The organism is Lysinibacillus sp. NPDC059133 (assembly GCF_042755925.1).
GTDB lineage: Bacteria > Bacillota > Bacilli > Bacillales_A > Planococcaceae > Lysinibacillus.
Map to the genome: position 1 here is coordinate 1 of NZ_JBHZDH010000011.1, position 57,671 is coordinate 57,671.

Annotated in this window: 54 protein-coding genes, 1 pseudogene and 1 other annotated feature (1 of these 56 running past the window's edge); of the genes and pseudogenes, 14 read left to right on the forward strand and 41 right to left on the reverse strand. The window is 36.6% G+C overall.

What is annotated here, in order from left to right; translation table 11 throughout:
- The 14 genes from ACFXN8_RS08175 to ACFXN8_RS08240 form a co-directional block, all read right to left on the reverse strand.
- On the reverse strand, nt 1-345 hold a 345-nt coding region (locus ACFXN8_RS08175; protein WP_386844218.1), incomplete at its 3' end, for an NAD-dependent epimerase/dehydratase family protein.
- 147 nt (nt 346-492) lie between these two features.
- A complete protein-coding gene (locus ACFXN8_RS08180) occupies nt 493-1,020 on the reverse strand; it encodes a YceI family protein (protein ID WP_386844220.1) in 528 nt (175 codons plus the stop codon).
- Nucleotides 1,021-1,463: 443 nt separating this feature from the next.
- On the reverse strand, nt 1,464-2,222 hold the full coding sequence (srtB, locus tag ACFXN8_RS08185; protein ID WP_386844222.1) for a class B sortase: 759 nt from the start codon (nt 2,220-2,222) through the stop codon (nt 1,464-1,466).
- A gap of 11 nt (nt 2,223-2,233) precedes the next feature.
- Nucleotides 2,234-3,004, reverse strand: a complete 771-nt coding sequence (locus tag ACFXN8_RS08190; protein ID WP_386844224.1) for an ABC transporter ATP-binding protein — start codon at nt 3,002-3,004, stop codon at nt 2,234-2,236.
- A 6-nt stretch (nt 3,005-3,010) separates the two neighbouring features.
- The gene (locus ACFXN8_RS08195) at nt 3,011-3,976 is read right to left on the reverse strand and encodes a FecCD family ABC transporter permease (RefSeq protein ID WP_386844226.1); all 966 of its coding nucleotides are present in this window, start codon (nt 3,974-3,976) and stop codon (nt 3,011-3,013) included.
- Nucleotides 3,977-4,134: 158 nt separating this feature from the next.
- On the reverse strand, nt 4,135-5,058 hold the full coding sequence (gene isdE, locus ACFXN8_RS08200; protein WP_386844228.1) for a heme ABC transporter substrate-binding protein IsdE: 924 nt from the start codon (nt 5,056-5,058) through the stop codon (nt 4,135-4,137).
- A 15-nt stretch (nt 5,059-5,073) separates the two neighbouring features.
- Nucleotides 5,074-6,387: an NEAT domain-containing protein gene (locus ACFXN8_RS08205; RefSeq protein WP_386844230.1), complete on the reverse strand. Its 1,314-nt coding sequence runs from the start codon at nt 6,385-6,387 to the stop codon at nt 5,074-5,076.
- A gap of 81 nt (nt 6,388-6,468) precedes the next feature.
- A complete protein-coding gene (locus ACFXN8_RS08210; protein ID WP_386844232.1) occupies nt 6,469-7,914 on the reverse strand; it encodes an NEAT domain-containing protein in 1,446 nt (481 codons plus the stop codon).
- Complete coding sequence (isdC, locus tag ACFXN8_RS08215; RefSeq protein ID WP_386844234.1) at nt 7,914-8,591, reverse strand: heme uptake protein IsdC; 678 nt, start codon at nt 8,589-8,591, stop codon at nt 7,914-7,916. Before isdC ends, ACFXN8_RS08210 begins: the two co-directional genes overlap by 1 nt.
- A 277-nt stretch (nt 8,592-8,868) precedes the next feature.
- Complete coding sequence (locus ACFXN8_RS08220; RefSeq protein ID WP_376071490.1) at nt 8,869-9,438, reverse strand: manganese efflux pump; 570 nt, start codon at nt 9,436-9,438, stop codon at nt 8,869-8,871.
- Between the two features lie 192 nt (nt 9,439-9,630).
- Nucleotides 9,631-11,349: a methyl-accepting chemotaxis protein gene (locus ACFXN8_RS08225; RefSeq protein WP_376071487.1), complete on the reverse strand. Its 1,719-nt coding sequence runs from the start codon at nt 11,347-11,349 to the stop codon at nt 9,631-9,633.
- Between the two features lie 461 nt (nt 11,350-11,810).
- The gene (locus tag ACFXN8_RS08230; RefSeq protein WP_386844237.1) at nt 11,811-12,809 is read right to left on the reverse strand and encodes an HD domain-containing phosphohydrolase; all 999 of its coding nucleotides are present in this window, start codon (nt 12,807-12,809) and stop codon (nt 11,811-11,813) included.
- Between the two features lie 12 nt (nt 12,810-12,821).
- Entirely contained in the window at nt 12,822-14,123 is a 1,302-nt protein-coding gene (locus ACFXN8_RS08235) for a protoglobin domain-containing protein (RefSeq protein WP_386844239.1), read from the reverse strand.
- 23 nt (nt 14,124-14,146) lie between these two features.
- A complete protein-coding gene (locus ACFXN8_RS08240; protein WP_386844241.1) occupies nt 14,147-15,640 on the reverse strand; it encodes a helix-turn-helix domain-containing protein in 1,494 nt (497 codons plus the stop codon).
- 1,097 nt (nt 15,641-16,737) lie between these two features.
- On the opposite strand from ACFXN8_RS08240, the gene ACFXN8_RS08245 reads away from it, so the two are divergent.
- Nucleotides 16,738-17,610, forward strand: coding sequence for a glycine betaine ABC transporter substrate-binding protein (locus ACFXN8_RS08245; protein ID WP_376071476.1), 873 nt, complete (start codon nt 16,738-16,740; stop codon nt 17,608-17,610).
- Nucleotides 17,611-17,682: 72 nt separating this feature from the next.
- Here ACFXN8_RS08245 and ACFXN8_RS08250 read toward each other — a convergent pair whose 3' ends face one another.
- The 3 genes from ACFXN8_RS08250 to ACFXN8_RS08260 form a co-directional block, all read right to left on the reverse strand.
- The gene (locus tag ACFXN8_RS08250) at nt 17,683-18,939 is read right to left on the reverse strand and encodes an MFS transporter (protein ID WP_386844243.1); all 1,257 of its coding nucleotides are present in this window, start codon (nt 18,937-18,939) and stop codon (nt 17,683-17,685) included.
- Between the two features lie 14 nt (nt 18,940-18,953).
- Nucleotides 18,954-19,934, reverse strand: a complete 981-nt coding sequence (locus ACFXN8_RS08255; RefSeq protein ID WP_386844246.1) for an aldo/keto reductase — start codon at nt 19,932-19,934, stop codon at nt 18,954-18,956.
- 168 nt (nt 19,935-20,102) lie between these two features.
- Nucleotides 20,103-20,477, reverse strand: a complete 375-nt coding sequence (locus tag ACFXN8_RS08260; protein ID WP_370076790.1) for a MerR family transcriptional regulator — start codon at nt 20,475-20,477, stop codon at nt 20,103-20,105.
- A gap of 93 nt (nt 20,478-20,570) precedes the next feature.
- Between ACFXN8_RS08260 and ACFXN8_RS08265 the strand changes: the two genes are divergently transcribed.
- Nucleotides 20,571-21,737, forward strand: coding sequence for an MFS transporter (locus ACFXN8_RS08265; protein ID WP_386844249.1), 1,167 nt, complete (start codon nt 20,571-20,573; stop codon nt 21,735-21,737).
- Nucleotides 21,738-22,043: 306 nt separating this feature from the next.
- Here ACFXN8_RS08265 and ACFXN8_RS08270 read toward each other — a convergent pair whose 3' ends face one another.
- From ACFXN8_RS08270 to ACFXN8_RS08290, 5 genes and pseudogenes are all read right to left on the reverse strand, one after another.
- A complete protein-coding gene (locus tag ACFXN8_RS08270; RefSeq protein WP_376071465.1) occupies nt 22,044-22,808 on the reverse strand; it encodes an SDR family oxidoreductase in 765 nt (254 codons plus the stop codon).
- 88 nt (nt 22,809-22,896) lie between these two features.
- The gene (locus ACFXN8_RS08275) at nt 22,897-23,085 is read right to left on the reverse strand and encodes a hypothetical protein (protein ID WP_376071462.1); all 189 of its coding nucleotides are present in this window, start codon (nt 23,083-23,085) and stop codon (nt 22,897-22,899) included.
- Nucleotides 23,082-23,486 (reverse strand): annotated as a pseudogene (locus ACFXN8_RS08280) (EamA family transporter); the annotation flags it as partial. The gene ACFXN8_RS08275 and the pseudogene ACFXN8_RS08280, both read right to left, overlap by 4 nt.
- 295 nt (nt 23,487-23,781) lie before the next feature.
- Nucleotides 23,782-24,399 (reverse strand): thermonuclease family protein, encoded by a 618-nt coding sequence (locus ACFXN8_RS08285; RefSeq protein ID WP_376071460.1) that lies wholly within the window; start codon nt 24,397-24,399, stop codon nt 23,782-23,784.
- Between the two features lie 112 nt (nt 24,400-24,511).
- Nucleotides 24,512-26,251: an ABC transporter ATP-binding protein gene (locus ACFXN8_RS08290; protein ID WP_386844252.1), complete on the reverse strand. Its 1,740-nt coding sequence runs from the start codon at nt 26,249-26,251 to the stop codon at nt 24,512-24,514.
- A gap of 217 nt (nt 26,252-26,468) precedes the next feature.
- On the opposite strand from ACFXN8_RS08290, the gene ACFXN8_RS08295 reads away from it, so the two are divergent.
- From ACFXN8_RS08295 to ACFXN8_RS08305, 3 genes are read left to right on the forward strand one after another with little or no spacing between them, the layout of a single operon-like run.
- On the forward strand, nt 26,469-27,899 hold the full coding sequence (locus tag ACFXN8_RS08295) for an ABC transporter permease (protein ID WP_376071454.1): 1,431 nt from the start codon (nt 26,469-26,471) through the stop codon (nt 27,897-27,899).
- 14 nt (nt 27,900-27,913) lie between these two features.
- Complete coding sequence (locus ACFXN8_RS08300) at nt 27,914-29,410, forward strand: ABC transporter permease (protein ID WP_386844254.1); 1,497 nt, start codon at nt 27,914-27,916, stop codon at nt 29,408-29,410.
- A gap of 17 nt (nt 29,411-29,427) precedes the next feature.
- Nucleotides 29,428-31,221, forward strand: coding sequence for an ABC transporter substrate-binding protein (locus ACFXN8_RS08305; protein ID WP_386844256.1), 1,794 nt, complete (start codon nt 29,428-29,430; stop codon nt 31,219-31,221).
- Nucleotides 31,222-31,833: 612 nt separating this feature from the next.
- On the opposite strand, the gene ACFXN8_RS08310 is transcribed toward ACFXN8_RS08305, so the two are convergent.
- Nucleotides 31,834-32,415 carry a phosphatidylglycerophosphatase A family protein gene (locus tag ACFXN8_RS08310; RefSeq protein ID WP_386844258.1) on the reverse strand — a complete coding sequence of 194 codons (582 nt, stop codon included), beginning with the start codon at nt 32,413-32,415 and terminating at the stop codon, nt 31,834-31,836.
- 112 nt (nt 32,416-32,527) lie between these two features.
- Here ACFXN8_RS08310 and ACFXN8_RS08315 point away from each other — a divergent pair, with 112 nt between their 5' ends.
- The 3 genes from ACFXN8_RS08315 to ACFXN8_RS08325 all read left to right on the forward strand — a co-directional run bounded on the left by ACFXN8_RS08315 (nt 32,528) and on the right by ACFXN8_RS08325 (nt 34,276).
- Nucleotides 32,528-33,247: an alpha/beta hydrolase gene (locus ACFXN8_RS08315; protein WP_386844260.1), complete on the forward strand. Its 720-nt coding sequence runs from the start codon at nt 32,528-32,530 to the stop codon at nt 33,245-33,247.
- Nucleotides 33,248-33,328: 81 nt separating this feature from the next.
- The gene (locus ACFXN8_RS08320) at nt 33,329-33,844 is read left to right on the forward strand and encodes a YjcG family protein (RefSeq protein ID WP_386844262.1); all 516 of its coding nucleotides are present in this window, start codon (nt 33,329-33,331) and stop codon (nt 33,842-33,844) included.
- Between the two features lie 3 nt (nt 33,845-33,847).
- Nucleotides 33,848-34,276: a GNAT family N-acetyltransferase gene (locus ACFXN8_RS08325; RefSeq protein WP_376071436.1), complete on the forward strand. Its 429-nt coding sequence runs from the start codon at nt 33,848-33,850 to the stop codon at nt 34,274-34,276.
- 138 nt (nt 34,277-34,414) lie between these two features.
- Here ACFXN8_RS08325 and ACFXN8_RS08330 read toward each other — a convergent pair whose 3' ends face one another.
- The 6 genes from ACFXN8_RS08330 to ACFXN8_RS08355 form a co-directional block, all read right to left on the reverse strand.
- Nucleotides 34,415-34,663: a stage VI sporulation protein F gene (locus ACFXN8_RS08330; RefSeq protein WP_376071433.1), complete on the reverse strand. Its 249-nt coding sequence runs from the start codon at nt 34,661-34,663 to the stop codon at nt 34,415-34,417.
- A gap of 267 nt (nt 34,664-34,930) precedes the next feature.
- Complete coding sequence (locus ACFXN8_RS08335; protein ID WP_376071673.1) at nt 34,931-35,107, reverse strand: YjcZ family sporulation protein; 177 nt, start codon at nt 35,105-35,107, stop codon at nt 34,931-34,933.
- A 59-nt stretch (nt 35,108-35,166) separates the two neighbouring features.
- The gene (gene spoVAE, locus ACFXN8_RS08340) at nt 35,167-35,526 is read right to left on the reverse strand and encodes a stage V sporulation protein AE (RefSeq protein WP_376071430.1); all 360 of its coding nucleotides are present in this window, start codon (nt 35,524-35,526) and stop codon (nt 35,167-35,169) included.
- 16 nt (nt 35,527-35,542) lie between these two features.
- Nucleotides 35,543-36,538 carry a stage V sporulation protein AD gene (locus tag ACFXN8_RS08345; RefSeq protein ID WP_386844265.1) on the reverse strand — a complete coding sequence of 332 codons (996 nt, stop codon included), beginning with the start codon at nt 36,536-36,538 and terminating at the stop codon, nt 35,543-35,545.
- Nucleotides 36,532-36,987 carry a stage V sporulation protein AC gene (gene spoVAC / locus ACFXN8_RS08350; RefSeq protein ID WP_376071425.1) on the reverse strand — a complete coding sequence of 152 codons (456 nt, stop codon included), beginning with the start codon at nt 36,985-36,987 and terminating at the stop codon, nt 36,532-36,534. The genes ACFXN8_RS08345 and spoVAC overlap by 7 nt, the downstream gene beginning before the upstream one ends.
- Nucleotides 36,987-37,391, reverse strand: coding sequence for a hypothetical protein (locus ACFXN8_RS08355; protein WP_376071423.1), 405 nt, complete (start codon nt 37,389-37,391; stop codon nt 36,987-36,989). The genes spoVAC and ACFXN8_RS08355 overlap by 1 nt, the downstream gene beginning before the upstream one ends.
- Nucleotides 37,392-37,524: 133 nt before the next feature.
- Here ACFXN8_RS08355 and ACFXN8_RS08360 point away from each other — a divergent pair, with 133 nt between their 5' ends.
- On the forward strand, nt 37,525-38,049 hold the full coding sequence (locus ACFXN8_RS08360; RefSeq protein ID WP_079559573.1) for a CotY/CotZ family spore coat protein: 525 nt from the start codon (nt 37,525-37,527) through the stop codon (nt 38,047-38,049).
- A gap of 64 nt (nt 38,050-38,113) precedes the next feature.
- Here the strand turns inward: ACFXN8_RS08360 and ACFXN8_RS08365 are convergent, their stop codons facing one another.
- The 6 genes from ACFXN8_RS08365 to ACFXN8_RS08390 all read right to left on the reverse strand — a co-directional run bounded on the left by ACFXN8_RS08365 (nt 38,114) and on the right by ACFXN8_RS08390 (nt 43,702).
- Nucleotides 38,114-38,521, reverse strand: coding sequence for a hypothetical protein (locus ACFXN8_RS08365; RefSeq protein WP_386844268.1), 408 nt, complete (start codon nt 38,519-38,521; stop codon nt 38,114-38,116).
- Between the two features lie 43 nt (nt 38,522-38,564).
- The gene (gene mgtE / locus ACFXN8_RS08370) at nt 38,565-39,941 is read right to left on the reverse strand and encodes a magnesium transporter (RefSeq protein ID WP_386844270.1); all 1,377 of its coding nucleotides are present in this window, start codon (nt 39,939-39,941) and stop codon (nt 38,565-38,567) included.
- Nucleotides 39,942-40,883: 942 nt separating this feature from the next.
- A complete protein-coding gene (locus ACFXN8_RS08375; protein WP_386844356.1) occupies nt 40,884-41,792 on the reverse strand; it encodes an RluA family pseudouridine synthase in 909 nt (302 codons plus the stop codon).
- Between the two features lies 1 nt (nt 41,793).
- A complete protein-coding gene (locus ACFXN8_RS08380) occupies nt 41,794-42,588 on the reverse strand; it encodes an NAD kinase (RefSeq protein WP_376071412.1) in 795 nt (264 codons plus the stop codon).
- Nucleotides 42,585-43,256, reverse strand: a complete 672-nt coding sequence (yjbM, locus tag ACFXN8_RS08385) for a GTP diphosphokinase (RefSeq protein WP_376071409.1) — start codon at nt 43,254-43,256, stop codon at nt 42,585-42,587. Before yjbM ends, ACFXN8_RS08380 begins: the two co-directional genes overlap by 4 nt.
- Nucleotides 43,257-43,318: 62 nt before the next feature.
- Nucleotides 43,319-43,702, reverse strand: a complete 384-nt coding sequence (locus tag ACFXN8_RS08390) for a UPF0738 family protein (RefSeq protein ID WP_386844273.1) — start codon at nt 43,700-43,702, stop codon at nt 43,319-43,321.
- 931 nt (nt 43,703-44,633) lie between these two features.
- Here ACFXN8_RS08390 and ACFXN8_RS08395 point away from each other — a divergent pair.
- From ACFXN8_RS08395 to ACFXN8_RS08410, 4 genes are all read left to right on the forward strand, one after another.
- Nucleotides 44,634-45,218 (forward strand): CYTH domain-containing protein, encoded by a 585-nt coding sequence (locus tag ACFXN8_RS08395; protein WP_376071405.1) that lies wholly within the window; start codon nt 44,634-44,636, stop codon nt 45,216-45,218.
- A 34-nt stretch (nt 45,219-45,252) separates the two neighbouring features.
- Nucleotides 45,253-46,041 (forward strand): lytic transglycosylase domain-containing protein, encoded by a 789-nt coding sequence (locus tag ACFXN8_RS08400; protein ID WP_376071402.1) that lies wholly within the window; start codon nt 45,253-45,255, stop codon nt 46,039-46,041.
- A 195-nt stretch (nt 46,042-46,236) separates the two neighbouring features.
- Nucleotides 46,237-46,644 (forward strand): globin domain-containing protein, encoded by a 408-nt coding sequence (locus ACFXN8_RS08405; RefSeq protein WP_376071399.1) that lies wholly within the window; start codon nt 46,237-46,239, stop codon nt 46,642-46,644.
- A complete protein-coding gene (locus ACFXN8_RS08410; protein WP_386844276.1) occupies nt 46,637-47,446 on the forward strand; it encodes a DsbA family protein in 810 nt (269 codons plus the stop codon). The genes ACFXN8_RS08405 and ACFXN8_RS08410 overlap by 8 nt, the downstream gene beginning before the upstream one ends.
- Before the next feature lie 553 nt (nt 47,447-47,999).
- Here the strand turns inward: ACFXN8_RS08410 and pepF are convergent.
- From pepF to spxA, 4 genes are all read right to left on the reverse strand, one after another.
- The gene (gene pepF / locus ACFXN8_RS08415; RefSeq protein WP_386844278.1) at nt 48,000-49,811 is read right to left on the reverse strand and encodes an oligoendopeptidase F; all 1,812 of its coding nucleotides are present in this window, start codon (nt 49,809-49,811) and stop codon (nt 48,000-48,002) included.
- A 48-nt stretch (nt 49,812-49,859) separates the two neighbouring features.
- On the reverse strand, nt 49,860-50,981 hold the full coding sequence (locus tag ACFXN8_RS08420; protein WP_386844280.1) for a competence protein CoiA: 1,122 nt from the start codon (nt 50,979-50,981) through the stop codon (nt 49,860-49,862).
- A gap of 165 nt (nt 50,982-51,146) precedes the next feature.
- Entirely contained in the window at nt 51,147-51,815 is a 669-nt protein-coding gene (gene mecA, locus ACFXN8_RS08425; protein WP_376071391.1) for an adaptor protein MecA, read from the reverse strand.
- A 436-nt stretch (nt 51,816-52,251) separates the two neighbouring features.
- Nucleotides 52,252-52,647 (reverse strand): transcriptional regulator SpxA, encoded by a 396-nt coding sequence (gene spxA, locus ACFXN8_RS08430; protein ID WP_024362527.1) that lies wholly within the window; start codon nt 52,645-52,647, stop codon nt 52,252-52,254.
- Nucleotides 52,648-53,413: 766 nt separating this feature from the next.
- Nucleotides 53,414-53,645, forward strand: a binding site (T-box leader).
- A gap of 66 nt (nt 53,646-53,711) precedes the next feature.
- On the opposite strand from spxA, the gene trpS reads away from it, so the two are divergent.
- Complete coding sequence (gene trpS, locus ACFXN8_RS08435) at nt 53,712-54,701, forward strand: tryptophan--tRNA ligase (RefSeq protein ID WP_386844282.1); 990 nt, start codon at nt 53,712-53,714, stop codon at nt 54,699-54,701.
- A 923-nt stretch (nt 54,702-55,624) separates the two neighbouring features.
- Here trpS and fabF read toward each other — a convergent pair.
- Complete coding sequence (fabF, locus tag ACFXN8_RS08440; protein ID WP_386844284.1) at nt 55,625-56,866, reverse strand: beta-ketoacyl-ACP synthase II; 1,242 nt, start codon at nt 56,864-56,866, stop codon at nt 55,625-55,627.
- Nucleotides 56,867-56,896: 30 nt separating this feature from the next.
- Nucleotides 56,897-57,671 carry the 3' portion of a beta-ketoacyl-ACP synthase III gene (locus ACFXN8_RS08445; RefSeq protein WP_376071378.1) on the reverse strand. The gene runs 164 nt beyond the window's last position, so 775 of the gene's 939 nt are visible here — the last part of the coding sequence; the start codon falls outside the window, past its right edge; the stop codon is at nt 56,897-56,899.

Below are 57,671 nucleotides of genomic sequence, written 5' to 3' on the forward strand. Positions count from 1 at the left end.
CGAGGCAAAAACGTAATGCTTTACCTTAAATTTTGACGATAAGAATAGCATCTGACTAAGCCCTACAATATTCGATAAAACATCCTTCACTGGTTCTTGTATCGATTTTTGGACACTCGTTTGCGCTGCACAATGGATAACCACATCAAATGCTGTTTCTTTAAAGAGATGCTCACAAACTTCATCTTCCACATTCAAAAGATAAGACTTATGCTCAAAGTCGACATTACGTAAATGGCCTGTACTTAAATTATCAATGATATAAACATTTGCACCTTCTTTAAAAAAACGCCTTGCCACTGCACTACCGATAAAACCATAACCACCTGTCACTAATACATTCATCCCATCGCCCCCAAAAACAATATGATGTTTTATATGCAGCAATTACTAAAATTATGCAAGCAACATATTTATTGTGTTATTTTTTGGAAACATTTCTCGTGTAAATATAAAAAAATGTGCCCGATATATCGAGCACATTTTACAAAATTAAGCTGGGTTTACTTCCAGTTCAACTGTAATTTTGATGTCTTTACCAACTAAAACACCGCCAGTTTCTAATGCCGCATTCCAAGTTAAGCCAAATTCTTCACGATTGATTGTTGTTGCAGATTCAAAGCCATAAACTTCTTGGCCCCATGGATTTGTACCTTTCCCATTAAATTCAGTAGCAAATGTTACTGCTTTCGTTACGTCTTTAATTGTTAAATCACCTGTAATCGCATATTCATCATCTGATTTTTTTGTAATGTTTGTTGATTTGAATGTGATTGTTGGATATTTTTCAGCATCGAAGAAATCTGCTGCTTTTAAGTGATTATCACGATCTTCACTACGTGTGTTAATGCTAGCTGCATCAATTGTAAAGCTAATGTCTGCTGTTGTTAAATCTGCAAGATCTGCTGCTTCAATATTTGCTGAATAAGTATCGAATACACCTTTTACTTTTGATACCATCATGTGCTTTACTTGAAAGTTAATTGCTGAGTGTCCTAAATCAATATTCCATTTCGCCATTTTAAATTCCTCCAATGAAATTGTTTTTATCTCGATTTCGAGATATATGTTAAAATATGAAGCAACTACATTAATTATGTTCCCTAAAATATAAGAGATAAACATTTGTAGTTACTTCTTTCGTACATATCAGTTACGAAAAGTAATCAATTACTTTATGTAACCTACTATATATTAATAATTTACTTACGTCAAGTTATTATTTAAAATTTTTTCAAACTCAAGGTATCAAGTTTTTTCTTCGAGATGTGTGTGTTAAGTGATTTGCTTTTTAAGATTTATTTCTACCTTAGCGGTTCTTGGGGTGACCCAAGCATTTCAGACTCTCAGCCTGATCTGTTCTCTCAACAACATGATCGATTTCTCCAGCACAGAAATTTTACTCCGACTACTTTCTTCAAATAAAAAAGAAGCTTCCCAATGAAATCGGAAAACTTCTTATCTCAGCGTTTCACTAATTTACCTTGGACGACAAAACGATGGTCGTCACTCATGACAGAATCCTTACAAGTGGATAGTGTAAGAATTTTGTCTTCTGGTCCAATCTCTACATTCATTTCGATGGTAGAGCGTGTTTGAATTTCGCCCATAAATTTTAGGAAAGCATCATTGCTCGTAAATTTTGTTTCAATGTAATAAAAATCAATTGTAGTTTCATAAGCAGCAAACACTTCGACATCATAACCTTCATACAGAGTGTCTAAATAAATGATAGGATGTTCGTTTGCATATTGCTGATTTAAGTAATTTTTAAGACTCCCAAACATCGTATTATTCTTCATGGCATGGCCGTACAAAATAGTATTTTGGTTTATATCCTGCACATTATTACGATAGTCCATAAATACACTGCCTGCACGACTTTCTCGATCTTTAAAGTTATGATTTAAATAAAAATCATTATTTTCAGCTTGTAGAATTGGATTATTGAGCTTTGTCCCGTCTGCAGAAATCCAACCAACAATGTTTTTATTTACCGTTAGTAAATCATTGAACTGTGGACGGATTGTAAATGGCGTTGATGAGATTTCCTCCGCTTCATCTTTTAGAGAAGCCAATGTTGATTGATAAATTGTTTGTGCTTCTTCCAGTGATTTTGAAGTCTCATAGTACGTGTATAAGTATTTGGCTAATGCAAAGCCTGAGTATAAGAATATAGATAAATATATAAATGTTAAAAACTTAGATGTCCATTTTTTCATCGTATCACCAGTTATATCCCAAGGGGTACCATGTAAAATCCATGCTGCTCATCCTCATTGAAAATGGCTTCAACACCATAGACTTCTTTAATAACTTTCCTTGTAATGACGTTACGTGGTGCTCCCTCAGCTATTATTTGTCCAGCTTTCATCAGAATGATTTGATCGCTATAGCGAATCGCCTGATTTATATCGTGAAGCACCATAACGATTGTTAAGCCATGTTCCTCATTTAACGCCTTTACAAGCTCCAATAACTCAATTTGATAATAAATATCCAAATATGTTGTCGGCTCATCCAAACATAAAATTTCAGATTGCTGTGCTAAAGCCATAGCAATCCACACTCGCTGACGTTCCCCACCTGATAAAGCCTCTAAATCGGTATCTCTTTTTTCTAGTAAGTTCGTGCAAGCAAGTGCCCATTCAATAGCTTTGCTATCTTCCTTTTCATTTCTTTTTAACATTGTATGATGTGGTAAACGTCCAAAACTCACTAATTTTTCTATTGTTAAATCCTTTGGTACATCATTTTGTTGATAAACAATTGCTAGTTTCTTTGCAAATTCTTTTGGCTTGTAGTACACCAAATCCTTGCTTTCTAACGATACATTCCCCGATATCGGTATATTGTTGCGGGACATAACACTTAATAATGTTGATTTTCCACAGCCATTTGGACCGATAATCGTTGTGATTTTGCCCTTTTGAATTATCGTCGATACACCATCTAAATGATTTCGAGTATTATCATGCGATACGATAATATCTTTTATTTCCATGTCTCCTCACTCTTTTCGTAATAGGAATATTAAGAATGGTCCACCGATAATCGCCATAATGGTCGAAGCTGGTATTTCAAGCGGTGCAACCATTGTGCGACCAATCGTATCTGCCACTAATATTAATAAAGCTCCAGCTAATGCTGTAAAAGGTATAAGCACCTTATGATCGTGTCCAACTAATCGACGAGAGATATGTGGCACTAACAGACCGACGAACGAGATAACTCCCGCTACGACAACAGAAACAGCTGATAATAGTACCGCAACAGCAGCTATAAATAGACGAGCACGAGCTACATGAAAGCCTAGACTTTTTGCTGTTTTGTCTTGTAATACTAGGAGGTTACACCAACTATATAACGCAAAGGCAGCTATTAATCCGATAGTACCATAAGTAACAATTGTTGATACGTCCTTCCACGTACGCATCGTTAAGTTTGAACCTACAACGCTGGAAGCTGAAGTATTCAATGAGCCACCTAAACTAATGAAAGTCTCTGTTAACCCCGTGAACATTGCATTAATAGCAATCCCGACTAAAATAAGTTTCAACGGACTTAAGCCTGACTTCCATGACAACGCAAAAACGAGTGCGCAGGCAAATGCCCCACCCATAAATGCTAATACTGGTGTCATAAAAAATAATGCTGGAAAGAAGGAAATAATAAAGAGCTGGACAAATGCCGCTCCTGAAGATATACCAATAACCCCAGCATCCGCTAACGGGTTACGCATCACTGATTGTAATAGTACCCCTGAAACGGAAAGTGCTGCACCAGCAAACAATGCAACAATGATTCGTGGAAATCGCAAATCCCGGATAGCCTCCATTTGACTATTTCCTTCATCAAATAATGCACCTATAAATTCAAAAAAGCCCATTTTAATGCTACCTGTTGTTGCTGCATAAACTGCTGAGACAAGTAATAATACAATTACAATTGAAAAGCTTACAATTTTTTTTGTCATACCGGACTTCCTTTTTCTTTTCAAATTCCATCATGTTTTATGTACATCTACAAAACTTTGCTTAAGGAACTGAAACATAGTTTTCTACTAAATAGGAAATATAAGAAAAGCGCCCTATAACAAGGCTATGCTTGCGATACGAGCGACATTTCTAGTTTCTATTTACGATAGAAGATTTCCATTAGCTGTCCTAAAGCCTGTGGTACTTGTAATGAAGCTGTAGTACCGAACAATTCTTCCTCTAAATCATAGACTTTACCGTTTTTTACTGCGTCAAAATGCTTCCATATATCATTCGTTCTAAATTCTTCATCAAACATTTTTACTACTTCATCTGGCATACCGTGCGATAGACGTAAAATAATATCGGGGTTACTGTTATGCAGGTACTCAGTATTCGAAGACAAGTATTCAGCGTCCTGCCCCTCCATCACATTCATACCACCTGCACGTTTCACAAGGTCTCCTGCATAGGAGTTTTCAGTCGCAACTAAATAACTACCTGGAATGCCAAGTAAAATTAATACACGAGGCCCCTCTTTGTTCTCAGTAATTGTTTGTACAGCATCAATATTTTTTTGTAATCCACTCACTAACTTCTCGGCTTGTTCTACGCGATTATAGCGTTCGCCAAGTGTTTTAATCTCGGAAAGCATGGCATCAACACTTTGAAAGTTTAAAAAATGTACTGGAATTTTTAACTGCTTGAATTTATCTTGTAAATCATACTCTAACGTTGAAACTGATAACACATCTGTTGGATTTAATGATTTAACAATCTCCATATCTGGCTCCATTGCGTTACCGATAGTAGGCAGTCCATCGAAGCGTTTTGCTAATGTTTTTTCTGTTTCAGGCACTGCTATAGCGTCCAACTCTAGCTTATCTAGAATATCTGCAATAACAACCGTTCCTGCAATAATACGATGTTCATTCTTATCAGTTGCTTCAGCTGATGGTTGTGCTTTTTCCGTAGATGTCTCTGTCTTTTTTTGCTTATCTCCATCACTACAGCCAACAACTACCAACAGTAATGACATAAGCGCCATCATGAGCAACCAACATTTCCAATTCTTTCGCATAAAGTCATCTCCTACTTATTTCTGTTCAGTCACATCTTTTCTTGAATTTTTAAAACGGCGAACGAGCAACCAGCCCGATAAAATACAAATTACTACTAGCAATACTATCTTTACAATATTCAGCTGAGCAAGCTGCTGTTCAATCTTAGAATCCTTCGCTACTTTTTCTGTAGTTTCTTCTTTAACGTCAGCATTCTCGGCGTCATTTTCATCCTCAATAGGTGCGTCAAGCGTACGATCAAATGCTAACCGCTCTTCCTTTGGCACAGTTGATGTAGGCTGAAATGATGGCAGTGTCCGTGACAACTGAGTCGGTTTTGCCACAGTCTCATGTTGTGTTATCGCTGGTACCTTTCTCATTTCCTCTTTAACAATAACAGGTGCCTTTTTCACTTCCTCTTTAACAATAACAGGTGGCTTTTCACTCGCTACTTGCTTAGATGGTGTATTTGTAGAAGGCTTATTTAAAAACTTTGCTACTTGCTGTTGATCGAATTTTAGATTTACGAAATATTGATGGTAATAAGAAATCTCAGGTATTTCAACTTTAACCCACATTCGTATTGGCTTTTCAAAATCACTAATTTCAAATTCGACTATTCTGGCATTGTCTACGAGTGAAATAAGCTTTGGTTCCACTTGGTTTCCTCGTTGATCTACAGTTAAGCCTGTTATCCAATTAGATTTTAAAATAGTCATGTGGGCATAATATTTGCCGTTTTTTTCTTTTATTTTTGCAACAGGGTTTACATATGTATTCATAATGGATTGTTCGTTTTTTCCATCTACTAATACTACGTAATTCATTGACCATTCCTTATCATAGATTTCTTCCAAAGGAGATTCTTTCATTTCGTTTTCCGGAATAACTTCCTCATCCTTTGGCACAATTGTTGAAAGGGTTGTTAACTGTAATTTAAGCTCTTGGGAAAAAGAGAAATATTCCTCTGAGGATGAAAATGCCATCTCGCCTTTAATGATAATAGGCTGATGTAAATCCTTGACATCAAATTGAACTAAATTTTCAGTCTGAACGTTTGACGAAAGCTCATTTTCCAGCTGTTCGATATGTATATCCCTTATACTCAATGGCTTATTTATAGTTAAATTCAAGCTATATTGACCGTTCTTTACATCAATTGTCGCCAATTCACTAAAAATATTGTCTTTCCCTCCATCTAGAGATGAAAAACTTAGTTCAACTTGATAGCTCCCATTTTTTAATACAGATTCTTCAGCTTTTGCCTGAAGCCATACAAATGGAGGGAGAAACATTAGTAAAATAGCACTCAAAACGAATACTCGAAATATTTTTCTATTGTTAATCACTGTGTAAATTCCTCCAAATTATTTAAGAACACAGTAACTTCCTTCCTCGGATAAGTGAGAAAGGAAGTTGCTGTAACCATACTATTTATTCATGTATTGTAATGAGCCATTTAAAATTTTTGCCATATGTGCGCGTTTTAATGGACTGCTTGCATTAATAACAGTTTTACCTTTAGCATCGACAGATCCAGTCATGATTTTACCTGCATATAGAAACGCAAAGGCTTTTCTCGCTTCTTCACTTGTAACAGTTGCACCATCAGCATAATAAGACAAACTTGGATCACCATAGTTCATTTCTTTTCCTGCAACATGCGCTACTGTTCGGTAAATCATCACTGCAGCTTGTTGACGAGTAAGTGTTCCATTCGGATTAAAGTTCTCAGCTTTCATGACAATTCCAGCTTCAGTTAAAGCATTAATTGCTTGTACACGTTCTGTATCAAGTTTCGCTGTATCTTTAAATCCAGCATCTTTTGTAGAAGATACATTTAACGAACGAGCAATCATTAACGCAAATTGAGAGCGTGTAATATTGTCATTTGGTTTAAAGTAATCTTGACCCTTAACAATTCCCTTGCTATATAATGCTAGGATTGCATCTTTATTAGCATCATTACTAATATCCTTAAATGGATTCACCACTGGTTTCACTGCGCCTTCCACAGCAAAACTAAATTGAACTTGGTGGTTCGAGTCATAGTTCACGCCTTTGTCTGGCTCATTTACAACAATATGCAGCTGTGCATTCACAAGTTTCTTTAAGTCTGCCACTTCAAATGAGTACTTACTTGTATTTGTTGCATCATCTTTACTTACTAAAGTTGCTTCTTTCCCCTCCACTTTGAATCCTTTAACATATTGACCTTGAGGGAACGTCATAGTAACTATGTTTTTACCATCTACTACTGATACGTCTACTTTTGATTGAATATATTGCTTCATAATAGATTCTTCAGAAGTACCGTTTTTGTAAACAGTGACAGCCACTTCATTTACTTTAACTTCTTCTTTAACCTCTTCAGATTTACCATTTTCTACTGCTTTCAAATCAAAATCATACCACTTGTCCATATTAGCTGAAGCTACAACAACGTGGATTTTCGCTGATAATACTTCTCCAGCTACAACTGGGAAACTATATGTAATTGTTCCATCTGCATTTTTCACTTCAGTAGCATCTACAAACTTATCACCTTGCTTTGTTTGTAAACCTGCGATCATTGGGGCAGATTTTGCTGCTACAGTTAATTTCGCCTCAAATTTACCATCCTTTTCAACGATTATACCTTGTGTTACAAGATGAGAGCTAATTGCAGGTTGTGGTTCTGTTGTTCCAGGCTTAAAGGTTTGGAAATTTACAATTGTACCAGCATTTTCTGATTTAATGGCCTCCACTTTTGCTTCAGTATTTGTAGTCGTTACTTCAGCTACCTTTGCAGATGCAAATGATGGTACTGAAAGTGATGCTGCTAGCAATGAAGCTAGTACTATTTTCGTTGCGCGTGATTGTCGTTTTTTAGCCATTATTGACCCTCCGTTTTTGTTTGTAGTTTTTTTCTATAAAGTAAAAATGCTGATCCAACTAATGCAACGATCAATAAATATGGTGTTACATCGCTTGTTTGTGGATTCGGCACATGACTTTCAGTAGAATTTGTTGGAGCATTAGTAGTTTTCGTATCAAATGCTTGCGTTGGAGCATCGATAGTTTTCGTATCAAATGCTTGCGTTGGAGCATCGATAGTTTTCGTATCAGATGCATTTGCTACTGTTGCGCTTCCTGCAGATGCCGCATCAAATACTAGTGAGACGCTGTATTCGTGGTGATAATTAATGTCGTCAATATCAATTTTCATAGCAGTTACAACTGGTTTCGTTAAATCTTTAACTGTAAATTGTACAGTACGAGTATCAGCTGCTTTATCTTCACTTACTACAGTTGCTCCACCTGGTGGTTGGAACTTTGTAATCCATGCACTATTTTTTAATGTAATTTGTACAGTAGCCGTCCCATTTTTCATTGTGACCTTTGCTGGTTTTAAAAAATAATCATTTGCAATGGATACAGAGTTGCTTTCAGGTTTATTGACCTGATATTTTATCGAATGTGTACCGTCAGCTAGTTGGGCAGATGCTTGTGGTAATGCCATATTAAATACGCACAAAGTTACAAGCATGACGAACATTATTAATTTCTTCATGTGTTACACGCCTCCTCTAAAATAATGGAAAAATTCAATTCCATAAAAACTTGATTGAAAGCTCTTCATGAAATGAAAATCATTCTCAATTGCACTTCCATTACCAAGAATACGTGTTAATGCCAGTGAATGTCAACCATTAAACCAAATTCGTCCTCAATATGTCAAAATTACCTTAAAAAAAAGAAAATATCACATAAAAAAAATGTGATATTTCCTATTTTTAATAGAAAGGCACTCTTTCTATTCATTAATCTCAACGAGAAATCTAGTGTATTCAAGAAATTATTTCAATGATCCCAATAAGTATAAGTAGCCACCCTGAAATAGCAGTTGAGTATCTTCCAATAAAAGTCTTTGTCAGCAAACCGCCAAAATGAACACCAGCGCCTACTGTTATGAACGAAAAGACACCGATAGAAATAACTGTCCATATTGCAGAAATACCATTAGCTCCAAGTGCTATTCCTCCGGCTAAGCAGTTGGCTGATAAGACAAAGCCGAGCGTCATTGCTTCGCGAAATGAAATGATATAATTTTTATCCTCATCAAATACTTCAGGGTTTTCTAATATTCCTTGTTTAGAAAAGCGACTAGATAATAAAGTCCATATCCCAATAACACAAAGCAAAAGACTTCCTATTAAATTTGCGAAATCTGGAGAGACAAAATTAATAACTACGCTCCCAGCTGTAACTGCAGCGTATGTGACGATCATTGAAATAAGGGCTATAACCGCATTGGATAATATGGGTATTTTTACTCGCTTAATACCATAAGCGAGACCAATTCCTAAATTATCTAAGTTGGCAGCTATCCCAATAAGAATGATGGCTATCCAATGCATTCCTTTCCTCCTCAATAACATAAAATCCACTCTCACATATGATATGAAGGGAAAAAATTTTTGTTCATCCATACTTTGAATGGAATTGCTTACGGAGGGAATGGGATTATCCGCGTTTCCTCAGCTATTACCCGCAGGATACTTAAGATTAACCGTTTTCAACGTCTTTTCCAGCGGGTAATATTTCCTATTCTATAGCTTGAAATTATTTAATTGTTGAGAAATCTCTTCGGCGATACTTGCAGTTTGAACAGATGACTCTGCTACATGCTGTATGGCGTGTAATGTTTCTGAAATACTATTTGCTATCCCATTTGAATGATCAGACGACTCTATAGCGACAGTAGATACATTTTCAATCGCTTTTTGTATTTCTAGCATAGAATACTTCATCGTTCCAACAAATGTTGTTACTTCAGTTATTAATGTATTAAAGTACATAGCATCTTCTTCATATTGAATTCCACTGTTTTGGAAAAGCTCATAATCAGGTGTTACTTTATCGTCTATAAAGTGTAACAGCTCTTGAGCATTAGTAGACACATTCTTAAATGCTTTTTCTACGTCACTTGTAACAATTTGTATTCTTTGAACGGTTTCAGATGATTGTTCGGCTAATTTTCGGACTTCGTCAGCAACAACAGCAAAACCTTTACCCTGTTCTCCTGCTCTGGCAGCCTCGATAGCTGCATTTAATGCTAACAAATTCGTTTGATCTGCAATATCTGCTATTGTGTCAGACATTACTTTTACTTCAGATACGATTTGTCCGGCTTGAATCGCTTCTAAAACTAGCTTTTGTTTGTCATCATATAGAGTACGAGCTGTACTAAATGCTTGAATAGCTGTTTCTTTAATATCAATTGCTCTCTCTTTTACTTTTTGTGAGAAATTAAGACTATATTCGGTTTTCTCATTTAATTTTTCCGTGCTATCAAGTACTTCAATTGCAGTCGCGTTTAATTGCTCAGTTGTTGCACTTAGTGTAGTACTTCCCATAGCGACTTCCTTTGAGGTTGTATCAATTTCATTCATTGAAGCAGTAATTTCCTCAATAGTTGCACTTAAATTTTCACTTAAACTTCCCATTTGTGTTGAAGTACTATTCACATTAGAAACAAGTTCCTGAATATGCGTAACAGAATTGTTCAACCCTTCAGTAATTTTTCCAAGGTCATCAGGGTATATCACCTGGGCATGTTTAGTTAAATCACCATTTTCAACTCCAGATACAACATCTTTAATATTGGAGATCGCCTTTTTAACATATCTGCTTAAATAAATTAAAACACCTACGCTAAATATTAGAGCAATAACCATAATAATGATGTTTTGACTCAATGTTCTCTTATATGTTGCATTATTTTTTTCGTTGCTCATTTCAGCACTTTGGATATTTGTTGTTTCTAATTGCTCCATCAGATCATCTCTTTGCTTTTCTTTTTCAAATAGAGGTTCTAGTAATACATTAACATCCACTATATCTGCATCAGAGGTAACTTGTTGAAAATTGGATTCTAATATATCTTCATAACTTTGATTTACCTGTTCCAAATCCTTAAGTAATTTTCTTTCTTCGCTATCCATTTTTACTTTCGTTAAATCTGTAAAAGCAAGGCTAATTTCTTCTTCAATAGCTGCTATTTCTTCATAATATTGAATTTTCTCATTCATATCTTGCGAATGAAAGAAAATTTTGAACTTTAAATTAGTTATTTTTTGCTGATTAGTTGAAATGTTACTTAATAAATAGACAGAAGTTAAATTTTCATGGTATAAAGACGTCGCATTATCATTCGTTTTTTTAACACCCATTATCCCAGTAAGCCCTATAATGACAAGTACAATCAGCATAACAGTATTAAATATCCCGAATTTTCCGACCAAAGATGCGTTTTTATAAAAATTCATTTATCTCTCCACCTTAAATACATTTAATTTATTGATAATAAAATTAGTTCATCGCCATAATCTAGGGTTGATTTCCGTTCCGACTGGGTGCTTTCCTGAGGGCGTCGGGCCAACACAAATGTTTTTTGCGCGAAAGCGTAGTGCAACTTAGCGAGAGTACCAACAACAACACGAGGGCTTTATCACAGGACGTGATGCTTTTAGCCTTCCCCCGCCCGCTTTGCTTCAGGGTCTCGGGCCAACAGATGTTTTTTGCGCGAAAGCGAAGCGGCAGCAAAAGGTTTTCATCTGTGACGCTAATCCCCAAGGAGTCGCCCAGTCGTAACGAAGATCAGCTTTTACATAGTAGACGTTTTAACAAAAGTCATCCACAACTTTTGGTGATGAATATTATTTTTAACATAATTGAATAATTATGGAAATCAGACGTTGTATTTCCCCTATAACTCAGCGTGTTGAACTTAAAGAAAAATACTATCTTTCTGAATAACTTTCTCGATAAACACTTCAACTAAATGAGGGTCAAACTTTATAGCCTTCTGTTCTTTTAAATAAGAAAGAGCTTCTTCCTTTGTCCAAGCTTTTTTATAAGCTCTATTACTAACTAAAGCGTCGTAAACATCTACTATAGATATTACTCTCGCTTCAAAAGGAATTTCTTCTCCTTTTAACCCCATTGGATATCCTGTTCCATCCCAGTTCTCATGATGATATTTAATAATATTTTCTGCTATTTTTTTGTCATCAAAAATTTTATTATTCATTTCATTAGATAGCTTGTTCAATACATCTATCCCCATAAGAGGATGCATCTTTATAATTTTTTTTTCATAGACTGTTAGCGGCCCAGTTTTATACAGGATTGATTCTGGTATTCCCGATTTTCCAATGTCATGTAAAACACTGTATTCTATAATTTTACTAACATACTCTAACGATAAATTATAAGTTCTATCTTCAAAGAGGCTTAGCAACAATTCCTCCACTAAATTTTGCACATTCAAAAGATGTTCTGCTATATTTGCATCACGCATTTCACTTGATAGCGCTAACAACTGAAATAGCTCCTTGTGCTCTATTTTCTTCTGATTCACTTCATCTATCAATAGTTGTTCTGCTAAGCGCATGACTCCTACATAATAAATAATTCCTTTTATTTCAATTGGCGTAATCGTTATAAATGAGTATCTTAGCTCTAATGATTTGTTGACATGAACCATTGTCCCAGACCATGGCTGTCCTTTTTTTAATGTACTTTTTAATGATTTGTACATAACAAATGGCGTTACACTCGATTTTAAACTCTCTACTGGTATTCCAATAAGAAATTCTCTTTTATAGCCGGTGATCGCTTCGTATTGTTGATTAACATCGATTATTAATTGATTTTCATCAACAATGACAACAGCATCACCTAATTTTAAATAGTATGTTAATTCTTTCGGTATTTTTTTATACATATAGAAGACCCCTTATCCATTGTTTAATTCATTAGCAAAACTAGCAAGTCGGTCAGCCGAGAATGCAACTTCTTCAAATGCTTTACCTAATTCATTGACAACGTTAGCAAAAACATTAATCTCTTCTTGTGAATGTTCGTTATTTTCTTGTGTTTCTTTCATAGATTGTAAAATTTGCTCAAAACATATGTCTGTTTGTTTCATAATTTGTTCCCCGTCTTGAACAGATTGATTAATTAAGTCAAGTGAAGCTGATAATTTTTCTACCCTAGTTACAGTAGATAAAATTAAATGAGCTACATTTGAGACTGATTTTTTCGTTACTTCTGATAATTTTTTAACTTCGTCTGCTACAACTGCAAATCCTTTCCCATGCTCGCCGGCCCTTGCTGCTTCAATTGCTGCGTTTAAAGATAATAAATTAGTTTGATCTGCTATTTTAGTTACAATATCAATAATGCCTTGAACTTCCTTCGTTATCTTTAACAATTCTTCTATATCATTGGAAATTATTTGAACAGCCTCATGAACATTCTTCATATTACTATCCTGTCTACTTATTTGAAATTTCCCATTTTCAGCTCTCTCCTCTGCTAGAGCAGATAACTTCCTTCCATCATTCGCAATTTCCACCATTTCTGTGCAATGAATATGTAATTCATGAAATGCTGCGTTAGTTTGCTCCGAAATCGATGCTAAATTTTCAGTTGAATTCACAACTTGAATTTTAGTCTGTTCCGCCTGTTCGTCTAACTTTGTTTTAATTCTACTGATCTCTTTATCGTATTCTTCAAGAACGACTTGTTGCTCTAAATTAAATAGTTTTGAAAGTGCTTTTACACTAGAATAATAAAGTTCTTTTTCAGAAATATTCTTTTCGATTATCTCGATAATCGCTATAAACAAATTTTGAAAAGCACATAAATACCATTTTGTCTGTAGACCAATTTTCACATGTATTTGTGCTATTCTGGCCCTTTTCAAAAAATATTTATCATCAATTATTCCTGAAAACATTTCTAAAATATGCGATTTTAAAGTCTTCTTCAAAGCATCTACCGAACTATTATTATTAATAAGTGTTAGTAGAGATTCTTCCAAACTGAGATTCTTGTAAAAAAGATCCACAATATCATCGATTTTTTCTTCTACAAATGGCTGTAAGTTTTTAATTATTTGTAGCTCTTCTATTGAAAAATGAAGCATTGTTATTTGTTTCTCTATTTCACTGCCATTTTGAATATCCATTTTTATAGTACGATCCAGTAATATAATGCTGTTTTCTATCTCTTTCTCTTTACTTTTCCAAAACATGAATCAACCTCCATTAATCTTCTTTACACTTCACTTAGTAAAGTTTTCAATAATAACTTATTTTGCTGTTGATACTTAGCAAAATAGATTTCCTGTAGTCTTTTTGATAACCTATCATAATCGCTTTTTGAAGGAACTGAATTCCATACAAATATATCTTCTATGTCTTTTTTAATATTTAAATATAAGCGATCCGTTATAATTAACTCCGCCTCTTCATCTTTAGAACACAACTCAACATGGATAAAAAGACGTTTTATTTGGCTGAATAGATAAGGAACATCATTTATCATTGAAAATATTTTTATTTTAATAGTATCTCTATTGGCAAAATCAATTGTTTGTTTTAGTAATTTATGATATCGGCCAATTAATATTTCTCTGCGTTCAAATACGATGGCGAAGGCCTGATTTTCCATTAGACGATCATAAAACTGATTCATGATTTCTATTTGAGCCGTTTCATGCATTTCTAATCTCTTTTGATAAAGATCTTCTTTAAATAAAGCAGCTGGACCAGAAAAAGTTAACATAAAATAATGAAGATGCAGTAAATTTATAAAGAGTGCTCCATATTCTTCTACATCTAAAGTAATTGAAAAATGCTCGATGAACATTTCTATCCAATATAGAGTTGCTTGTACAAATAATTCCTGATTATGATGCTGTGCAAAGTTCATTAATAAACTAACCGTATTATCTGTTTTATGATAACGACGCATACAACTAATGATAGAAAATAAAAACATAGTTTCTAATTCAATTTCTTCATCTGATAAATCAGTAAATCGTCTAAATATATGCTTTATTTTTTTCGATAATTGCTCATAGTTATGATGATGTTTCGTAAAGCTTGCATACATTGGATGATATTCGATTAGGCAACCTATTTTTGCGCGTGATAAGCAAACGGCTAGCCAATATGAAACTTGTTCGGAATAGGCTATGTCTACTTCCTTCATTATTTCTAGTATTTCTTCTCTTGAAACTAGAGTAAATGGCCACTCTTCTCCCCAACACGAATTCCAGTAGAACAAGAAGTAAAAATAACGAAATTGCTTTTCTGTCCCTTCAAGACTGACTTTTTCATAAGATGTATACTTCAATTGAAACTGATCTAACAAAGGCTTAACTTTTTTTATTCTTCGATACATGGATGCGACGCTTGTGAAATTTTCCAAAATAAACATATTAACATCATAAAATTCATTGTAAAAAATCTCATTAAAAGCTTTATAGGTTAATGAGTTTCGTAAATAATATCTTTCAACAGTCTTCATAGAAAAATTATCTTTATAATTTAATTGAAAATACTTATGCTCTTCTTTTTGGATAACAGCAGATTCAGTAATAAACTCTAAATCAATTGCTATCTCATTTATTATTTTCAAGATTGTTCTTTCAGACAGATCCATCATTTGGGATAACTCTAAACTTGAAAATAGCCTCTGTTCATTGTAAATATGATGTAAAATATTCACCTTTTGCAAAGGTAATCGATCCAAAAAATTATACATAAAAACACCTCAATGTCTTCCACCAGTAAACCCTAGCTGTGTCATATAAATTAACCATATATTTGAAAATAGATAAGCTTATTTAATTCTTATCAATACATTCTATTCCCGTTTTTTACGACACTAAACATGAGAAAGCATTATTTTAATACTTTATAACTACTCTAGATACTTAAAGCTGCCAATAAAACAGATGTTACTGATTATTTCACTTCCATTAAATACTCTTTTAAACAACAAATGTTGTTTATTTTCGTCAAATTCACTCATTTTAGACAATCGTGAAAAAAGCCTCTTGTTTTCAAGGTTAGTTACACTATATCAGGCATTTTCAAACAAACAAAATCACTTTTTGTTCGTTTTTGAACATATTTTGATAATTCTAAAATTCATTATTTTTAGGGGTTAAATTCTATTTTTGCATCTTCATACAAGCTCATCTACCGGATTCCATCATAAGAGGGTGTTTCTCAACACTTTTCCCTGAAATTTTACTAGCGAAAACTCCTCAAGCTTTTACAACCTAAGTGTAGACTAGAACGTCCTAGGCACTTTCGAAGTGAGCTAAACAAATAGCTCTTGAATAGGCAAAAGGCTTTCATCCGTTCGTATTAAAATAGAAAAAGAGATGTATCAAATTACGATACATCCCCCTTCCTGGTAAGACTTATAAAGCAAGCGCTCTATACATGAACGCCGTAAATTGTGCGCGTGTTAAATTTTCATTTACTACAAAGATCTTCTTAAACATATACCTATATTTTAAACTCGGCATCGAAACTATAGCATTATCGATAAAATTGTTAAAATCAATATTTGTTAGTTTTCGAACATATTTTGATAATCTTTTTTGTTGCAAATTTATATTCATTCAAAATTACCCAAGTCCTGTGGCATTACCGAACTGGCCGACATCGTGTTGGCCCTCATGCGCCTAAGCACAAAGCCCATTCCGGACGCAATTATGCCTAGGCACAATTGACATAATCACCCTATTTAAGTCGATTTGACAAAAGTAACAACCTTTTGATAACTTTAAGTTGTTACTTGTTAATTTTTAGATACATATCATTCTATAATAAAGAAAGGGAGATCTTATGAGATTCAGTAAATTAATGAAGATAGGATTGGCTTTAGCAGTCATGTTAGTATTAACTGCTTGTGGCTCAGATGGTGAAGACACGAAAAATGAAGACAAAAATGAAGTGAACTTAGCCTATGTTGAGTGGGATACTGAAATTGCTTCTACAAACGTAGTAGGACAAGTGCTAAAAGATTTAGGATATAATGTAACACTAACACCACTAGATAACGGAATTATGTGGGAGGCTCTTGCCAAAGGAGAGGTCGATGGCATGGTGTCAGCTTGGCTACCACAAACACATGCCCCACAAGTTACGAAGTACAAGGATAAAATAGACGATTTAGGTGAGAACCTAGCAGGCGCAAAAATCGGCTTAGTTGTCCCTAGTTATATGGATGTAAATTCTATCGAAGATTTAACGGATGAAGCTGGTAAAACGATCACTGGCATTGATCCAGGAGCAAATATGACAGCAACTACGGAAAATGCTTATAAAGAATATAAAAACCTAGAAGGCTGGAATGTAGTTACCTCATCTGCAGGCGCAATGACAGCAGCCCTTACTCAAGCCATTGCGAAAAATGAAGAAATCATCGTGACAGGTTGGTCTCCACACTGGAAATTCACCGCTTTTGATTTAAAATATTTAGACGATCCTAAAGGTATATACGGAGCCGAAGAATATATTGGTACATTTGCACGTAAAGGATTGAAAGAAGATAATCCGGGAGCGTATAGTGTTCTTAAAAACTTCCACTGGACGCCAGAAGATATTGAAAGTGTTATGTTTGATATTATGAAAGGCGCTGATCCTAAAGAGGCAGCAAAAACATGGATCAAAGACAACGAGGATAAAGTTACAGAGTGGACTAAAGATGTAAAATAATGCACGCTACACGTAACTAAGGAAAAAGATCCATTCACTGAGCAATCAGTAAATGGATCTTTTTCTGTTATGTTAATATCTCCGGATGGAAATGACCCTCTTAAGTAAAGATACATAGGATTCTTGTCTAAACAAATGAAATTTTAAAATTAAACTATTTACTAAAAAGAGAAGACCAGCCAAAAAAATAACCCCTTTTATGTGAATTATTCCACTTAAATATCCACCAAGTAAAGGACCAATCAGATTTCCTAAAAATAGAGCACTATGATAATAACCGAATGTTAAACTTTCCATTTTTTCAGGTGCATTTTTTCGTATTAAACTTATTACCGATGGGAGAAGACCACCTATAAATATCCCCATTAAGAACCTAGCGAGCAGCAATAGCCATATAGAAGAAACCAATGCTTGGGAAACATAACAAATAAAATTCCCTAACAAAGAAATTAACAAAATAATTTCAGGACCCACTTGATCTGCTTTCCTTCCTAAAATGGGAGAAAAGATTGTAATAGAGAAACCCGAGATTGAAACCGCTAAACCTACCATCGTTGTTAAAAAGACATCATTATTCCACATACTTTCTACATATGTGGCCAAAAATGGTGAAGTACTCATCGTTGAAAACTGAATAAGAAATCCAACCATAAACAAAATTCCAATTAGAGGTTCTTTCATAATTTCCCGCAGTTCAGAGAAGAAATGCATACGTCTTCTCTTAGGCGTCGGAACTTTCAATGTACTTGGTTCAGGCTTATTAACTTCTGTTAAAAAGAATACAATAAGTGCCCCTGATATCAGTAACATAGCACTAGATACATAAAGGATTTTATAAAATCCTATCCACTGTCCCAAAACTCCACCTATTAATGGTCCGAAAATATTCCCGGTGTAAGCACCTGATTGGGCTATACCGAGTGCATAACCTATTTTTTCTTTAGGAGTATTCATTGTGATGAATGGAGAAGATGCAGGGATAAAACCACCAAAAATCCCTAAGATAAAACGTAGAATTAATAAGTGCCAAGCTGTTGTGCTATAGGTCATTAAAAATGTGGCAAATGCCATTCCAATTGCTGAACGGACTAGAATAGTTTTCCTACTCGTTTGATCTGCAATCTTTCCCCAAATCGGCTGAAAAAGAAAAGCCGATAAAAAAGTAGCGCCAAAAATCATCCCTGTCCAAAGCTGAATATCAGTTTGAGAGTGAACACCTAAATCACTTTTGAGATAAACTGGAATAAAAGGTATTATTAAGCTAAATGCAGACATGACTAAAAATTGTGCAATGCTCAAAATATACGTATTCTTTTTCCAAACTTCCAATTATATACCTTCTCTCACTGATTTAATAGTTTCATAGAATGTACAGGATATCTATCACCAGCTGCTGAACCTACAGGTATAGCTTTATCTATGAAATCCTTTATATCATTTGGCAATTCAAAGTCTATTGCAGCAATATTTTCTTGTAAGTAGGATCTCCTTTTTGTCCCTGGTATAGGGATGATATCTAATCCATTAGACATTAACCATGCTAATGCTAGTTGTGCAGGACTAATATTCAGTTGGTTTGCTATCTCTTCTAGCTGTCGAATCAAAGCAAGGTTTTGATTGAAGTTGCCTCCCTGAAATCGAGGTGCGTTCCTTCTAAAATCGTTGTCTACAAATTTATCGACCGCCTTAATTTTTCCAGATAAAAACCCTCGTCCCAGAGGACTATATGGTACAACAGCGATATTTAGTTTACGGCAAAGGGGCAATATTTCCTCTTCAATATCTCTAGTCCATATTGAATACTCTGTTTGTATTGCAGCTATAGGATGTACTTTTTGTGCTCGTTTTATCGTTTGAGAAGATACTTCCGAAAGCCCAATATGTCGTACTTTACCTTCTTCTACTAATTCTTTCATAGCACCAACTGTCTCTTCTATGGGAACGCTGGGATCTACACGGTGTAGATAATATAGATCGATGTAGTCAGTATTTAACCGTCTTAAACTTGCTTCACAGGCCTTTTTTACATATTCCGGTCTGCCGTTAACTTTAATTACCTTCCCACTCTCATCTCTTACAAAAGCAAATTTGGTAGCTATATTTATCTGTTGTCTGACATTTTTTAATGCTTGACCGACTAATTCTTCGTTTTTCCCCACTCCATATTGATCAGCTGTATCAAAAAAGTTAACACCGAGTTCTAAGGCGTAATGCAATGTAGCAATCGATTCCTCATCATTTTGAGTTCCATAGTATTCTGACATGCCCATGCATCCTAATCCTAAGGATGAAACACTTAAATCTCCAATAGATCGATATTTCATTTTTTTCTCCTCCAATCTTTCTTCAGCATGAAATTATATCGATTAGAGTGCACTCTAAGGCAAATGTATTTTTTTCCATTTCTCATAAAAAAAAGACCTTTTAGAAAGGTCTCTATCAATTATGCCTCAGCATAATTGCGTCCGTAGGCTTTAACTTATTTAATTGGATTACTTAACTTTTTCCTCCAAATTTTTATAGTAGTCAATTTTTTCATTAACCTTAATTAAACTATTTTCTAATTGCTTAATTTGGTTAAGAACGTTCTCTTGATGAGCTTCTAATAGTTCTCGTCTTTCAGTAACGGTAGAATCACCTTGACGTCTTAGGTCTGCAAATTTTTTCATATCTCTTACAGGCATTTCTGTGTTACGTAACATAATGAGAAAGTCTATACATAAAATATCGCTCTTTGAGTATTTACGATATCCATTTTCATCTCTTTCAATCTCACATAAAAGACCAATATTTTCATAGTAGCGTAGAGTGTAAGAACTAAGACCAGTGATTGAGGATATATCCTGAATAGTTAATAATTTTTCCATATTTTTATTATAACACACTTGCTTTATAGTGCACTCTAAGGAGTATCTTTGATTCTAGATTCATTTTTTAATAGTTTTTAGGAGGAATTTTTAATGAATATAGGGATTTTTGTTTTAGCACTTGCCACATTTGTTGCTGGTACAGTGGAGTTGGTGATCGCTGGGATAATCAACATGATTGCAGAAGATTTACATGTTTCTGTAGGAGCAGTCGGTCAGTTAGTTTCAGTTTTTTCATTGGTTTTTGCCTTTGGGGCTCCAGTACTTATTGCTTTAACTTCTAAAGTAGAAAAACGTAAATTACTGCTTATAGCAATGTTAACTTTTCTAGGAGGTAATATTTTATCTATAGTTAGTCCGAATTTCACAACCTTATTAATAGCCAGAATTATTCTTGCAGCTAGCTGCTCTATCGTAGTTGTCACTTCCGTAACAATGGCTGCCAAAACTGTTGCAACGGAATTAAGAGGAAGAGCTATTGGATTAATTTTCATGGGTTTAAGCGCATCATTAGTGTTAGGTGTACCACTAGGAACTATTATCGGTGAAAATTTTGGTTGGAGGATGACATTTGTATTAGTTTCAGTCTTAAGTATTGTTTCTATGGTAGGAATCATTAAGTTTTTACCTAAGGTTCCACCACAACCAGCCGTTCCTTTACTTAAGCAAATAGCCACATTAAAAAGTAAAAAAATCGCATCAATCCAGCTCATATCAGTTTTGGAGCTAACTGGTCATTTCATAGTTTATACTTATTTCACGCTTTTTCTTAAAACAACAATGGACTTATCAACAAATATGATTAGTATGGTCTTACTTGTTTTTGGTATAGCTGGAATAACAGGCGGTTGGATTGGTGGCTGGGCATCCGATAAATTTGGCGGAGCAAAAACTATACTCACATTTCTTATACTTTTTGCAGTTTCCTTGTTCCTATTACCTTATTCTACAGGATCAATGATCAGTTTATTGATCGTTGTCGTACTATACGGTGTGATGGTTTGGGCTCTTAGTCCAGCTGTACAAAATTATCTAGCTGAGTCTGCTCCCGATTCCTCAGATATCCAATTAGGTTTAAATACTTCATTTTTACATCTTGGAGTAGCTTTAGGTTCTGGTTTGGGTGGTTTACTTGTAGACTACTATTCTGTAACTATCAACACGTGGGTAGCTGGTATTATGGTAGTTTTAGCCTTAATCTCTGCTATTTATTCGCTAACGATAAACCGTAGAGAAAATACTTCAATTCAAGGGCTATAACTAAAAGGATAGGAGGACGCCCACATGCCCATCAAGCTAAGATTATAAAGTACCCCCTAAATGGAAATTTTGTGTTTTTATAGTACCGAAGTTTATTTTTATCGTTTTGGGGAACAACAGATTTTTTAACTTGCTAGCAATGCGGCAGGACCCCTATTTACAATAACAAACGAATTAAAGGAAAATAAAAAGGAATGAACCCTGTCCAATACAGTGTTCATTCCTCAGTAACTGCTTAAAATATGTGTCTAACTTTTTGGGGTCACTTCATTTGAAGATCCTTATAAATTCGTTATCTTACAGGTTCTATAGATGAGATCCGCCACTTGCATCGAGCAATTGACCAGTTACCCAACGACTGTCTGAGGAAGCGAGAAAGGCGGCAATATCTGCCACATCCTCGGGTTCTCCCCATCTGTTGAAGATTGAAAGACCAGCCGCATATTTTTGTCCATCAAGGTTTTCCAAAGTCTCAGCATTCATCTCTGTATTAATAATTCCAGGCTGGATGGCGTTTACCGTAATATTACGGCTCCCTAGTTGTTTGGCTAGAAGACGCGTAAATGTGTCGATAGCACCTTTGGACATACTGTACGTGAAGACACTTGGAGAAGCTGTACGTGTCACAAAAGATGAAATATTAATAATGCGTCCTCCATCTTTTAAACGTGGCAAAGCTTGTTGAGTAACAAAAAGTGGTGCTTTGACATTAATCTTCATTACCTCGTCAAATGATTCTTCCGTCGTCTCTTCTAAACTGATAATTTGACCAATTCCAGCATTGTTGACAAGAATATCGAATCCGTCACCGCCCATATATTCCCGAATAGTATCATCCAAAGTAGTAAATAAATCTTGAATGCCATCTAGAGTACTAAGGTCAGCACCAATCGCGCAAGCATTTCCTCCGCTTTGCTCGATCTGGTGAACAACTGCTTCTGCCTCATTACGTCTTTTCCCGTAATGAACTACGACAAAGGCTCCCTCTTGTGCCAGACGCAATGCAATACTGCGGCCAATTCCTCGACTTGATCCTGTAACTAAAGCTATTTTGCCTGCTAACTTACTCATGCTTCCATCTCCTTGTTCAAACATAGTTATATTACATAGATAGTTATATCATGGAACATTATTTGAAATGTTGCTCTCCTATTCGGTTTCAAGGGGGCGATTGCTTCAGATAACTTAGTTCATCTCTTGGTTGCCAGCATTGCTTATATAAATCTTGAATACGTTTTTGACGATGTGCATCATATTGTTTAAATGCTTGTTCAACATAGTTATTTCTTTTAATACATTTTGCCAAAATATTTACATCTTTAATTGCTTGGTAAGCGTCTTGCCTCATAGAGGCACGGTTGCTCCTTCTACCCCTATATGCGATGGTCTTCTATTAACAAAAGCAATGCTAATAAATATAAGAAGTAATCCTACTAATAGATTCATAGTGACTTTCTCATGTAAAAACATAATACTCACTATATTTGAAATAACCGGAATCATAAATGTATAAGCTCCTACTTTACTTGCTTCTCCAGAGCCAATCAATATAAAATAAATTAGCCATCCGAAAGCTATAACAAATATTACAATGAATAGTAGATTGCAAATTAATGTGGTATTCCAAATGATATTTGACCAACTTTCCATGATAGAACCTGACCCAATTAAGAATAGCCCACCTATTATAAGTTGAAGTGAAACCGTCCAAAATGAATCTACTACACCACTTGTTTTCTTCATAAACAGGTACAGCGAAAAAGCTTTTTTAACTGTTGCTTTCGAATAAAGTTTAATAATTTATAAAAGGGTTAACTACTCAGCCACCCCATGAAAATACCAGATAGCTAGAGAAATCTACTAAAAAAACGTGTTAATTTTTTCATACTGCTTATAATGTTCTTTGTAGAACTTGCGTGGTAAGTAAATTTTGATGAAGTAAAAGGAATCCATTTATTTACTATTATATATTTTGAATAAAGAAAGGACTGTCTCAAAAAGCATTTTTCATTGCCTTTTGGGACAGTCCCTTGTTTGTTAACCTTTATTTTAATACTTCCGGATGGAAACCATCTTTTTGGAAGTAATTTTGATGTGACCAAATATTTAATTTTTCTTTTTCTGCATCTTGCTGGATTTCTCTAAATTCATCCTCAAACGTATTGTTTGGCTTATGGATAAAGCGCACTGCTGCAAGTCCTTCTTTTAGTAATGATTCCTGTAGCATTACATCATCAATAAAGACATAGGCTAATAAGCGATCGTAGTTATCTGTTTCTGGTCCAACATCGTAAACCGCTTCAACCTTTTTGGCGTGTTCTAACAATTTAATTGTATAGTCCTTTGCCTCTTCAGCATAAGGCTGCGCTTCACCTTTGTTATAATTCATCTCTGGTGTATCTACCATCAATAGGCGAATTTTTTGTTTCTTGCCATTTATTGTCGCCTGAATTGTATCACCATCATATGCTTTAATATACTCTACATCAAAGCGTTTATTTCCTGTTTTTTCTTCAACCTGTTCAATAGAAATAGTACTATCTTGGTTAGTCGATGTTGTATCCTTTTCTTGGGCTGGTGATCTGCCGAAAATCATATACAATGCAACAGCAAGAATGATTGTACCACTCGTAATTAACGTTTTTATATCTTGCATTTTCATGTAGTAGGTCCCTCACAACTTCATCTTTATTACATTTTAAGGAAGCTTCTAAAAGAATCCTTAAAAGTTTCACGATGTTTCTATTGTAGAATATCAGGCTACTACATTCAAGTTATGTAGCTGCAATAGCTACCCAATGGTTTGGAGAAACTTCAACAAGCTGACTATTTTCTATCTCATAGTCTGTTTGTATGTCTTTGTTTTCGGTATCTCTATATTTTTTCTTTTCTATCGTAGGATCTGGAATTGGTATTGCGTGTAATAAAGCTTTTGTATACGGATGCTGTGGATTGGCGTACAGCTCCTCACTTTCTGCAAGCTCTACAATCTGCCCACCATACATGACAGCTACACGATCGCTAATATGCTTAACCATAGACAAATCATGAGCAATAAATAAGTATGTCAATCCAAGGCGCTGCTGTAAATCCTTTAACAAGTCGACAATCTGCTTTTGAATAGAAACATCAAGTGCTGAAAGTGGTTCATCACAAACAATAAAATTCGGCTCCACTGCTAAAGCTCTTGCGATACCAATACGTTGTCGCTGTCCACCTGAAAATTCATGTGGATAACGCATGGCATGTTCTTTGTTTAAGCCTACCAGTTCAAGTAATTCCTCCACACGCTGTTGACGTTCTCCATTCGTTTTAACGAGTTTATGAATATCTAGAGCTTCCCCAATAATATCTACTATTTTTTTCCGAGGATTCAACGAGGAATATGGGTCTTGGAAAATAATTTGCATATGACGACGCATAGCTTTAAGCTGCTTTTTCGTTAGTCTTGTCATTGGTACACCTTGATATAAGACTTCTCCATTCGTAGGCTGATGAAGCTGTAAAATTGTTCGACCTGTCGTAGATTTTCCTGAGCCTGATTCACCTACTAAACCTAACGTTTCTCCTTGGTATATATGGAACGATAAATCATTGACAGCCTTTACCGTTCGACCATGACCTAATGCGAATTCCTTTGAAAGATGTGCCACTTCGATTAATGGTTTATTTTTATCTATTTCAAGCTGTACATTCGTAACTGGCTTAGGCTGCTTTTTCTCATGGAGCTTTGGTAAAGCATTCAATAGTTTTTTAGTATAAGGATGTTGAGCATTTTTAAAAATTTCCTCTGTCGTACCTTGCTCAACGATCTCTCCTTCCTTCATCACAATAATTCGATCGCACATGCCAGCAACGACACCTAAATCATGAGTAATTAATATGATTGAGGTGCCCATCTTTTTTTGCATATCTCGCATTAATTTTAAGATTTGCGCTTGGATGGTTACATCAAGGGCTGTGGTCGGTTCATCCGCAATTAGTAAAGATGGACGACAAGCAAGTGCCATAGCAATCATAACACGTTGGCGCATTCCCCCTGAAAACTCATGCGGATATTGTTTATATCGTTCTTCTGCATTTCGAATACCTACAAGCTTTAATAACTCTATTGTTTGCTTATAAGCCTCAGCTTTAGACATGGACTGATGCTTTATTAAACTTTCAGCCACTTGTTCTCCAATACGAATAGTTGGATTTGTCGATGTCATTGGATCTTGAAAAATCATACTGATATCTTGTCCACGGATTGCCTCCATTTGTTTTTCGCCCAATGAAGTAAGCTCTTGTCCTTTAAACAAAATATTTCCTGACTTTAGATATGAAGGTGGTGATGGCAATAGACGCATAATTGAACGAGCCGTTACACTTTTCCCACTACCTGACTCTCCTACAATTCCGAGTGTTTCACCTTTATTTAGATGAAAATCAACGCCTTTAACGGCTTCAAACTCTGTCTCTCCCGTAATAAAAGATACACGAAGATCGCTTATTTCTAGAAGCTTTTCACTCATTCAATCCATCCTTTTGTAAATTTTGTGATTGACTTAATTACTAGTATAACCCATACTTTACAATACCGATAGGAATTATACAATATAATAATACTGAATCTTTCACCCTGCTATTTGTTCAATAGGACCTTACAAAAAATGAGTCAGCTAAGCGTGTGTTGATGTTGTTTTGTCCACCTTTAAAATCTATTATTTTACTTACGTCTGGAGGAAATGCATGGTTATTTCAAAAGCTCGTTCTACAACTAAGGAACATGTATTCTTTTTTTCAGCTTATCAAAAGCTCATGCACCATAAATCATACAATGCGCTACTCTTTCTTTTCAGTATTTTAGTACACCCATTTACATACTTATTTTATCGGAAAAGAAAATATTCACACCAATACCGCCAAGCTTTTGAGCAACGAAGTCAGTACTACAAAGAAAAGGGTTTGTTCACACAATGGCAAGTTACATTTGCTGAACAAGAATTAGCCAAAGCTAAATTCTTTCAAGAATGTGTGTCAGAAAAACAATTACAGGAAACTGCTTCGAAATTAGCAGAAGCAAAAATTCAGCAGTTAGTAGAGCAAGATTTATTGAAGGATGATTTAGAAGATCCATCCTATTTACAATTTTTTAGTCAACAACTTAAAAATAAAAACTTTGTGGCCCTTACTTTTTTACCGGCTGTTTTATTTTATGTAGCCCTTCTATTGTTTGCGAATCCATTTCTGCGATTTGCCATTGAACGAATACTACAAAGTTTCATTGTTATTGTAGGTGTCGCAACACTAGTGTTTACAATTTTGTATTTGTCACCTTTCGATCCAGCAAGAAACTTACTTGGTGTTACGGCAACGCCTGAGCAAATAACTAACTTTAATCATATTCATGGTTTGGATCAGCCCTATTTATCTCAGTTATGGAATTCATTATCTGGTCTCTTCACATTTGATTTAGGTACTTCTTTTGCAGGGAAAGAAAATATTACAAATAGCATTGTAAACAAATTTCCTGTCACACTTGAAATAGCTATCCTATCACTATTAATGGCTATCGCTATTGCTATTCCAGTCGGCATTATATCCGCTGTTCGTCCAAATTCATATTTGGATTATACATTTATGTTCATCGCCTTGATTGGATTATCCATTCCTAGCTTTTGGCAAGGATTGATATTTATTTTAACGTTTGCCTTAAAGCTACAATGGTTCCCAGCTACATTTAATCCTCAAAACTGGCTATCTTTAATAATGCCTGTCATTGTCTTAGGAACATCCATTACGGCTTCCATTGCCCGTATGACCAGATCCAGTATGCTTGAGGTGATACATGAAGATTACATTATTACAGCTAGAGCTAAAGGCTTGAATGAATTTAAAGTGATTTCAAAGCATGCTATTCGCAATGCCATGATTCCGATTATTACGGTGATTGGACTTCTCTTTGGTGGAATGTTAGGTGGGGCATCTGTTACAGAAAAGGTTTTCAATATTAATGGTATCGGTAGTTATATTGTTGACAAGCAGTTTATTCCGGACATTCCAGCTATCCTTGGTGGGGTCGTCTATATTGCGATCACAATTTCGATTGTTAATTTATTCATCGATATTTTGTATGCCTTTTTCGATCCACGTATTCGCTCGAAAATGAAGAAGTCTTAAAGGGAGGATCACCAATGAAAAACAGCTTACATGTCAAACTACTTTTGAAGATTACACAGGAATATGTCAATTCACATTTTACATTTGTCTTTTCCTTACTGTTTTCTTTATTATTTCTAGCCTATAGCTATAATTTTTCTACTCAAAGTTGGCGACCAATTGTCTTCATTTTTTTCTTAATTTATGCGATTACGACAGCTTATGTCGGTTTCCTAACTTTACGAATTAAACAAGATTTAGCAAGCCATAATGACATACAAAAAAGCACTCGATTACTTGGGTATCCTCTATTATTGACAATCGTCTCTGGCAATGTTTTTTCTACATCTTTTGCTTTTTTGCTTGTATCAAAAAGTAAGACAGCCGAATATACTTTTGCTGCTTATGCATTGATCACTCAGCTTTTTATTATCGGTATTTCAGCACTGAACTTATTTAAACCGTATGTTACAGATACGTTTTTACTAGCAATGGGTCTTTTCTTACTCCTTGCAATCTTTTATATCGTGATGTTAATTCTATGTACTAAATTTGTGACTTCCAAGGCTGCACCGAAATGGATGCTGTTACCTGGCATTTTGCTCCTTTTTGCCTCTTTGACTGGCAATCTATTTGCAACATTGCTAGGGTATAGCCTTATTCAAAAAGCTCGAAAGGCGAATCTATCTACCATTGAAAAATGGCAAAGAATTTGGGAGAAGATTTTACGCAATACGATGTCCGTTTTCGGGTTATTTTTCATCGTATTTATGTTTTCTTTATCCGTGACAAGCTCTTGGACATTTGACTATGACTTCGCTATTGAAAATAACTATGGAGCATTGTTACAAACTCCTACGCTAGAATATCCACTAGGCACCGATAATTACGGGCGTGATTTATTTTCTCGTATTGTTTTCGGTGCACAAATATCGCTTATTGTCGGACTTTTCTCAACCATTATACCTGCATTAATCGGCGGAACACTTGGTGCATTTTCTGGTTATTATGGGAAAGCGACTGACAATATAATCATGCGTAGTCTTGATATTTTATATGCCATTCCTGGAATTTTACTAGCTATTGCCATTATCGCAGCGTTTGGTGCCAATACCATGAATTTAATCATCGCACTAAGTGTTGGCGCAATTCCAACGTATGCTCGTACGATGCGCGCTAATGTCATGCAGCTCTCTAATTTCGAATTCGTGGAATCAGCCAGAGCATTAGGAGCATCTGATGCTGCAATCATTTTTAAGCATATTGTTCCTAACTCGTTAGCACCTATGATTGTCAAAGCAACATTAACCATTGGTGGTGCTGTGATTTCAACAAGTAGTTTAAGTTTTTTAGGGCTCGGCATTGAGCCACACATTCCTGAATGGGGCAATATTCTAAAAGTTGGTAGTACGTACCTGGAAACACATTCCTATGTCGCTATTTTCCCAGGTCTTTGTATTATGCTTCTCGTTCTTTCCTTTAACTTTTTAGGTGATGGGTTACGAGATGCTTTAGATCCAAAATCAAATTAATAAATGGAGGTTCTTACATGAAAAGATTACTTGTCTTCTTATTCATAGCAGTATTAGCATTAGCAGGCTGTGTACAAACAAAAACTGACGTAGAAGGTAGTAAAGATTCCAAAGGCAAAGGTAAAAAAGTAATTGAAGTTTTAGGCATGGCCGCTTCTGAGGAAGATATGAATATTGTTCGTGATCAACTAGTTAAAAATGGCTTTGATGTTAAATTAAATATTCAACCTGATTATGGTTCATATTCAGCACAAAAAGATGCTGGCAATTATGATTTAGCGCTTTCGAGCTGGACAACAGTAACAGGAAACCCTGATTATGCTGTGCGTGGTTTATTTAAAACGGGCGGAGACTATAGTATTGTATCTGATTCAAAATTAGATGCTCTCATCGAAGAAGCAAGTACATTATCAGGTGATGAAGCCACTGCAAAATATAAAGAATTAGAACAGCTCCTAGTATTCGATCAAGCATATATTGCGCCGTTATATATTTCAAATAAATATCAAGGAATTTACTCTGAATTAGTAAACCCAAAAACTGTACATCTACCAAAATCCCGTGCGCAAGTATGGGAAAGTATAGAATTTAATGATTCATCCAAAAATGCAACTGAACCGTTGATTTTACATCAAACAATAGATTCGTTAACATCTCTTGATCCTATTAAAGGGAATGACGGTTCTATTAATACATTAAATACAAATATGTATGTACGACTTGTAAACTTAACAGATACAGATGAAGTCGTTTCTAATGGTTCATTATCTTATGATCATGCTATTGCTGAAGGTAACCAAGAATATTATTTCATTTTACGTGATGATATTAACTTCGCTGCTGTAAAAGATGGTGCTGCTGTTGATACAGGTGAATTGGTTTCAGCAGAAGACGTTGTATTCTCATTAAATCGTGCAAAAAATCCAAAATCAGTGCCAGATCATCGCACATATAGTCTTCATGAAAATATCGAAACAGTCGAAATCGTTTCGGACTTAGCTGAATTACAAAAGAAAAAAATTGCAGGCTCTGATCAGTCTGTATTAGATGCATTATCTCAAAACCTCCCTGCTTCTGTAACGCAATTAGCAAAAGACAAAGGGACTGTTAATAATGCATCTGGAGCATACCAGGTTGTTAAAATTACAACACCAACACCATTCCCACAAGTATTAAATTATTTAGCACACCAATCTGGTGGTATCGTATCTGAAAAACAAGTAACAAGCATTAACACATATGATGTAGCAAGCTATAATCCAGATAAGGATATCGCCTATGGTGATCAAGCTACAGTAACGGAAGGCACAGCAACATACAACAACCATCTTTATGCAAGTGGCCCTTACATTCTTGTGAAGAAAAATGATTATGAAGCACAATTTGTGAAAAATCCGGCTTACCGTGTAGGTAGTGAATATGAACCGAAGATCGCAAAAATTAATGTTCGTTTTATCGCTGATATCGATAGTGCTTTATCCGCATTACGTAATGGTGAAATCCATGTTCTCCAGACAGTACCAGAAACAAAGCTAGACATTGTAAAATCAGATACTAAACTAACGTTAAACACTGCTGATAGTAATGCAGTATCCTATCTACAAATGAATACATCTGGTCGCGCTGTATCAGATTCAGTAGACCTACGTAAAGCAATTCTTTACTCTATTAATCAAAATGAATTCATTAGCTACTATCAAGGCAATAAAAAACCTGCTGTATCCACTCTTTCACCACTAGTTAATACAGGGTTAAAGCTTGAAGCAGACAGTAAAAAAGTAAAAGAATATTTAAAAGCCTATAACGATTAATTATTAAAATTCAGTGTGTGAGTATACAAAACAATCGGCTAAGCATACTAAAAAGCAGAACCTCCTCATATTATTGAGGAGGTTCTGTTCATAATGTTGAAAAAAAATGGTTATGAATATTTTTGTGAATGTTGTGTTGGAAGTCCCGTTCCATCACTTATCACTAAAATTGAGAGTCGTGTCATAAGGTACATGCTGAGTGAAGTGGTTGATTGGAGTGGAGGCTGGGCGACTCCTCGGGGATCAGCGTCACAGATGAGACCCTGCAGCGAAGCGAAGCGGCTCATCGGACGCCCCCAGGAAAGCGCCCAGCCGGAACGGAAATCAACCCCTCGCATTGCCAAAAAGCCCTATTTTATTTACAACATAAACAGAGCCTCCTCAAATTATTGAAGAAGCTCTGCTCTGTTATCTATAGTAATACTCTGATCAATTATGCCTCGGCATAATTGCGTCTGGAATCGGCTTTGTGCTTAGGCCTGCTGGATGCAGGTCAGTTAGCCGTTATCGTATGGATGCGATGATTTTGGGCTAACATCCTTTAAGAACTCCTTTCCGATTCCGTGACATCCGCCGGAGGCTTTAACTTCTTTCAGCGGGTGCTGAAAGAAGTTAAATCTCATTATGTGATTTTGGTTTTGGGCCTAGATCTTCGGGCTCAATATCTGCAAAGGTCTCGCCCTCTTCTTCCAAATCACGCATACGATGCGCAATACGTGATGCGGCAGAAGCAGCGATACTGCCAACTAAATCATCTAAAAACGTATTTACATGATGTCCCGGTTCTGTATCCAACTTCTTAATAATACCGATTTTTTGCTTATCTAAGTGACCAAAAGTTGTTACCGCTATGCTACCATATGTAAAAACAGATCCAAGTGCGATTGTTTCATCCACACCAAATAAACCCTCATCAGATTCTATGATTTGCTGTAACGGTGCCGATAATAACTTTTTCTCTGCAAGTTCATCTAATTCAATCCCTACTAATAAAGCATGTTGAACTTCACGCTTACGTAATACACGCTCAACAGAATGAACACAGTGGTCTAATGTTAAACCTTCATTATAGGATTTTTGCATTTCATAAACGATTTCAGCAATATCCCCTAGCGATACACCACGACGAATGAGTGCAGCTTGGGCTGCCTTCGCTACTTCATCAGAGTGTATGCGAGTACTTTTATCATGCATAACTATCCCTCACTTCGATTTGATTGCTAGAATAGTGCTAGCCCAACCTATTATACCTTTACTTTGGCTATATGGTACAATTTCGTTACAAACATGAGAAGGAGTGTCATCATTGGATAAGGGAACTGTACAAGATTTAAAGTTCTATAGTGAAGCATTACAGGAGGAATTATTGCTCTATATTTATGTTCCTGCAAATTATTCTCCACTATATAAATATAATATTTTAATTGCATCAGACGGCAAAGATTATTTCCAGCTTGGAGGTATTACAAAACTTGCTGATGAACTTATCGATGACTATGAAATCGAAAATTTAATCATTGCATTCGTTCCTTATAAGGACATTAAGGATCGACGTCATAAATATATTCCAAGTGGAGAGCAACATGAAGCATATCTTCGTTTTTTAGCACATGAGCTTGTGCCCTATTTAGACGCTGAATATGCAACCTATCAAATGGGAATGAGTCGTGGGGTCATTGGTGACTCGATGGCTGCAACCGCTTCCTTAATGGCTGCATTAAAATATCCAAGTATTTTTGGCAAGGTTATTTTACAATCACCGTATGTTGATGAAGATGTTCTGCAAGCTGTAGAAAATTTTAAAGATCCAGGCGCAATCTCCATTTACCATATTGTTGGAAAAGAAGAAGATAAAGTTGTCACGATGGATAAAACCATTAAAGATTTTTTAACACCAAATCGTCAGCTGCATAATCTCATGTTAAACAAAGGATTTTCTATATTCTATGAAGAATTTAATGGCAATCATACATGGAAATATTGGAAACCTGATCTACGTCGCGCATTAATTGAAAATTTCAATTAATATGGACGAATCAAATTACGAAATCGGAAATTTCTGTTATACTTAAATAAAAAATTGTTTACTTTCGGGAGGTAATGGCCTATGAAGTACGGTATTGTGGCATTTCCATCAAAAAAATTGCAAGATTTAGCGAATACGTATCGTAAACGTTACGATCCTCATTATGCGAAGATTACTCCGCATATAACATTAAAAGACAGCTTCGATGCAACGGATGAAGATATTCAATCTGTCGTAAAGCAATTAGATGAGCTTGCTGCCAAATATGCACCTTTAAACATTCATGCATTACGCATAAGTTCATTTTTCCCAATAACAAATGCGATTTATTTCCGCATTGAACCTACTGAACAATTAACAGCATTTCACCAAGCTTTAGAAGAAAAAGTACCTTCTGGTGAGTCAAAACACGTATTTGTACCACATATCACGATTGCTCAAAAAATGACGGATTCCGAGCATGATGACATCTTTGGGCAATTACGTATGACTGGTGTTAACGAAAAGGATACAATTGATCGCATTCATCTTTTATACCAATTGGAAGACGGCTCGTGGACAACATATGAAACATTCCGATTGTCAGGAGCTGAGTAATCTTTGTATAACGTTAAGATTGTTGAAACTGCAAAAGAACATGAGGATGCGTTTGCAGTTCGCAAACAGGTTTTTGTTGAAGAGCAAGGTGTGCCGCTGCATTTAGAATGTGATGCTGAGGATGCATCTGCAACGCATTTTATTATGTACGAAGACAATGACCCTGTAGGTGCTGCACGTTTACGCAATATCTTGGACGATGCTGCGAAAATTGAACGTGTCTGCATTTTACAAGATCAGCGAGGCAAAAAACTAGGTGCTTTAATTATGACAGAGATGGAAAAACACGCCATTTCAATGAATAAGAAAAAGCTAAAACTCCACGCACAAAGCTATGCTATTCCTTTTTATGAAAAGCTTGGCTATGCGGTAACATCTCCCGAATTTATGGATGCTGGTATCCCACATCGTGCAATGGAAAAAACGATTTAACTTCTTTCAGCAGGAGCATAATCGACCAAATAGGTGTTACGAAAATGCTAAGGCATCTCGTAACACCCTTTTTTTATTTGTCTACAAAACTTTAAAGGTTGATTTATAAATGAACATCCATTCAACCAACCTATCATGTTATTTCATCATTTTAGTAATTTTATCGAAATCTAGTGAAGCACCATCTTGGATAATAGATTGGACTAACTTATCTTCAAGTTCTTGCGTAATTTGTCTATTGGACACCTTACTTACGCGTCGTACGATTTTTCTTACTTGTTTTTCATTTGTAAAATCAGCATGTTGAATTGCATTTGCTAATGCGAAGATTTCATCCATCGATACCCCAGTTTTTTGTTCAATTGAATTAAAAAACCCGCGATTCATGTTCCCCCTCCTATCCAGTTAAAATTTAAATTTATTTCCATTATTAATTTATGAAAACATTTGAAAATTAGTGAAGGCTTTAAACTTTATTCAGATAATGGTGCACTCTGAAGAAAAGCTAAAGCCTCTTATCGACTGTCACATTAATTAAATCAATTTTGCCTCGGCATAATTGCGTCCGGAATCGGCTTTGTGCTAGCACAAAGAAATCCTTTCCGATTCCGTGACATCCGCCGAAGGCTTTAACTTCTTTTCAGCTGAAAGAAGTTAAATGATCGTAGCACCAACAATGATTAGAAGAATGAATAGAACAACGATTAGAACAAAAGTTGAACTATGACCATGTCCATAGCCATAATATCCGCCGCCATAATCTCCTCCGTAACAACCATCAGCATGCCCTCCATACGGATGCGCACCCCAGCCTTGATATCCCATAAAAATACCCCTCCCTTCTACAACCTATAATATGTTTTCGTTGTAAAAATGGGTGGGGTATTCGTCTAGTCAACATTTCCTTTTGGTTTAAATATTAATGCTCCGATAAAGCCAAAAACAATGGCAGCACTGATTCCTGAGCTTGTCACCTCGAACATCCCAGTTAACACACCTACAAGCCCATGTTTTTCCGCCTCAACAATTGCACCCTGTGTTAACGAATTTCCAAAAGATGTAATAGGGACAGTTGCACCGGCACCAGCAAAATTAATAAGTGGTTCATACAAACCCATTCCGGAAAGAATCGCGCCAGCTACGACTAGAGTACTCAATGTATGTCCAGGCGTTAATTTTCCAAAATCCATTAGTAATTGACCTATGGCGCAAATAATGCCTCCTACAAAAAATGCAAACACAAATGTCATAACCATTGCTTTTGCCTCATTTCATTGTAATTTCAATCGCATGTGCCGTACATGGAATTGTCTCGCCCTGTTGAAATGAAAGCGGAGACAGTAATGCCCCTGTCGCCACAAGAAGTACTCGTTTATAAGTACCTGCTCGCATCTGTTGGATCACATAACTAAAAAAAACAGCTGCTGAACAACCAGCACCACTTGCACCGGATTGGAATGTCTCATCCTGTCCATAAAACTCGGCACCTGCATCACGTAAAGGTTTTAACTCCTCACTCTTTATGCCACTTTCAACAAACATTCCTTTTAAAAGTTTTATGCCAAGTTGACCTAAATCACCTGTTAAAATTAAATCATAGTGGTAAATTTTTTGATTTCGCTGCTCTAAATGTGATTGTATTGTTTGAAAAGCGGCTGGTGCCATCGCTGCGCCCATGTGAAAGGGGTCATCCATACCATAATCAACCGATTTTCCAACAGTTGCTGCTTCAATAGAAGGATATTCCTCATGATGCTTACCAACAAGAGCATACCCTGCAGCTGTTACCGTCCATTGAGCAGTTTGGGGCTTTTGTGAGCCATAATTGATTGGATAGCGGAATTGTCGTTCAACCGCATTGTGTTGACTAGATGCACCAGCGAGCGATAAATTGGCGGCACCTACTTCTGTTAAAAGGCTCGCAACAATTACTGAAGATATAGAGGTGGCACATGCTGAGAAGAGTCCAATAAAAGGAATGTCTAAGTCTCTGGCCGCAAAATTGGTCGGTGTCATTTGATTCACTAAATCGCCGCCCATAAAGTAATCAATGTCCGTATTTTTCACACCCGCTTTTTTCATGGCAAATTCACAGGCCTCTTCAACCATTTTTCGATGACCTTGTTCATTTGTTTGCATTTGCCAACGTTCATCATCATAAGTCGCATCAAAATGTTGACTAAATATACTGCGTTTCTCTAGTGGACCTGCTACTACACCTGCTGCTATTAAGGATGGCTTCGATTGAAAAACAATTACCATGAAACCACTCCTATCGTCACAAGAATGAATTTAATAAGTGCAATAAAAAAGGCGGAGACAACACCAAATAATACAACTGATCCAGCTAACTTAAATAAATTCCCACCAACACCAAGTACTAACCCTTCAGATCTATGCTCAATGGCAGCAGAAATAACAGCATTACCAAACCCTGTAACAGGCACAGCTGATCCAGCTCCAGCAAATTGACCAATTTTCTTATATAAGCCAAAACCCGTTAAAATCATGGCGAAAAATATCATGGTTGAAACTGTTGGATTTCCGGCTGTCGCTTCGGTAAAATCAAAGAAAATGATATAGAAAAGTGATACGGCCTGCCCGATTGTACAAATAAGGCCACCAACTAAAAATGCCTTTGCAACATTCTTAAAATAGGGCGGTTTCGGCGTGACATTTTGTTCTAATTGTTGGTATTGTTCTTTTTCCACTATGTTTCCTCCTTTGCCAGCTTTTTCAATTTCTTAATTTTATCTTTCAGTTTATTATCTTCAACTTGATCCTTTTTTATTTTATTGGCTTCATAAAAAATTTTATAATCAGCTGAGACAAAAATATCTTTGTTTGGATATTTTTCATCAAATTTCTTTTGCAACTTTTTCTCTAATTTAGCCTTTTTCCACTTATCCCATGGTTTAATTTGAGCTGCTACAAGCATACTATTGTCATATTGGATAACCGTTGTTTTGTCTACAAAGTCCTGTTCTTTTAAAATGGTTTTAATTTCCTTTTCGTTTTCCGGTGAACCGTAGACAATAAATTTTTCTTTTTCACCGCAACCACTTAAAAGCGATAAACTGACTAATAGAGGTAACATCATTCCTAATAGCTTCAAGTTTTACCCTCCTTTTCTTTAAAGTTTCTCCAACCATAAAAAAACTATTCATTTGACTATATATACAAAGGCCCGAGTCCATTTTTCATAAGCACATATTGTAGAAGTAGTAACAAGGAAAGGAGGTGACAATATGGGTTGTGGCAAGCCAACAAATCCTATTGGACCAATCCATTCAGCAGGCTGCGTTTGTGACGTAGTACGCGCTATTTTAGACATTCAGAATCAAGCGGTGAGAGAAGAATGTCAACCATGTACAGCTAACTGTTTCCTAGAACCACTGGGAGGCATTGTAAGTCCAGCACGCTCTCATGCAGATACACGTGTATTTATGTTAATTACAAAAGATGGTACTCCTTTTAAAGCATTTTTCAGTTCTCCAACAGCAGATCCATGTATATGTACATCCGTATTTTTCCGTGTAGAAGATATGTTTGATGAGTGCTGCGCTACCTTGCGTGTTTTAGAGCCTTTATGTTCATTTGACTCCAGTGAAAGTACAGTCGATCTATTAAGTCGAGATGGCTGCTGTGTCAACATGAAAAAAATATGTAAAGTAGATGATTGGAATTCAACTGAGAGCTGTATCACTGTAGATTTATCATGCTTCTGTGCTGTGCAATGTATTGCTGATGTTGACTTAGGGATTTGTGAATAATCTTTTCTCCTTTGACACACTACACATAAAAAAAGTGTACAGCATCCTCTGCTGTACACCTTTTTCATAAAGTAGGTAATTGTTTACCTCGCCATAATACTTGCTCTATGTCCTCAAAATAGATAAGCTCTTGTGTTTTTAATTCATAAGAAGTAAGCATCAATGAATCCGTCTGTACATTAGATGCACTACCTCGTAAATTTCTACCATCCTTTAAACATATGATTAACGGTTGATAGGCTTTTTGCCGAAACGGCTTTTCTAAAAATTGAAGTTGCTTTAGTAAATACGGATCTATTTGTACTTCTTCAACCACTTCTTTTTCTTCAATCATTTGTTCATCGAAATAGCCGTTCTTACTATACACTGACGTACTTTCATCCAATTCAAGTTCATGGAGCACCTTAGAAATATTTAGAAAATAGGATGGTGACTTTATAAACAAGCGTGGCTCTTGACCCACATTACTCACTTCCCTTTTTTCCTACAATATGCGAAAGGAAGAAAATTGGTTCTCAGCCTATTTTGCTTATAAATGCTGTCGCCAAACCTAAGTAAATTAAAATACTTGTAATATCATTTAACGTTGTAATAAATGGTCCTGATGCAACAGCTGGATCAATTTTCATGCGATGCATAAGCAGTGGAATAAAAGAACCTGCAAGCGTTGCTACCAAAATTGAACCACAAAGCGCCGCTCCTACCAGCATTCCAAGAATAAGCTCTTGTTTCCAAACATAGATGATACCGATCACAATCACTCCACAAACAATGCCAGACATTAAGCCTGTGCCTGCTTCACGTAGGAGTAATTTTAGCTTGCTATGTTCTTCAACATCTCCTGTCGCAATCCCTCGAATAGCAACAGCTAGTGCCTGTGTTCCACTATTTCCAGACGTACCTGAAATAAGTGGGATAAACACCGCGAGTAACGCAACCTGTTCTAACGTTGCCTCAAACTGTCCCATCAAATTTGCTGTCAACATCCCTAAAAATAATAATATGACAAGCCATGGTAAACGTTTTTTGGCCGCTTGGAATGAGGTTGTATCGAATTTATCCATATCGGAAATACCCGCTAATTTAGAGTAATCCTCCGATGCTTCCTCATCAATAACGTCAATAATATCATCAACTGTAATAATCCCTAGTAATTCACCCTTATCGTCAATAACTGGTGTCGCTAAGAAGTTATAGTCCTTCATAATTTGAGCAACCTCTTCTTGGTCATCTCCTGCGTGCACCATCACAACACGTTCATTCATTATCGAACGTATACGGGTATCCTCATCAGCAATAATTAAATCACGAAGCGAAATTACACCTGTTAATCGATGTGTTTCATCCACGACAAAAATATAATAAATGGTTTCGGCATCTGGTGCTTCTTTCCGTAATATTGCCATTGCTGAACGAACAGTAGAATTTTCTGGTATCGCTACATATTCAGTCGTCATGATAGAACCAGCTGTATCTTCGTCATAGCTTAATAGCTCATTAATCTCTTCAGCTGTTTCATCATCCATCATGCCTAAATAGCTTTCACGTTGTTTTGTATCCAACTCATTTAAAACGTCTGCTGCATCATCTGCATACATATGAGAAAGCATTTCAGCACCATATGACGGATCCATCTCAGCTAGATACGCTGTGTATTCATCATCATCTATTTCGATTGCCTCAAAAATATCAGCCATTTCCGTCGGAGACAAGAACGAATAGATGATCTTTCGTATATCAGGCTCCACCTTCTCATAAAACGTTGCCTGATCATATGGATGAAGCTCTAAAAACTCATCGCGGAATGCGTTAATATCATGTGCTTCGAGCATTTCTCGCAAACGTACCTCGTCGAATTGCACATCATTCTTTTCATTTCTTTCCTCTATCATGCTTGTCCCCTCCTTCCGAGCAATCAATTATTCCTCGGCATAATTGCGTCCGGAATCGGCTTTGCGCTTAGGCCTGCACGAGGGCCGACACGATGTCGGTCATTTCGGTAATGCCACAGGACGTGGCGTTTTTACCGATGCAGGTCAGTTAGCCGTTATCGCATGGATGCGATGATTTTAGGCTAACATCCCCTAAGAACTCCTTTCCGATTCAGTGACATCCGCCGGAGGCTTTAGGCCAACAGATGTTTTTTGCGCGAAAGCGTAGTGCTAACGCAGCGTCAGCAGCACCGAAGTTGGTCACTCAGTCGTTGCCACAGGACGTGGCGTTCTTAGACTGAGTTCCTCTATTTCAGCGGGTGTTTGACCAACCGCCGAAAAGTAAATTCATTTGTACCTGTCGCTTTGCTTTCTGTACAGAAAACATTTGCTGAAATAAGTTAAATCATTGATACGGGCAATTCCGTAAATCTACCCTATATATAATAGAGTGTATTGTACCTTTTCTGCAAACCCTTTTTTTACTACATAGCAACCTACATCATTACCACTATCTAATTGGATAAATCTGCAGGTAAATGTTTCTATTTTTCACCCGTTACCATAACGTGTGGTTGATTTCCGTTCCGACTGGGCGCTTTGTTGTTGCTGACGCTTCGCTTTCGCACAGTTAAAACATTTGTTGCTGTCGCTTCGCTTTCGCACAGTTAAAACATTTGTTGCTGTCGCTACGCTTTCGCACAGATAATACCCCTCTACTTAACTATATCCTACGAACACTTTCTTTTCTGTTAACGTGCTGTTAAGAAAAACTTATTACTTTTATAGAAAGTAAAATGATAAAGAGATGCCCGTTTGTGCGAACATCTCCTTACATATATAACATATTCAGTAATAGTTTTCACTCTTCATAGATAGGTTTTGAAAAATAATAGCCGAACTTCAAATTAAGGAGTCATTCAATAATCGCTGCATATCTTCATTTACGTTACTTGTAAATTGTAACCTTTCACCTGTCAAAGGATGAAGCATCTTTAAGGACACACAGTGTAAGGCTTGTCTATTTATATGCTCGCGACTTCCACCATAAAGTTCATCTCCAACAAGCGGATGTCCCATATAGGCCATATGCACACGAATTTGGTGTGTTCGCCCAGTGTGCAACTTTAGTTGTATATGTGTCATCGGTTCATCCTGTAAATAAAAGTGCCTTAAAATGGTCACATCTGTATGCGCAAATTGACCGTCCTCACGCACCTCTCGCTCAATGATACTCGTCTCCTTGCGTCCAATAGGAGCGATGATTGATTGTACATCTTGTGCCACATGTCCATGTACAATCGCTTCATATTGTCGAGAAATCTCTCCACTGCGCTGTGCAAGTCCCGTTAAATGATGAATATGAGCATGTTTGGCAATGCATAGCAAGCCAGAAGTATCACGATCAAGTCTCGTGACGATATGAGCTGTTGATGCTAGACCTTGCTGCTGAAAATGGCCACACACTAGATTCGCTACGCTATTTGTTGGATGCTCACGCGAAGGAATCGTACTTTGATGTGCCGGCTTACTTAGCACTAAAATTGCTTCATCTTCGTAAATAATAGAAAGTTCACCATGTTCAACAGTGAGCCCCTCACTTTTTTCTTCAGGAGGGAATGTAACTTCAACTCGATCCCCGACATGGAGAGGATGTCGAACATTGCGTTCGACATCATTTACTGTCAGAAAGCCTCCATCAAATTTAATAGCCGTTAAAGCTCGCTTGGAGATGCGCCATTCTGCTAAGGCCTCCCTTAGTAGTTGGCCTTCTTTTTCTGCTATAAAATGCAGTGTAAACCTTGTATCCATTTTACTCATTGGCCACGAATGATTCATGTACTCGTTCCCAGAATGGGAATGGACGGAAACGTGCAAAACGCACTCTTTCATTTGCTACATTAAATGCAATCGACTTCACATCGCCTTGCGTGACTTGTAAATGATCGACTGTCATATTAAAGTTTTGTTCATTTACTGGACGTAAAACACAGTGATGGTGTGCTGGTAAAATGAGTGGTGAGCCAACTGTACGGAAGACACGGTTATTGATAGATGCTATCTCAGTAATTTGGAGTGCCGCTAAAGTCGGATGAATAATTGCTCCACCGAGGGCTTTATTATAAGCTGTACTACCAGAAGGCGTTGATACACAAAGACCGTCTCCACGGAAACGTTCAAACTGATTACCATTTAACTCCACATCCATAACAAGCGTGACATCAGGTGATTTCACAGTTGCTTCATTTAGCGCTAAATACGTATTGGATTCCGCATTATGATGCTCCACCTTTACCTCTAGTAGTGGATACTCCACAACGTTAAAGTCCTTTTTGGCAATGGATAAAACAAGCTTTTCTAATTCAGATGGCTTCCAATCCGCATAAAATCCTAAATGTCCCGTATGAATACCTACGAAGGCAACCTGATCTAGCAAATGAGCATATCGATGAAAGGCATGTAGTAAAGTGCCATCTCCTCCAATAGAGATTACGATTTCAGGAGCCTCTTCATCATAAGTTAACCCAAAATCTTGCAAATATGTTCTGGCTAGCTCCATTAATTCGTTCGACTGTGCATCTCTACGTGATTGAATGGAAAATTTCATTTTAAGTCACGCTCCTTCTCCGATAATAAATTAGGATTCGATGCTTCTTTATATTCACTAAAATAGGCCTGCGCTTCTTGGATTTCACTACGAATGGACGACATTTCTTCATCCAATCGGAAAGCGGCCTCTGCTGCACTTTGAAGGCGATTTTTAATTTCCTCGGGGAACATGCCTTTATATTTATAATTTAAAGAATGCTCAATAGATGCCCAGAAATTCATGGCTAATGTTCTTATTTGAATTTCAGCTAATACCACTTTCTTCCCCTGTATCGTCTCTACAGGATATTCCACAATCATATGGTATGAGCGGTAGCCACTTGGCTTATTATGTGTAATATAGTCACGCTCTTCCACTACACGCATATCTTTACGTTGCCGTATTAGCTCCGTAACTGTTGATATATCATCTACAAATTGACACATAATACGTAAGCCTGCGATATCCCCCAGCTCGTCACCTAGCTGTTTAGAGGGCTCAAAGGAAAGTCCTTTTTCTAATGTTTTATCATATATACTTGCTAAAGGCTTTACACGTCCTGTCACAAATTCAATTGGTGAATTTGCATTAACAATACCGAACTGTGAACGCATACCCTTTAATTTTACTTTTAACTCATCTACTGCTTGTTTATAAGGACTTAAAAATATTTCCCATTGTCCCATCGCAAAAACCTCCCGACATTCGGTATCGAACAAAACCAACACCGTCTGTTCGTTTTGTCTTTTTATTCAGCAAGAATTGTCTCGAAGTGTTGTTCCACCGCTTGGACAAATTCCGCCCCATAATTGTAATTTCCTTCAATATTATACACGAGCATTTCCAATTCATCGTAAAAATTTGTAAGCTCAATAACTTCTTCACCTAGTTGTAGCTTTGGATTTTTCTTTTTTTGTAAAATATGTACAAGCTGCTCCCAACTACTCGACGGAAAACGCAAGTAATGATAATCCTCTCCTGCATCAAGTAAATAAATAAACGCAAAGTCATCAGAATCTGCAATTAATTGTGCAGCAGGTTTTAACTGTAAATTTACTTCATTGTCGTTTAAACTAAAATGAAGTTGTTCGTTTTCAAAATTCAATGTTTCTATTGTATAAATTTTACGCACATGCGGTTCCCCTTTTCGTCTTACTCTTCTTCTTATTTTAGCATAGAGGGTAATTAGTTGCAGTGTGTAAATACTAAATCAATGAAATAACGAACGAAACTTTTTATCATAGTGTATGGTTGATTTCCGTTCCGACTGGGCGACTCCTTGGGGGATCAGTAATAGAGGAACGAAGGCTAAAACCATCACTTTCTATGATAACGCCTTAGTGACCAACATCATGCTGTTGCTGACGCTTTGCTTTCGCACAGAAAACATTTGTTGCTGACGCTTTGCTTTCGCACAGAAAACATTTGTTGCTGACGCTTTGCTTTCGCACAGAAAACATTTGTCCTTCATCGGAAATTAGGGATGACATTTCGTCAAAATGTATGCCATGCATATTAGTTGATCTTCGTTCCAGCTGGGCGACTCCTTGAGGATCAGCAATAGAGGAACGAAGGCTAAAAGCATCACGTCCTGTGATTACGCCTTCGTGACCAACATCCTGTTGGCCCGAGACCCTGCAGCGAGCAACGCGAGTGAAGCGGCTCATCGGACGCCCTGGAAAGCGCCCAGTCGGAAAGGAAATCAACACCAAGTTATGATGATACGCCATACAAATGATTTCTAATAAATTTTTGTCCATAATCGGAAATTAGGAATGATATTTCGTCAAAATGTATGCCATGCATATTAGTTGATTGGAGTGGAAGCTGGGCGACTCCTTGGGGATCAGCAATAGAGGAACGAAGGCTAAAACCATCACATCCTGTGATAACGACTTCGTGACCAACATCGTGTTGGCCCGAGACCCTGCAGCGCAGCGAAGCGGCTCATCGGACGCCCCCAGGAAAGCGCCCAGCTGGAACGGAAATCAACCACACGCTATGCTGATGAACCTTTCCCCTAATCAACACCCATAAAAAATGAAAATAAAAAGGTGAGAATAATGGCACAACAACTTGAAATAGAGTTTAAAAATCTTTTAACAAAACAACAATACGAACATTTATTGCAAGAATTCAACATTTCCGAAAATGCTATTCATCGTCAAACAAATCATTATTTCGACACACCTTCTCAAGCTATTCGGAAACTCCAAAGTGGGCTTCGTATTAGACAAATCGACAAATATTTTGAATGTACTTTAAAAGAAAAAAATGCAGAGCATGCACATTTAGAGACGACTGACGAAATAACTGCTGAGCAAGCTAAGAAAATGCTTGTTGGTGAAGGTTTCTATGCCCAAGAAGTAGCAAAAAGACTAGCTCTCTTTAACATTCCTTTGGAAGAATTGGAGATATTCGGTTCACTGACAACTGATCGTGTCGAAATCCCTTATAAGGATGGCCTTCTAGTATTCGATCATTCTTTCTATTTGCAGTGCGATGATTATGAGGTAGAATATGAATCAAAAGATGCAATAAAAGGAAATGCAATCTTCGACGAATTTCTACAGCAATATGGTATTGAAAAACGAGCCACAGATAAAAAAATTGCACGTTTTATGAAAGCATTACAAATGAATAAATAGCTTAACTAGTATAACAAGAAAGGGTGACAGCTCCTTGGATATCCAATCACTCAGAACTTTACTTGACATTCAAGCATTACAAACACTAGGATCTTCAGAAAATTCATCGTCGAACAATCTTACCGATAGCAATTCTCTGTTTTCAGACATGATTAGCGAAATGCTCGGCGACTCAACTACTTCTAACAATGCAAAATTATCTAGTTTGCTCGGAGGTGTTTCAAGCGCTTCGTCATTGATGAATCAGTTTAGTAGTTTAAATGGGTTATCTGAAAACATGCAGAAGAATGTGTATCAATCATTACTTTATAATGGTTCTAATAGCGTCTTTATACCTTCATCTGTACAAGCAGCATTAGCAAACACACAATCTAGTACAAAACTCGATTCCTATGTTTCGGATAATGTAATTGGTTCAACTGCCTATGCCAATTCATTAGCAGGTGCTAATCAGTACGCTTCGATTATTCAAAAGGCAGCAGCTACATATAATGTGCCTGAGAAGCTCATCGCTGCCGTGATTAAGCAAGAGTCTAATTTTAATTCAAACGTGGTTAGTCATGCTGGAGCACAAGGATTAATGCAATTAATGCCGAAAACAGCGCAATATTTAGGCGTTACAAACTCCTTTGATCCAGAGCAAAATATTATGGCAGGAGCCAAATATTTACGCCAAATGCTAGATAAATTTGATAATGATCCTACATTAGCATTAGCTGCTTATAACGCAGGAGCTTCACGCGTTACAAAGTATGGTGGCGTTCCTCCTTTCAAAGAAACACAGAATTATGTTAAAAAAGTGATGAATTACTACACAGTTTAACTTCTTTCAGCAAATTTCACCCGCGTGGTGAAATTTGTGCTTTTATAGCGAAAAACATTTCGAAAGAGCTCTTTGTTTGTGTTAACGAAAAGACGTTGATAGAATGAAGGTAGTCACAAGAAATTCACATTTTTAAAGATGACTAAGTATAAAAATATACTTTACGATATAAAGAATTAAAGGGGCATTTAACTTATGAGTCGAAAATACACTGTTCCTTATGAGGAGCTGGGGGCTGAAAAGCTTTCAGAGCTAATCCATGCGTTCTATAGAAGAGTTGCTCAGCATCCTGATCTTATTCCAATCTTTCCGAAAGATTTAACAGAGACAGCCCGCAAGCAAATTCAATTTCAAACACAGTATTTAGGTGGACCAAATCTTTTTACTGAGGAGCATGGTCATCCAATGATGCGTGCACGTCATATGAATTTTCAGATTACACCTGATCGTGCTCAAGCTTGGCTTGAATGTATGTCCGAAGCGATGGATGAAGTTGGGATGGAAGGTAAGTTCCGTGAAATTTATTATCAACGTTTAGTATTAACAGCTCATCACATGATTAATACACCAAATGACGATGAGGGGGAATTGTTACGTGAATAATATTCAAATGTTACAAGAGCCAACTCCTGAGATTTCTACTGCTAATAAGCCTATTGAATTGTATATTTTCGTAGATCCACTTTGTCCAGAAGCTTATAATATGCAAGCCGTTCTTCGTAAGTTACAACTAGAGTACAATCATTACTTTACATGGCGCTTTGTACTAAGCACAGAGCTAGCCTCTTTGAATTGTTTAAGTAAGCGTGTAAAGGGTTGTGTATCAGGTATTGAACTCGACATTAATCACCCTGTTTTACCATCTATCGCTATTAAAGCAGCAGAGTTACAGGGCAAACGTGCAGGAGCACGCTATTTGTCGAAACTACAAGAATATGTATTACTAAACCAACAAGATGTCAATTCCTATGCTACGCTGTTAAAAATTGCGGAAGATGTTCAATTAGACATGAATGAATTTTCCGCAGACTTTGGTTCAAAGGAAGCAGCACGTGCCTTCCAATGCGACTTGTATATTAAACGTGAAATGGAAGTCGATGAAGTGCCTAGCATTGTATTTTTCAATGAATGTATTGAAGATGAGGGTCTTAAAGTTAGTGGTAACTATTCCTATGAAGTTTATGAACATATTTTACAAGAGATGATGGATGAGCAGATTGTGCGTCAACCATTACCAACAATGGAAGAGTTATTTGCAAAATTTCATACCCTTTCAACAAATGAAGTAGCTTTCATCTACTCATCAACAGAACAAAATGCTGAACGTGAATTAAAGAAGCGTATGCTACAGCAAAAGATTGAACGGATTCAGACAGATCACGCTACACTGTGGCGTATTAAATAATGCAATTATACTATTATTCTAGAGAACAGGGACACAACACGTTTAATGTTGTGTCCCTGTTCTTGTTGTTGAAAAACTATTATGTCAACTTTATTTATTTATCGGAATGTTCTAGTGATTTATCGGAACGTTTCCGCGATTTATCGGAACGTTTCCGCGATTTATCGGAACATTTTTGAGTTTTATCGGAATACATCGCTGTTTGATCGAGATTTATAGCAAAAATAAAAGAAGCGCCACTATCCTCGACAGATAGTGACGCCTCTTTTTCACAAAGGGGATGGGAGAAATGTTCACGTTCAAACAAAGGGGTGTATGTTTGTTTTTGTGATTTATTTCACATGAATTAATTTATCATGGAATAGTAAATATAGCAACAAGTCCGATGATAGATTCACAAATTTGTCAAATAGAAAGCGATTACAAACAGTATTTTTTCAAGATACGCACTTTTAAACATTTAGAAATCAAAAAAAAACATTATTCTTTAAATTTTTATTATTTAATTAATCATAGAAAAAAGGCAGTAGGGAAATTCCTACTGCCTTCCAAATTAATTATTCAACAATAATTTTTCTAACTCATTTAAACGTTCTTCAAATACTTTACATGCATCATCAATCGGTTTTGCAACGTTCATATCAACGCCTGCTGCCTTTAATACCTCAATTGGGAAATCAGAGCAACCTGCTTTTAAGAAGTTATTAATATAACGTTCTACAGCTGGTGTACCCTCTTCTAAAATCTGTTTACTTAATGCGGTTGCAGCTGATTTACCTGTAGCATATTGATACACATAGTAATTATAGTAGAAGTGTGGAATACGAGCCCATTCTAAGCCGATTTCCTCATCTACAACAATATCCTCGCCGAAGTATTGTTTATTTAAATTATAGTAAACCTCTGTTAAACGCTCTGCTGTTAAAGATTCACCATTCTTATCCATTTGGTGGATTAGGTGTTCAAATTCAGCAAACATTGTTTGTCTGAAAACAGTACTTCTGAAGCCGTCTAGCCAATGATTTAATAAATAAATTTTTTGTTGTGGATCTTCAATTGTTTTCAGTAAATAATCATTTAACAGCTCTTCATTACATGTTGAAGCTACTTCAGCTACAAAAATAGAATAATCACCATAAACAAACGGCTGATTTTTACGTGAATAATAACTGTGTACACTATGGCCAAATTCATGAGCTAGTGTAAATAGATTATTAACATTGTCTTGCCAGTTCATTAAAATATATGGATTTGTTCCAAAGGCGCCTGAAGAGTACGCACCACTGCGTTTCCCTTTGTTTTCTAAGACATCCACCCAACGATGATCAAGACCACCTTGAACGATGCCTTGATATTCCTCACCTAGTGGCGCTAAAGCTTTTACTAAAATATCCTTCGCGTCATCGTAAGTGATTTTCATATCAACTTCCTTAACGAGTGGAGCAAATAAATCCCACATATGCAGTTCATTTACACCTAAAAGCTTCTTACGTAACGAAATATAGCGCTGCATAGCTGGTAAATGCTTATGGATTGTTTCTACTAATTGATCATAAACACTTTCTGGAATGAAGTTGTTAGACATTGCTGCGTGACGTGCAGAATCATAATTACGAATACGTGCACTAACATTATGCTTTTTCACATTGCCCGTTAACGTAGCGGAAAACGTATTTTTAAAGTTACCGTAAGTTTCGTACATTGCTTTAAAAGCATTTTCACGAACTGTGCGATCTTTACTTTCTAAAAACTTAATATAGTTACCGTGCGTTAGCTGTACTTCTTCCCCTTCTTCATTCTTCACTTTCGGGAAGACAATATCAGCGTTGTTTAACATACTAAATGTATTTGAAGCAGTGCCTGTAACCTCAGACATTTGTGCAAGTAATGCTTCCTGCTCTGCTGGTAATACGTGCGGACGTGCCATCGTTATTTCTTTTAAAGATTGCGTATACAATTGTAAGTCTTTGTTTTCTGCTAAGTACCGTTCTATCGTTTCTTCACTCAATGATAAAATCTCAGGTGTTAAAAATGATAGGGCAGCTGAAATACTAGTCGCTAATGTTTGAATACGACTATTCATATCTTGGTAGAAGCTATTTGTCGTATCTTGGTCATTACGCATATGAGCATACGTGTAAAGCTTCATTGTACGTTCATAAATTTCATCGTGATAAGTTAGAACTGCTACTAATGCATCTGCTCCATTTTTTACAGTACCTGCATAGCTAGGCGCTTTTTTTGCAAGTTCTGCAACTTCTTTATACTCTTCTTCCCATAGGGTATCAGTTGCAAATATATCCTCCAAGCGCCAAGTTAACTCTTCTGGAACTTCATTTCTTACTAAAACTTGATTACTAGCCATGTGCCAGCCCCCTTTATATGTGAGTTTTTCCTATACTCTCATATTTTCTCAGTATATTGCGGCAATTGCAAATAAATGTGCGTACACTTGCTCACAAATATCCGTAAAACAATCATCTTCTTCATAACTTTTCGCCAGCACCATTCCGTAATTTTTAATAGCTTGTACTGCTTGCGTTGTAACCTCTACATTTTGTTGGATTAAAAACGATCGAATATTTCCCTCGTCTAGTTCATGAGTTTCTAATTGTAAACGACGACAAAAATGATGTAAAATCGTTTGCCACTCTATAGAAAACATCGGTATCGCCTCTTCACCTTTTACCGGAACGCCTACGTAATCAGGCATCTCCGTTAAAGCAAAGTCCAACTCATAACTACTTCGTAAAAATGAATCTTGTACCCCATTTTTACTATGGAATAGTCGTTGGTATACGAATTGCTTACAATGCTTTTTATAAAGCTGCCAATAAAGATGAAATTCCTCTTTCGTAATTGACTTAGGCTCATAAAAAGGGAAACGTTGCTTGTGAATAGTTAATTCTTGTACTTTACCTATAAAAGTATACCCATGAACATGAAGAAGATTCGTCCAATAAATAAATCTCGATGTGTTTGCATCATAGGTCACTAAATAAGACAAGCCTAGTGTTGTAGCATTTATCACCTTTTGCATAATTGGAGAAATAGAAATTTTTTGAATACCTTGTGTAGTTTGTCTTTGAGGTGTTTGAAAAAGCCACAATGGCTGTATAGCATTTTTCTCATAGCCAGATGTACGCAATAGCCACTTTTCATGAGAAATTGTACTACATTGAAATTCAATGGCAATTTGCTTTTGCTCCTTGATCAGAAGCATATCTGGCCGCTGTGAAAGCTTCTGTAAATAAGGCTCCAGCTTTACTGTATGCCCGAGTTTTCTCAGCCATTCAAATAATTGGACTTTTCCTTGCAAATGAAGTTTTGATTCACCCTCTGCAAATAACTGTACACAGCTATTAGTAGCAATATGAGCGAAATGAGGGATATTATATTGACCTATCTTTAATTGGACAGGCTGCTGGCATTGGGGACAATAAAATTTCATTTGCCGTCTATATCGTTGTAAAGCTTCCCTTGAATATTGGTATGGGAGAAAAATCTGCTGCTGCTCGTTATAGGCCATAAGCATAAAATCATCTCCTTTTTGACTAATAGTAAAGGAGCCTTTTTATAGCGACAAATAAAGAACGGCTTTTTCTTGAAATTTAATAATTGATATAAAAAGACTGTAAACAAACTTGATAATCATCAAGTTTGTCTACAGTCTAAGACACTGAATCAAGTACTCATTGCTTTAAATAAAATATTTTCGTACTGTTTCAAAGCAATCAAATTCCATAATTTTTTCGCCATATTCCTCTAAGCGATGGATTGTGAAATTCGATGGTATTAAAAATTCTTTGATAACCGCATTTCGATCGTGATGATTTAGTTCTTCATCTGCGTTCACGAAGTCAACTACCAAATAGTACCAATCTTCATATTTAAATAATGAGGAATCCACTAATTCATCTGTTATGCGTTTAGCTACAGGGATTAACTCATCAATATCTTTAAATTTATAAACATAAATGTCTGTATCCATAAATAATTCTGACTCATCAATGTCACCAAATTGAGTTAGTTGACTGAGAAGATCCTCTCCAACGTCCTCGAATGGAGCAAACATATCTTTGTGTTCACCAAATTGCGAAGAACCATCTAAGGTTTCACCGTCTTTTAAAATATGTGCACGTGTGACAATGATCTCTAAGCCTACTTCAGACGCATTGATATGAATCCAAATCGGACCTTCCACATCAAAATAATCCTCTGTGTTTACTTCATCAATCATATCCCAAAAAAGTTGTTCACCCTTTGCTCGATTGTACCAAATTTCTTCACGACTATAGCCGCGATCCTCTATATCATTGTACGTAATAAAGAGCTTGAGTGTATTTTCGTTTACACGTTCGATGTCCACTAGACCTCATCTCCCTTCACTGTCATTTGTCGAAAAACAGTTTTGTTTCATTAGTATGCTATTATTCATTGTTTTTAACCTCATACTTCATTTTTGTTTTTCAACCTTTGACCACACTACAGTAAACCCATCGAGCAACCGAAATCAAAAATTAATGTCCACAGTTGTCTCTAATTATATTGTATGCTGTTCTGTCATAAAATGAAAAGGATATACACCGTTTTCACAGAAGATATTTGAATTATTGAAATTGTAGTAAACTATTAAGCTTAAATCAAGTTTAACATACTTTACCGAATATATATGACTTTCCCCTATTATTTATTATACTTTATATAGAAGGTTTTTCATAAGTAAAACACAAAAAAATAGATGTCACAATATGCTGATTGCATATGTAACATCTAATACTTATTCTATGATGAATACGGCAATATTAGTTCACCATACGCTGTGCTTCTTGCAGTTGATAAGCACGAACTTTACGTGGTAGGAAACGGCGAATTTCATCCTCGTTGTAGCCGACCTGTAAACGTTTCTCATCTAAAATAATGGGACGACGTAATAAGCCTGGATACTCTTGAATTAATTCATATAAACGTTGTAATGGCAAGCTTTCAACATCAACATTCAATTTTTGGAAAATCTTTGATCGAGTTGAAATAATTTCATCCGTACCATCCTCTGTCATACGCAAAATTTCTTTAATTTCACTAATGCTTAATGGTTCAGAAAATATATTACGTTCTGTATATGGGATTTCATGCTCCTCTAACCATGCTTTAGCTTTTCGGCAAGACGTACAACTTGGTGATGTAAATAAAGTTACTATCATACTGACACATCCTTTCCTTTTAATCATTATCTATAAACTATTGTATTAAATTAGAATTAATGTAATGTAAATCTACATACCATTATACAGTACTCTGAGATGTTTGAATATAGTTCCAATAAAAAAAGAATAACCATTTCACACGAATTTTTCTGTCTTTTCACATAAACTTCAAAGTTGTTACTCCTGGGTGTCTAATGAACTACTAATAATATTCCCAATCGCTGAGCATTTTAAACATCCACTGCTTGATTATTTTTGTTCTCATTTAAAAAATTTAAACGAGAATATTGTCAATTCTGTGTGTACAATATAGACGTTTATTTACTAATATCGGTTGCATTTCCAAATAAATAGATCGTTACCATAACGTGTGGTTGATTTTCGTTCCGGCTGGGTGCTTTCCCGGGGGCGTTCGATGAGCCCCAGGGAGTCGCCCAGCCTCCACGCCAATCAACTTATGTATATGGAATCTGTTTTAACAAATGTCATCCGGAACTTTTGGTGATAAGCCACACCCTAATATAATTTACGATATCGCTACAATGCTTTTCGCTTTCGCACAGAAAACATTTGTTGCTGCACGAAAATAAAAAAGCAGCAAAAGTAGCATATAATTTTTTTCCGAAAAAGAACACCGCCAAAAGTCTGACTTTACACACTTGCTTTTCACCGTGCCTTTATAATATAATTTTTTGCAATAAATCAATTTTGTCTTTGGTGAATTCACCTCATCTATACAGATGGAAGACAGTTATTGAGCTAAAAAACGCTGACGAAGAGTAGTACATTTGCCTTTTACACGTTTAGAGAGTCTGTGGTTGCTGCAAACAGATCGTGTAAGCATTTGGAATGGACTTCCGAGTTAGCTTTGTGAACGACTTAGTTTTTACTTAAGTCTATTAGCAAAGCTCGTCCCTTCACGTTACGAAGTAAAGTGGCCTTTTTAGGCAAGCTGGGTGGTACCGCGGATTCAAACATCATTCGTCCCTTCATTAGAAAACTAATGAGGACGCATGATGTTTTTTTATTTTGGGACGAAATTCAAGGAGGAAATGACAATGACAACTATTTTTTCAGGCGTACAGCCAACGGGTATTGTAACTTTAGGGAACTATTTAGGTGCATTTAAGCAATTCCCTGCATTACAAGATGAAGGAGATGCTGTTTATTGTATCGTCGATCAGCATGCAATAACAGTGGCACAAGATCCAAAAGAATTACGTCAAAATATTCGCAACCTAGCAGCTACGTATATTGCTACTGGCATCGACCCTAAAAAATCTACATTATTTATTCAATCAGAAGTGCCAGCTCATGCACAGGCAGGCTGGATGTTACAATGTGTTGCATCGATTGGTGAGCTTGAACGTATGACACAATTTAAAGATAAGTCTCACGGTAAGGAAAGCGTATCTGCCGCTCTTTTAACATATCCACCATTGATGGCAGCAGACATCCTTTTGTATAACACAAACATTGTTCCTGTCGGTGATGATCAGAAGCAGCATATTGAGCTTACTCGTGATCTTGCAGAGCGCTTTAACAAACGTTATGATGATGTTTTAACGATTCCTGAAATTCAATTACCTAAAGCAGGAGCTCGTATCAAATCACTACAAGAACCTACAAAGAAAATGAGTAAATCTGATCCAAATACAAAAGCGACCATCAAGCTTTTAGATTCAGCGAAAGATATTGAGAAAAAAATTAAGTCTGCTGTTACTGATTCTGATGGTATTGTGGCATTTGATGTGGAAAATAAACCTGGTGTTTCAAATTTACTAACAATCGAATCTGCCATTTCAAGCGTATCTATTGACGATCTTGTGAAAAAATACGAAGGCGTTGGCTATGGTGGTTTCAAACAAGGTGTTGCAGCAACGGTTATTGATCACCTGACATCAATTCAAGAGAGATTCTATAACTTGGTAGAATCATCAGAATTAGACATCATTTTAGATGAAGGTGCTGAAAAGGCAAATGCTATTGCTAGTGCTACATTAAAACGCATGGAAGAAGCAATGGGCCTTGGTCGTGCACGTCGCTAAAAAGAAAGCTTTTTGTTATAACGAAGAGATGATTGTAAGAGCTTGGCCAAAAAGAGAGTAATTTAAGAGTTACATCTTATTCTTTTTCATTTAAAGTTTTATCATAACCAAGATCGAATACAACAGCGCATAACACAATGGCTGATCCAATAGCCATATAAAACGCTGATGTATGTGCCATGAACTTAAAAACCACTATCCAGGAATATCCGAGTGTCCGATAATTCAAATACAAGATGAGATTCCCTACGGAGAGAATCAAAAAGCCATAGCTCATTAAAAATAAAAAGAGTCGGAACAAGATAAGGGCATCCTTTCTATTTCTTCTTAATTATCATCTATTCATAAAACTATAAAAAAAGACGTCAGCCACGTAAATTGGGCTGACGTTTTTTTATGTTATTGAAAGACTAATCGAACAGAATAGACTTATAGCAGTGAAGCGACTGTACATCTGTTGTTACTGCCACTATTTTTCCGCATATAAAGACGTTTTGCTGCAGAGCGGTTGATTGGAGTGGAGACTGGGCGACTCCTTGGGGATTAGCGATAGAGGAACGAAGGCTAAAACCATCACGTCCTGTGATAACCCCTTCGTGACCAACATCGGTGCTGCTGCCGCTACGTTAGCACTACGCTTTCGCGCAAAAAACATCTGTTGGCCCGAGACCCTGCAGCGGCTCATCGGACGCCCCCAGGAAGCTCTGCTCTGCGCAAAAGCGTAGCGTCAGCGGCAAATGTTTTATCTGTGCTAAAGCGAAGCGTCAGCAACAATTGTTTTATCTGTGCGAAAGCGTAGCGACAGCAACAACAAAGCGCCCAGTTGGAACGGAAATCAACCACTCGTTTTGCAGAAGAGCCTTGGTGAATACTAAAAATCAGTGGAAGTTGAAGAACCTCCCACTGATTAAAGTTTTACTTTATTATTCCTCGATTTTTTTGAATAGTAGACTAGCGTTGTGTCCACCAAACCCAAGTGAGTTACTCATAGCATATTGAATATCTGCTTGTCGAGCTTCATTCGGCACATAATCTAAATCACATTCTGGATCTGCGTCTGTTAAATTAATTGTCGGTGGTAAAATACCTTCTTTAAGTGCTAGCGCTGTGAAAATAGCTTCAACACCACCAGCTGCACCTAATAAGTGACCTGTCATTGATTTTGTAGAACTCATTGCAAGCTTATAGGCATGTTCACCAAAAACAGTTTTTACTGCCTGTGTTTCAAATAAATCATTGTATGGTGTACTTGTTCCATGTGCGTTAATATAGTCCACTTGTGAAACTTCTACACCGCCATCAGTTAAAGCTTGCATCATTGCACGAGAAGCACCTTCTCCTTCTGGAGCTGGAGCTGTAATATGATGTGCATCTCCTGTTGCACCATAGCCAAGAACTTCTGCGTAGATTTTTGCACCGCGTGCTTTTGCATGTTCATACTCTTCCAAAATAACAATACCCGCACCTTCACCGATAATGAAACCATCGCGATTTTTATCGAATGGACGGCAAGCTGTTTCTGGATCTGTATTTAAAGATAAAGCAGTATTTGCACAGAAGCCCGCTACTGCCATCGTAACGATTGGCGACTCAGCACCACCAGAAATCATAACATCTGCATCGCCACGTTCAATTACTTTAAAAGCATCCCCAATGGAGTTTGTTCCTGAAGCACAAGCCGTTACTGAACAAGAGTTAATGCCCTTTGCCCCAAAGTGAATCGACACTTGGCCTGAAGCCATATCCGGAATCATCATGGGAATAAAGAATGGACTTACACGTCTTGCTCCACGCTCTTGGAAAGTTAAAAACTGTTGTTCATATGTTTCCATCCCACCGATTCCAGAGCCAATCCAGACACCTGCACGTGGTGCTAGCTCTTCATCGATTGTTAATTGTGCATCTTCCATCGCCATGATGGATGCTGCTAAAGCATACTGTGTAAAGCGATCCATTTTACGTGCTTCTTTACGTTCAATATACTTTTCTATATTAAAATCTTTCACTTCAGCAGCAATTTTCGCTGCGAAAAGATCTTTATTTAAACGTGTTAACTCGCCAACGCCAGATTTTCCAGCTTTAATGTTAGTCCATGTTTCTTCGATGCTATTTCCTAGTGGTGTAACTGCGCCAATTCCTGTAATTACTACTCGTCGTTTACTCATTGTCTTACTCCCCTCAAGCATTTTTCGTTTTTATTTTCCCCATCTTATTGTAACGGCGCCCCATGTTAAGCCACCGCCAAATCCAACAAGTACTAATAAATCATCATCTTTTATCTTACCTGCTTCAAGCTCATCTACCAAGGAAATACCAATAGATGCTGCAGACGTATTCCCATATTTGTGAATCGTTTTTGACATTTTTTCCGGTGGTAGCTCTAAACGCTCACGAGCTGATTCCATAATTCGAATATTCGCCTGATGCGGCACTAAAAAATCTACGTCGTCTTTTGTTAAACCTGCTTTTTCTAAAACGTTTATTGCAGATTCACCCATTTGACGAACGGCAAACTTAAATACTTCACGGCCATTCATAGCGATTGTATCTTGCTGTGTTAAATACAAGTTCTTACCACCTGTACCGTCAGCTCCAAGCTCAAATGATAAAATACCTCTACCTTCTGATACTGGACCAACAATCGCTGCACTTGCACCGTCACCGAATAATACAGCAGTATTGCGATCTTCCCAATCAAGTACTTTCGACAGCTTTTCAACACCTACTACTAGGACATATTTATAAGCATTTGATTCTACAAATTGCTTTGCTGTCACTAAACTATATATAAATCCTGCACAAGCAGCAGCTTGATCCATCGCAGCTGCATTGACTGCTCCGATTTGCTCCTGAACCATACATGCTACACTTGGAAAGTTTTGATCTTGTGTTACAGTTGCAACAAGGATTAATCCTATTTCCTCTGGCGTAATACCTGCTTTTGCAATAGCCTCCTTAGCAGCAGCTACT

Bases quoted from the DNA above. Each gene is read 5' to 3' on its own strand.
- ACFXN8_RS08180 (WP_386844220.1), bottom strand. From the start codon at position 1,020: ATGGCGAAATGGAATATTGATTTAGGACACTCAGCAATTAACTTTCAA.
- srtB (WP_386844222.1), bottom strand. From the start codon at position 2,222: ATGAAAAAATGGACATCTAAGTTTTTAACATTTATATATTTATCTATA.
- ACFXN8_RS08190 (WP_386844224.1), bottom strand. From the start codon at position 3,004: ATGGAAATAAAAGATATTATCGTATCGCATGATAATACTCGAAATCAT.
- ACFXN8_RS08195 (WP_386844226.1), bottom strand. From the start codon at position 3,976: ATGACAAAAAAAATTGTAAGCTTTTCAATTGTAATTGTATTATTACTT.
- isdE (WP_386844228.1), bottom strand. From the start codon at position 5,058: ATGCGAAAGAATTGGAAATGTTGGTTGCTCATGATGGCGCTTATGTCA.
- ACFXN8_RS08210 (WP_386844232.1), bottom strand. From the start codon at position 7,914: ATGGCTAAAAAACGACAATCACGCGCAACGAAAATAGTACTAGCTTCA.
- isdC (WP_386844234.1), bottom strand. From the start codon at position 8,591: ATGAAGAAATTAATAATGTTCGTCATGCTTGTAACTTTGTGCGTATTT.
- ACFXN8_RS08220 (WP_376071490.1), bottom strand. From the start codon at position 9,438: ATGCATTGGATAGCCATCATTCTTATTGGGATAGCTGCCAACTTAGAT.
- ACFXN8_RS08225 (WP_376071487.1), bottom strand. From the start codon at position 11,349: ATGAATTTTTATAAAAACGCATCTTTGGTCGGAAAATTCGGGATATTT.
- ACFXN8_RS08230 (WP_386844237.1), bottom strand. From the start codon at position 12,809: ATGTATAAAAAAATACCGAAAGAATTAACATACTATTTAAAATTAGGT.
- ACFXN8_RS08235 (WP_386844239.1), bottom strand. From the start codon at position 14,123: ATGTTTTGGAAAAGTAAAGAGAAAGAGATAGAAAACAGCATTATATTA.
- ACFXN8_RS08240 (WP_386844241.1), bottom strand. From the start codon at position 15,640: ATGTATAATTTTTTGGATCGATTACCTTTGCAAAAGGTGAATATTTTA.
- ACFXN8_RS08245 (WP_376071476.1), top strand. From the start codon at position 16,738: ATGAGATTCAGTAAATTAATGAAGATAGGATTGGCTTTAGCAGTCATG.
- ACFXN8_RS08255 (WP_386844246.1), bottom strand. From the start codon at position 19,934: ATGAAATATCGATCTATTGGAGATTTAAGTGTTTCATCCTTAGGATTA.
- ACFXN8_RS08260 (WP_370076790.1), bottom strand. From the start codon at position 20,477: ATGGAAAAATTATTAACTATTCAGGATATATCCTCAATCACTGGTCTT.
- ACFXN8_RS08265 (WP_386844249.1), top strand. From the start codon at position 20,571: ATGAATATAGGGATTTTTGTTTTAGCACTTGCCACATTTGTTGCTGGT.
- ACFXN8_RS08270 (WP_376071465.1), bottom strand. From the start codon at position 22,808: ATGAGTAAGTTAGCAGGCAAAATAGCTTTAGTTACAGGATCAAGTCGA.
- ACFXN8_RS08275 (WP_376071462.1), bottom strand. From the start codon at position 23,085: ATGAGGCAAGACGCTTACCAAGCAATTAAAGATGTAAATATTTTGGCA.
- ACFXN8_RS08285 (WP_376071460.1), bottom strand. From the start codon at position 24,399: ATGAAAATGCAAGATATAAAAACGTTAATTACGAGTGGTACAATCATT.
- ACFXN8_RS08290 (WP_386844252.1), bottom strand. From the start codon at position 26,251: ATGAGTGAAAAGCTTCTAGAAATAAGCGATCTTCGTGTATCTTTTATT.
- ACFXN8_RS08295 (WP_376071454.1), top strand. From the start codon at position 26,469: ATGGTTATTTCAAAAGCTCGTTCTACAACTAAGGAACATGTATTCTTT.
- ACFXN8_RS08300 (WP_386844254.1), top strand. From the start codon at position 27,914: ATGAAAAACAGCTTACATGTCAAACTACTTTTGAAGATTACACAGGAA.
- ACFXN8_RS08305 (WP_386844256.1), top strand. From the start codon at position 29,428: ATGAAAAGATTACTTGTCTTCTTATTCATAGCAGTATTAGCATTAGCA.
- ACFXN8_RS08310 (WP_386844258.1), bottom strand. From the start codon at position 32,415: ATGCATGATAAAAGTACTCGCATACACTCTGATGAAGTAGCGAAGGCA.
- ACFXN8_RS08320 (WP_386844262.1), top strand. From the start codon at position 33,329: ATGAAGTACGGTATTGTGGCATTTCCATCAAAAAAATTGCAAGATTTA.
- ACFXN8_RS08330 (WP_376071433.1), bottom strand. From the start codon at position 34,663: ATGAATCGCGGGTTTTTTAATTCAATTGAACAAAAAACTGGGGTATCG.
- spoVAE (WP_376071430.1), bottom strand. From the start codon at position 35,526: ATGACATTTGTGTTTGCATTTTTTGTAGGAGGCATTATTTGCGCCATA.
- ACFXN8_RS08345 (WP_386844265.1), bottom strand. From the start codon at position 36,538: ATGGTAATTGTTTTTCAATCGAAGCCATCCTTAATAGCAGCAGGTGTA.
- ACFXN8_RS08360 (WP_079559573.1), top strand. From the start codon at position 37,525: ATGGGTTGTGGCAAGCCAACAAATCCTATTGGACCAATCCATTCAGCA.
- mgtE (WP_386844270.1), bottom strand. From the start codon at position 39,941: ATGATAGAGGAAAGAAATGAAAAGAATGATGTGCAATTCGACGAGGTA.
- ACFXN8_RS08375 (WP_386844356.1), bottom strand. From the start codon at position 41,792: ATGGATACAAGGTTTACACTGCATTTTATAGCAGAAAAAGAAGGCCAA.
- ACFXN8_RS08380 (WP_376071412.1), bottom strand. From the start codon at position 42,588: ATGAAATTTTCCATTCAATCACGTAGAGATGCACAGTCGAACGAATTA.
- yjbM (WP_376071409.1), bottom strand. From the start codon at position 43,256: ATGGGACAATGGGAAATATTTTTAAGTCCTTATAAACAAGCAGTAGAT.
- ACFXN8_RS08395 (WP_376071405.1), top strand. From the start codon at position 44,634: ATGGCACAACAACTTGAAATAGAGTTTAAAAATCTTTTAACAAAACAA.
- ACFXN8_RS08405 (WP_376071399.1), top strand. From the start codon at position 46,237: ATGAGTCGAAAATACACTGTTCCTTATGAGGAGCTGGGGGCTGAAAAG.
- pepF (WP_386844278.1), bottom strand. From the start codon at position 49,811: ATGGCTAGTAATCAAGTTTTAGTAAGAAATGAAGTTCCAGAAGAGTTA.
- ACFXN8_RS08420 (WP_386844280.1), bottom strand. From the start codon at position 50,981: ATGCTTATGGCCTATAACGAGCAGCAGCAGATTTTTCTCCCATACCAA.
- trpS (WP_386844282.1), top strand. From the start codon at position 53,712: ATGACAACTATTTTTTCAGGCGTACAGCCAACGGGTATTGTAACTTTA.
- fabF (WP_386844284.1), bottom strand. From the start codon at position 56,866: ATGAGTAAACGACGAGTAGTAATTACAGGAATTGGCGCAGTTACACCA.